53 protein-coding genes, 2 pseudogenes and 2 riboswitches (1 of these 57 running past the window's edge) are annotated in these 54,274 nt (G+C 68.8%); of the genes and pseudogenes, 27 read left to right on the top strand and 28 right to left on the bottom strand.

From position 1 onward, the window contains the following. Nucleotides 1–75 precede the first annotated feature (75 nt). Nucleotides 76–840, bottom strand: a complete 765-nt coding sequence (locus LRM18_RS08205; protein WP_064239373.1) for a DUF3426 domain-containing protein — start codon at nt 838–840, stop codon at nt 76–78. A 42-nt stretch (nt 841–882) separates the two neighbouring features. Continuing rightward, nucleotides 883–1,803: a 50S ribosomal protein L11 methyltransferase gene (gene prmA / locus LRM18_RS08210; RefSeq protein WP_049470890.1), complete on the bottom strand. Its 921-nt coding sequence runs from the start codon at nt 1,801–1,803 to the stop codon at nt 883–885. A 163-nt stretch (nt 1,804–1,966) separates the two neighbouring features. Here prmA and LRM18_RS08215 point away from each other — a divergent pair, with 163 nt between their 5' ends. Both LRM18_RS08215 and LRM18_RS08220 read left to right on the top strand, forming a co-directional pair. After that, nucleotides 1,967–2,932, top strand: a complete 966-nt coding sequence (locus LRM18_RS08215) for a hypothetical protein (protein WP_270953413.1) — start codon at nt 1,967–1,969, stop codon at nt 2,930–2,932. Then, complete coding sequence (locus LRM18_RS08220; RefSeq protein WP_032959077.1) at nt 2,929–3,303, top strand: hypothetical protein; 375 nt, start codon at nt 2,929–2,931, stop codon at nt 3,301–3,303. The genes LRM18_RS08215 and LRM18_RS08220 overlap by 4 nt, the downstream gene beginning before the upstream one ends. A 115-nt stretch (nt 3,304–3,418) precedes the next feature. Here LRM18_RS08220 and accC read toward each other — a convergent pair whose 3' ends face one another. The 5 genes from accC to LRM18_RS08245 all read right to left on the bottom strand — a co-directional run bounded on the left by accC (nt 3,419) and on the right by LRM18_RS08245 (nt 6,895). Further along, on the bottom strand, nt 3,419–4,786 hold the full coding sequence (gene accC / locus LRM18_RS08225) for an acetyl-CoA carboxylase biotin carboxylase subunit (protein WP_014648613.1): 1,368 nt from the start codon (nt 4,784–4,786) through the stop codon (nt 3,419–3,421). Between the two features lie 10 nt (nt 4,787–4,796). Then, entirely contained in the window at nt 4,797–5,276 is a 480-nt protein-coding gene (gene accB / locus LRM18_RS08230; RefSeq protein ID WP_005419696.1) for an acetyl-CoA carboxylase biotin carboxyl carrier protein, read from the bottom strand. 59 nt (nt 5,277–5,335) lie between these two features. Beyond that, nucleotides 5,336–5,779 carry a type II 3-dehydroquinate dehydratase gene (aroQ, locus tag LRM18_RS08235; RefSeq protein ID WP_270953419.1) on the bottom strand — a complete coding sequence of 148 codons (444 nt, stop codon included), beginning with the start codon at nt 5,777–5,779 and terminating at the stop codon, nt 5,336–5,338. 78 nt (nt 5,780–5,857) lie between these two features. Further along, nucleotides 5,858–6,097: a hypothetical protein gene (locus LRM18_RS08240; RefSeq protein WP_270953421.1), complete on the bottom strand. Its 240-nt coding sequence runs from the start codon at nt 6,095–6,097 to the stop codon at nt 5,858–5,860. Between the two features lie 69 nt (nt 6,098–6,166). Further along, a complete protein-coding gene (locus LRM18_RS08245; RefSeq protein ID WP_270953423.1) occupies nt 6,167–6,895 on the bottom strand; it encodes a DOPA 4,5-dioxygenase family protein in 729 nt (242 codons plus the stop codon). Between the two features lie 163 nt (nt 6,896–7,058). On the opposite strand from LRM18_RS08245, the gene LRM18_RS08250 reads away from it, so the two are divergent. After that, nucleotides 7,059–7,886 (top strand): isocitrate lyase/phosphoenolpyruvate mutase family protein, encoded by an 828-nt coding sequence (locus LRM18_RS08250; protein WP_049470899.1) that lies wholly within the window; start codon nt 7,059–7,061, stop codon nt 7,884–7,886. Between the two features lie 57 nt (nt 7,887–7,943). Here LRM18_RS08250 and LRM18_RS08255 read toward each other — a convergent pair whose 3' ends face one another. Continuing rightward, nucleotides 7,944–8,477, bottom strand: coding sequence for a hypothetical protein (locus LRM18_RS08255; RefSeq protein WP_270953427.1), 534 nt, complete (start codon nt 8,475–8,477; stop codon nt 7,944–7,946). 124 nt (nt 8,478–8,601) lie between these two features. Here LRM18_RS08255 and LRM18_RS08260 point away from each other — a divergent pair, with 124 nt between their 5' ends. Both LRM18_RS08260 and LRM18_RS08265 read left to right on the top strand, forming a co-directional pair. Next, nucleotides 8,602–9,198, top strand: coding sequence for an NAD(P)H-dependent oxidoreductase (locus LRM18_RS08260; protein ID WP_057494889.1), 597 nt, complete (start codon nt 8,602–8,604; stop codon nt 9,196–9,198). 16 nt (nt 9,199–9,214) lie between these two features. Then, a complete protein-coding gene (locus LRM18_RS08265) occupies nt 9,215–9,808 on the top strand; it encodes a TetR/AcrR family transcriptional regulator (RefSeq protein WP_197639760.1) in 594 nt (197 codons plus the stop codon). Nucleotides 9,809–9,821: 13 nt separating this feature from the next. On the opposite strand, the pseudogene LRM18_RS08270 reads toward LRM18_RS08265, so the two are convergent. Then, a pseudogene (locus LRM18_RS08270) lies at nt 9,822–10,055 on the bottom strand (D-alanyl-D-alanine carboxypeptidase); the annotation flags it as partial. A 4-nt stretch (nt 10,056–10,059) separates the two neighbouring features. Here LRM18_RS08270 and LRM18_RS08275 point away from each other — a divergent pair. Next, nucleotides 10,060–10,284 (top strand): annotated as a pseudogene (locus LRM18_RS08275) (biotin transporter BioY); the annotation flags it as partial. A gap of 25 nt (nt 10,285–10,309) precedes the next feature. Here LRM18_RS08275 and LRM18_RS08280 read toward each other — a convergent pair. Beyond that, nucleotides 10,310–11,026, bottom strand: a complete 717-nt coding sequence (locus tag LRM18_RS08280) for a transporter substrate-binding domain-containing protein (protein ID WP_074726192.1) — start codon at nt 11,024–11,026, stop codon at nt 10,310–10,312. A gap of 82 nt (nt 11,027–11,108) precedes the next feature. Here LRM18_RS08280 and LRM18_RS08285 point away from each other — a divergent pair, with 82 nt between their 5' ends. After that, nucleotides 11,109–11,480 carry a VOC family protein gene (locus LRM18_RS08285; protein ID WP_049470916.1) on the top strand — a complete coding sequence of 124 codons (372 nt, stop codon included), beginning with the start codon at nt 11,109–11,111 and terminating at the stop codon, nt 11,478–11,480. A gap of 72 nt (nt 11,481–11,552) precedes the next feature. On the opposite strand, the gene LRM18_RS08290 is transcribed toward LRM18_RS08285, so the two are convergent. Then, nucleotides 11,553–12,392 carry an arylamine N-acetyltransferase gene (locus tag LRM18_RS08290; protein WP_270953435.1) on the bottom strand — a complete coding sequence of 280 codons (840 nt, stop codon included), beginning with the start codon at nt 12,390–12,392 and terminating at the stop codon, nt 11,553–11,555. A 202-nt stretch (nt 12,393–12,594) separates the two neighbouring features. On the opposite strand from LRM18_RS08290, the gene LRM18_RS08295 reads away from it, so the two are divergent. Continuing rightward, nucleotides 12,595–15,132, top strand: a complete 2,538-nt coding sequence (locus LRM18_RS08295; RefSeq protein ID WP_270953437.1) for a methyl-accepting chemotaxis protein — start codon at nt 12,595–12,597, stop codon at nt 15,130–15,132. A 43-nt stretch (nt 15,133–15,175) separates the two neighbouring features. Here the strand turns inward: LRM18_RS08295 and LRM18_RS08300 are convergent, their stop codons facing one another. From LRM18_RS08300 to LRM18_RS08320, 5 genes are all read right to left on the bottom strand, one after another. Then, complete coding sequence (locus LRM18_RS08300; RefSeq protein ID WP_270953439.1) at nt 15,176–17,698, bottom strand: sulfite reductase flavoprotein subunit alpha; 2,523 nt, start codon at nt 17,696–17,698, stop codon at nt 15,176–15,178. 422 nt (nt 17,699–18,120) lie between these two features. Next, nucleotides 18,121–18,684 carry a TlpA disulfide reductase family protein gene (locus LRM18_RS08305; RefSeq protein WP_270953441.1) on the bottom strand — a complete coding sequence of 188 codons (564 nt, stop codon included), beginning with the start codon at nt 18,682–18,684 and terminating at the stop codon, nt 18,121–18,123. Next, nucleotides 18,681–21,062, bottom strand: a complete 2,382-nt coding sequence (locus LRM18_RS08310) for a protein-disulfide reductase DsbD domain-containing protein (RefSeq protein ID WP_270953444.1) — start codon at nt 21,060–21,062, stop codon at nt 18,681–18,683. The genes LRM18_RS08305 and LRM18_RS08310 overlap by 4 nt, the downstream gene beginning before the upstream one ends. Next, nucleotides 21,059–21,397 carry a divalent-cation tolerance protein CutA gene (gene cutA / locus LRM18_RS08315; protein WP_270953446.1) on the bottom strand — a complete coding sequence of 113 codons (339 nt, stop codon included), beginning with the start codon at nt 21,395–21,397 and terminating at the stop codon, nt 21,059–21,061. The genes LRM18_RS08310 and cutA overlap by 4 nt, the downstream gene beginning before the upstream one ends. A gap of 68 nt (nt 21,398–21,465) precedes the next feature. After that, nucleotides 21,466–23,256: an endonuclease gene (locus LRM18_RS08320; RefSeq protein WP_270953448.1), complete on the bottom strand. Its 1,791-nt coding sequence runs from the start codon at nt 23,254–23,256 to the stop codon at nt 21,466–21,468. Between the two features lie 312 nt (nt 23,257–23,568). Here LRM18_RS08320 and LRM18_RS08325 point away from each other — a divergent pair, with 312 nt between their 5' ends. The 3 genes from LRM18_RS08325 (at nt 23,569) to LRM18_RS08335 (ending at nt 26,333) form a co-directional block, all read left to right on the top strand. Further along, nucleotides 23,569–23,856 (top strand): co-chaperone GroES, encoded by a 288-nt coding sequence (locus LRM18_RS08325; protein ID WP_005411227.1) that lies wholly within the window; start codon nt 23,569–23,571, stop codon nt 23,854–23,856. A gap of 81 nt (nt 23,857–23,937) precedes the next feature. Then, the gene (gene groL, locus LRM18_RS08330) at nt 23,938–25,587 is read left to right on the top strand and encodes a chaperonin GroEL (protein ID WP_270953462.1); all 1,650 of its coding nucleotides are present in this window, start codon (nt 23,938–23,940) and stop codon (nt 25,585–25,587) included. Nucleotides 25,588–25,721: 134 nt separating this feature from the next. Continuing rightward, the gene (locus tag LRM18_RS08335; protein WP_053461530.1) at nt 25,722–26,333 is read left to right on the top strand and encodes a DUF6445 family protein; all 612 of its coding nucleotides are present in this window, start codon (nt 25,722–25,724) and stop codon (nt 26,331–26,333) included. A gap of 118 nt (nt 26,334–26,451) precedes the next feature. Here LRM18_RS08335 and LRM18_RS08340 read toward each other — a convergent pair whose 3' ends face one another. Together LRM18_RS08340 and LRM18_RS08345 are read right to left on the bottom strand one after the other, a co-directional pair. Beyond that, nucleotides 26,452–27,615, bottom strand: coding sequence for a serine hydrolase domain-containing protein (locus tag LRM18_RS08340; protein ID WP_049470933.1), 1,164 nt, complete (start codon nt 27,613–27,615; stop codon nt 26,452–26,454). Nucleotides 27,616–27,682: 67 nt separating this feature from the next. Next, the gene (locus LRM18_RS08345) at nt 27,683–28,606 is read right to left on the bottom strand and encodes a pepsin/retropepsin-like aspartic protease family protein (RefSeq protein WP_064239363.1); all 924 of its coding nucleotides are present in this window, start codon (nt 28,604–28,606) and stop codon (nt 27,683–27,685) included. Between the two features lie 107 nt (nt 28,607–28,713). On the opposite strand from LRM18_RS08345, the gene LRM18_RS08350 reads away from it, so the two are divergent. From LRM18_RS08350 to LRM18_RS08375, 6 genes are all read left to right on the top strand, one after another. Next, nucleotides 28,714–29,421: a response regulator transcription factor gene (locus LRM18_RS08350; protein ID WP_049470937.1), complete on the top strand. Its 708-nt coding sequence runs from the start codon at nt 28,714–28,716 to the stop codon at nt 29,419–29,421. Between the two features lie 32 nt (nt 29,422–29,453). Continuing rightward, nucleotides 29,454–30,752: an ATP-binding protein gene (locus LRM18_RS08355; RefSeq protein ID WP_270953739.1), complete on the top strand. Its 1,299-nt coding sequence runs from the start codon at nt 29,454–29,456 to the stop codon at nt 30,750–30,752. Nucleotides 30,753–30,824: 72 nt separating this feature from the next. Further along, complete coding sequence (locus LRM18_RS08360; protein WP_164083399.1) at nt 30,825–31,325, top strand: MarR family transcriptional regulator; 501 nt, start codon at nt 30,825–30,827, stop codon at nt 31,323–31,325. Next, the gene (locus LRM18_RS08365) at nt 31,322–32,062 is read left to right on the top strand and encodes a DNA alkylation repair protein (protein ID WP_270953471.1); all 741 of its coding nucleotides are present in this window, start codon (nt 31,322–31,324) and stop codon (nt 32,060–32,062) included. Before LRM18_RS08360 ends, LRM18_RS08365 begins: the two co-directional genes overlap by 4 nt. 177 nt (nt 32,063–32,239) lie before the next feature. Continuing rightward, nucleotides 32,240–32,497: a hypothetical protein gene (locus LRM18_RS08370; protein ID WP_049470943.1), complete on the top strand. Its 258-nt coding sequence runs from the start codon at nt 32,240–32,242 to the stop codon at nt 32,495–32,497. A 295-nt stretch (nt 32,498–32,792) separates the two neighbouring features. After that, the gene (locus LRM18_RS08375) at nt 32,793–33,866 is read left to right on the top strand and encodes a 3-deoxy-7-phosphoheptulonate synthase (protein ID WP_049470944.1); all 1,074 of its coding nucleotides are present in this window, start codon (nt 32,793–32,795) and stop codon (nt 33,864–33,866) included. Nucleotides 33,867–34,050: 184 nt separating this feature from the next. Here the strand turns inward: LRM18_RS08375 and LRM18_RS08380 are convergent, their stop codons facing one another. After that, complete coding sequence (locus LRM18_RS08380; RefSeq protein WP_005411215.1) at nt 34,051–34,668, bottom strand: trimeric intracellular cation channel family protein; 618 nt, start codon at nt 34,666–34,668, stop codon at nt 34,051–34,053. Nucleotides 34,669–34,752: 84 nt separating this feature from the next. Then, nucleotides 34,753–34,856, bottom strand: a riboswitch (glycine riboswitch). Nucleotides 34,857–34,869: 13 nt separating this feature from the next. Beyond that, nucleotides 34,870–34,959, bottom strand: a riboswitch (glycine riboswitch). Between the two features lie 40 nt (nt 34,960–34,999). Here LRM18_RS08380 and LRM18_RS08385 point away from each other — a divergent pair. From LRM18_RS08385 to LRM18_RS08395, 3 genes are all read left to right on the top strand, one after another. Next, nucleotides 35,000–35,275 carry a GIY-YIG nuclease family protein gene (locus tag LRM18_RS08385; RefSeq protein WP_197639736.1) on the top strand — a complete coding sequence of 92 codons (276 nt, stop codon included), beginning with the start codon at nt 35,000–35,002 and terminating at the stop codon, nt 35,273–35,275. A gap of 71 nt (nt 35,276–35,346) precedes the next feature. After that, complete coding sequence (locus tag LRM18_RS08390) at nt 35,347–35,778, top strand: nuclear transport factor 2 family protein (RefSeq protein ID WP_270953484.1); 432 nt, start codon at nt 35,347–35,349, stop codon at nt 35,776–35,778. A 3-nt stretch (nt 35,779–35,781) separates the two neighbouring features. Next, nucleotides 35,782–36,237 carry a hypothetical protein gene (locus tag LRM18_RS08395; protein ID WP_270953486.1) on the top strand — a complete coding sequence of 152 codons (456 nt, stop codon included), beginning with the start codon at nt 35,782–35,784 and terminating at the stop codon, nt 36,235–36,237. 98 nt (nt 36,238–36,335) lie between these two features. Here LRM18_RS08395 and LRM18_RS08400 read toward each other — a convergent pair whose 3' ends face one another. Continuing rightward, nucleotides 36,336–37,616, bottom strand: a complete 1,281-nt coding sequence (locus LRM18_RS08400) for an NAD(P)/FAD-dependent oxidoreductase (protein ID WP_270953488.1) — start codon at nt 37,614–37,616, stop codon at nt 36,336–36,338. A gap of 123 nt (nt 37,617–37,739) precedes the next feature. On the opposite strand from LRM18_RS08400, the gene LRM18_RS08405 reads away from it, so the two are divergent. Continuing rightward, nucleotides 37,740–38,519 carry an NYN domain-containing protein gene (locus tag LRM18_RS08405; RefSeq protein ID WP_049470953.1) on the top strand — a complete coding sequence of 260 codons (780 nt, stop codon included), beginning with the start codon at nt 37,740–37,742 and terminating at the stop codon, nt 38,517–38,519. Between the two features lie 111 nt (nt 38,520–38,630). Then, a complete protein-coding gene (locus LRM18_RS08410) occupies nt 38,631–39,251 on the top strand; it encodes a glutathione S-transferase (RefSeq protein ID WP_049470955.1) in 621 nt (206 codons plus the stop codon). A gap of 88 nt (nt 39,252–39,339) precedes the next feature. Here LRM18_RS08410 and LRM18_RS08415 read toward each other — a convergent pair whose 3' ends face one another. After that, nucleotides 39,340–41,517 (bottom strand): primosomal protein N', encoded by a 2,178-nt coding sequence (locus tag LRM18_RS08415; RefSeq protein WP_270953491.1) that lies wholly within the window; start codon nt 41,515–41,517, stop codon nt 39,340–39,342. A gap of 412 nt (nt 41,518–41,929) precedes the next feature. On the opposite strand from LRM18_RS08415, the gene LRM18_RS08420 reads away from it, so the two are divergent. The 4 genes from LRM18_RS08420 to sppA all read left to right on the top strand — a co-directional run bounded on the left by LRM18_RS08420 (nt 41,930) and on the right by sppA (nt 47,126). After that, entirely contained in the window at nt 41,930–42,940 is a 1,011-nt protein-coding gene (locus LRM18_RS08420) for a hypothetical protein (protein WP_270953493.1), read from the top strand. Beyond that, entirely contained in the window at nt 42,933–43,517 is a 585-nt protein-coding gene (locus tag LRM18_RS08425) for a DUF3106 domain-containing protein (protein ID WP_049470960.1), read from the top strand. Before LRM18_RS08420 ends, LRM18_RS08425 begins: the two co-directional genes overlap by 8 nt. A 207-nt stretch (nt 43,518–43,724) precedes the next feature. Further along, nucleotides 43,725–45,089 (top strand): MATE family efflux transporter, encoded by a 1,365-nt coding sequence (locus LRM18_RS08430; RefSeq protein ID WP_049470962.1) that lies wholly within the window; start codon nt 43,725–43,727, stop codon nt 45,087–45,089. Between the two features lie 114 nt (nt 45,090–45,203). Beyond that, nucleotides 45,204–47,126, top strand: coding sequence for a signal peptide peptidase SppA (gene sppA / locus LRM18_RS08435; RefSeq protein ID WP_049470964.1), 1,923 nt, complete (start codon nt 45,204–45,206; stop codon nt 47,124–47,126). Nucleotides 47,127–47,225: 99 nt separating this feature from the next. Here sppA and LRM18_RS08440 read toward each other — a convergent pair whose 3' ends face one another. Beyond that, entirely contained in the window at nt 47,226–47,438 is a 213-nt protein-coding gene (locus tag LRM18_RS08440; RefSeq protein ID WP_049470965.1) for a hypothetical protein, read from the bottom strand. A gap of 111 nt (nt 47,439–47,549) precedes the next feature. Here LRM18_RS08440 and LRM18_RS08445 point away from each other — a divergent pair, with 111 nt between their 5' ends. Further along, the gene (locus tag LRM18_RS08445; protein ID WP_049470967.1) at nt 47,550–48,326 is read left to right on the top strand and encodes an SDR family oxidoreductase; all 777 of its coding nucleotides are present in this window, start codon (nt 47,550–47,552) and stop codon (nt 48,324–48,326) included. A 49-nt stretch (nt 48,327–48,375) separates the two neighbouring features. Here LRM18_RS08445 and LRM18_RS08450 read toward each other — a convergent pair whose 3' ends face one another. The 6 genes from LRM18_RS08450 to LRM18_RS08475 all read right to left on the bottom strand — a co-directional run. After that, complete coding sequence (locus LRM18_RS08450) at nt 48,376–49,089, bottom strand: hypothetical protein (protein ID WP_270953498.1); 714 nt, start codon at nt 49,087–49,089, stop codon at nt 48,376–48,378. Nucleotides 49,090–49,123: 34 nt separating this feature from the next. Then, nucleotides 49,124–49,813, bottom strand: coding sequence for a DUF4124 domain-containing protein (locus tag LRM18_RS08455; protein WP_164083391.1), 690 nt, complete (start codon nt 49,811–49,813; stop codon nt 49,124–49,126). A 43-nt stretch (nt 49,814–49,856) separates the two neighbouring features. Beyond that, nucleotides 49,857–50,447 (bottom strand): Sua5/YciO/YrdC/YwlC family protein, encoded by a 591-nt coding sequence (locus LRM18_RS08460; RefSeq protein ID WP_080355598.1) that lies wholly within the window; start codon nt 50,445–50,447, stop codon nt 49,857–49,859. Between the two features lie 152 nt (nt 50,448–50,599). Further along, nucleotides 50,600–53,074: a DNA topoisomerase I gene (locus tag LRM18_RS08465; RefSeq protein ID WP_270953501.1), complete on the bottom strand. Its 2,475-nt coding sequence runs from the start codon at nt 53,072–53,074 to the stop codon at nt 50,600–50,602. A 193-nt stretch (nt 53,075–53,267) separates the two neighbouring features. After that, on the bottom strand, nt 53,268–54,197 hold the full coding sequence (locus LRM18_RS08470; RefSeq protein WP_049470972.1) for an RDD family protein: 930 nt from the start codon (nt 54,195–54,197) through the stop codon (nt 53,268–53,270). A gap of 49 nt (nt 54,198–54,246) precedes the next feature. Then, nucleotides 54,247–54,274, bottom strand: partial view of a pilin gene (locus tag LRM18_RS08475; protein ID WP_049470973.1) — the 3' end only. The gene runs 725 nt beyond the window's last position; 28 of the gene's 753 nt are visible here — the last part of the coding sequence; its start codon lies beyond the right edge, outside the window; the stop codon is at nt 54,247–54,249.

Below are 54,274 nucleotides of genomic sequence, written 5' to 3' on the forward strand. Positions count from 1 at the left end.
CGGCCGGACGAGGTGGTGGCGGCCAGTCTAGCGCGAGCGTGCCCGACCTGCCACGGCTGGTCGCCTCTACCCTGGTCAGAGGAAGTCGAAGGTGAATGCGACGGTGGACGCGGCGGGCTCCTGCACGCGGAACGCGATGCGCGCGCTCTGGCCCGGTTCCAGCACGGTCGTGCCCGGGCTTTCGCCGAGGTACTGCGCGGGCGTGAACACGCCGCTGCCGATCACCCGGCCATCGGCATCGGACAGTGACAGGCGCAGGTCCGGCCAGGCCTGTGCCCAGCGCGCATCGTTGCGGATGCTGGCCTGCACCTGCAGCACACCGGCCTGCCCGGGCAGGGGGCGGATCTCGCGGCTGGTCATGGTGAACGCGGTCGGCTCGTGCCACACCGGCAGGCTGCAGCGCAGCACGCCGCACAGTGCGCCCAGCCAGGCGCGGTTGCCGGCGTCGGCGGCCAGCCGGTCACGATCGGCCAGCACGCTCTGCAGGATCAGCAGCAGTGCCAGCGCGGCGACCAGCCCCCAGTGCCAGCGCGGCACCGGGAGTACGCGGGGGCGTGACGTGCCCAGGAAGCTTGGCGCATCGCTGGCCACCGCCTGCGGCACCGGGGCCGCCACGACGGGTTCGACCACGACCGCCTCGTCGGCGATGACGGCGTCGTCGAACGGTTGTGTCTCTGCCCTGGGCGGCACGGGCGCATCGACCGGGTCGCGGGGCGGCGCCGCAACGTCATGCATTGCCGGTTCGGGCGTGCGCGCGTCGGTCTCAGGTGCGGCCTCGCCTTCCGGCGCGGGGCGCAGGAAGGTGGCCAGGGGACGGCGCGGCGGGGTCGGCTCGGACATGCTCAGGGTGCGGGCTCGGATCCAGCGGTCATTCAATCATGATCAGGCCCGGCGCACGCCGGTGATACGCATCCAGTCGCCATCCTGGGTGGCCTGCAGGTCGTCGAACCATGCGGCATAGCGCTGCAGCAGTTCGCCTTCCTGGCCCTGCAGGATGCCCGACAGGGCGATGCGGCCCCCGACGGCAACGCGCGCGGCCAGCAGCTCGGCCAGCGCGTCCAGTGCCGAGGCGAGGATGTTGGCAACCACGATGGGATAGGTGGCGACCGGTTCGTCCTGCGGCAGGTACACGTGCATGCGGGCCTGCTCGCCGTTGCGCTCGGCATTGTCGGCGGTGGCGACCAGCGCCTGCGGGTCGTTGTCCACGCCGATCGCTTCGGCGGCACCCAGCTTCAACGCGGCCAGCGCGAGGATGCCCGAGCCACAGCCGAAGTCGAGCACGCGCTGTCCCTGCAGCAGGCCATCGACGGCCAGCTGGTCCAGCCAGCGCAGGCACAGGGCGGTGGTCGGATGGGTGCCCGAGCCGAAGGCCAGGCCCGGGTCCAGCCGCACCACGGCAGCATCGGCGGCCTGCGCGGCGTCCGGCAGTTCATGGTTCCACGGCACGATCCAGGTCCGGCTGCCGAAATCCATCGGCTGGAACTGGTCAAGCCAGGCGCGTTCCCAGTCCTCATCCTCGACGGCGCGGAAGCTGCCGTTGCTCCAGTCCAGTTCCGGATCGAACGATTCCAGGGCGGCCAGCAGCAACAGCGCATTGCTGTCGGCGGGGAACAGTGCGCTCAGCACCAGGGTGTCCCACAGCGGCGTTTCACCCACGCCGGGTTCGAGGATGGCCTGTTCGTTGCTGGTGTCGGCTTCGGCATCGAGCAGGGTCACGGCCAGGGCGCCGACGTCCTCCAGCGCATTCTCATAGCGGGGCTGGGTGGCTTCGGTGCAGCGCAGGGTCAGTTCCAGGAACGGCATGGCGGTGGGGACAGTCGCGGGAAAGGGGGCCATGCTAGACCATCGGGGCGTCTCCGTATTGCCTGAGATGCCGCCTCGATATGAACGGGGGCAGTTCAGACAGCCCTGCCGGGCCTTGCTAAACTCGGCGCTTTCCTGCGTGCCGTGAACGCTCACCTCGCCGATGGCCCTGGCTCCGACCCTGAAAACCTGGTTGCTCGTGCTGCCGGCGGTGGCCGTGCTGGGCGTGGCCGGGTACCGGGCCAGCGGCCATGCGGCGGCGGTGGCATCGCCATCGCCGGAGCTGCCGACCGCAGTGGCCAGCGCTGACAGCGCCACATCGCTGCCGGTGGTCCCCGAGGCGCTGGCGCGGCGGCTGGCGGCCTTCGAGCGCGGCAACATGCTGCCGTCGGGCCTGCCGCTGGACCTTCGCGCCGACATCGAAGACGCCAGCGACCTGTATGCCTACGCGCAGCGCCTGCGCGTGCAGGCCGACACCGGCAACCACGAAGCGCGCTGGATGCTCAGCCGCGTCTATGACTATTGCGCCCAGTACGCGCTCGACCCGGGCGGTTACCGCCTGGACAACAACGTGCTGAGCGGGCTGGGGCTGACGGCGGCGCCGGCGATGATCGAGGCGCGCGAGCGCGTGGCGCAGCGGTGCGGCGGTTTCGTCCCGGGCGACAAGCTGGGCGCGGCACTGGTGCTGGCCGAGCGCCGCAAGGCGGCCGCGCAGGGCAACCTGGCCGCGGAAGCATCGCTGTTCGCCGAGGGCGAGCCGTTGCATGACAGCGCCGAGTACCGTCGTGACCTGGTCGAGCGCGTGCGCACCTCGCGCGATCCGGAGGCCTACATGGCCATCGCGCCGGCCATGGGCGTACGTGCGGCGGGTGACCGCGCGCTGGATGGCCTGGTGGCGGGCGAGCAGCTCAGCGAGCTTGCATGGCGGCTTGCGGCCTGCGAACTCGGTCTGCCGTGTGGGGCCGACAGCGTGCTGGTCAACAGTTTTTGCGCGAACGGAGGGATCTGTTCGCAGGATGGGGCGCAGGATTTCCGGGATTTCGTGTATGACGCTGCGGTATCGCGGCAAGGTGCTGGGAAAATGAAGGAATGGATCAAGCGACTGGTTGGAAAGAGGGACGGGCGATGAATTACCGTCGATTCCTGCATGGGGCCAAGTTCTGGTTCTGGGTGGCGCTGTTCGTGGCCTACTCGGCCGGTGCGGTCGGCCTGCTGATGATCGATACCTACGAGGATCGCTACCGGCACCTGTCGAAGGTGGAGCTGACCACGGTGAAGGCGCAGGAAGACGTGCGCCGCGCCGGCGCCAGCCAGGTGGCTGCGGTCTATCGCGCGCAGAGCGGCATGCCGTTCGCTTCATTGCCGGCCGGCAGCACCTTCCAGGTGGTGTGGCCGGATGGTTCCACCGAAACCATGGTGATCGTCGATCCGACCTCGCCCAATGGCGTGCGGCCGCTGGCCCATTCGCAGATTCCGGCCGACGTGGCCGACAAGCGCTGACGCGGTCGCTGCAGGGCCCAGCCCCTGCCCGGCCGTGCTTTGCGGCATCGGCTCCGCAGCAACAGAAAAGGGCGGGGAGATCCCCGCCCTTTCCGTGTCCAGTCCCTGCTGCCGATCAGGTCAGTGCGATCGGCTTGTTCTTGCGCTCGGCCAGGCGCTTTTCCAGGTAGTGGATGTTCTGGCCACCGGCCTGGAAGCCCTTGTCGCGCATGATCCGCTGCTGCAGCGCGATGTTGGTCTTGATGCCGTCGACCACCATCTCGCTCAGTGCCACCCGCATGCGGGCGATGGCGGTTTCGCGGTCCGGGCCGTGCACGATCAGCTTGCCGATCATCGAGTCGTAGTTCGACGGCACGCGGTAGCCACTGTAGATGTGGGTGTCCACGCGCACGCCGGGGCCGCCCGGCGGATGGAAGCCGGTGATGGTGCCTGGGCTCGGCACGAAGGTTTCAGCATCTTCGGCGTTGATGCGGCACTCGATGGCATGGCCGGTCAGCACCACGTCGCTCTGCTTGATCGACAGCTTCTGGCCGGCGGCGATCTTCAGCTGCTCGGCCACCAGGTCGATGCCGGTGACCATTTCGGTGACCGGATGTTCCACCTGGATGCGGGTGTTCATCTCGATGAAGTAGAAGCGACCGTCCTCGTACAGGAACTCGAACGTGCCCGCGCCGCGGTAGCCGATGCGGATGCAGGCTTCCACGCAGACCTTGCCGATCTGCTCGCGCTGCTCGGCGGTGATGCCCGGCGCCGGTGCCTCTTCCACCACCTTCTGGTGGCGGCGCTGCATCGAGCAGTCGCGCTCACCGAGGTGGATGGCATTGCCCTGTCCGTCGGCCAGCACCTGGATTTCCACGTGGCGCGGATTCTCCAGGAACTTCTCCATGTAGACCTCGCCATTGCCGAACGCGGCCTTGGCCTCGCTCTTGGTGGTTTCGATCGAGGTCTTCAGCGAGGCTTCGGCGTGCACCACGCGCATGCCGCGACCACCACCACCGCCGGCCGCCTTGATGATGACCGGGTAACCGATCTCGCGGGCGATCTTGGTGTTGGCGACGATGTCCTCGCCGAGCGGGCCGCCCGAGCCGGGCACGCACGGTACGCCCGCGGCCTTCATCGCGCGGATGGCTTCGACCTTGTCACCCATCATGCGGATAGTGTCGGCCTTGGGGCCGATGAAGATGAAGCCGGATTCTTCCACGCGTTCGGCGAAGTCGGCGTTCTCCGACAGGAAGCCGTAGCCCGGGTGGATGGCCTGGGCATCGGTGACTTCCGCTGCCGCGATCAGGGCCGGGATGTTGAGGTAGCTCTGCGGCGACGGCGCCGGGCCGATGCAGACCGACTCGTCGGCCATGGCCACGTGCTTGAGGTTGCGGTCGACCGTGGAGTGCACGGCCACCGTGCGGATGCCGAGGGTATGGCACGCGCGCAGGATGCGCAGCGCGATCTCCCCTCGGTTGGCGATGACGACTTTGTCGAGCATGGCGCGCCCCTCAGCCGATCACGAACAGCGGCTGGTCAAATTCCACCGGCTGGCCGTTCTCGCCGAGGATGGCAACGATGGTGCCGGACGTGTCGGCTTCGATCGGGTTGAACATCTTCATCGCTTCGATGATGGCCAGGGTTTCGCCTTCCTTGACCTGCTGGCCCACGGTGACGAAGGCCGGCTTGTCCGGGGCGGACGAGGCGTAGAAGGTGCCGACCATCGGCGAGCGCAGCACGTGGCCTTCCGGCAGTGCCGGGCCCGGCTTGGCGCTGCCGCCGGTGGAGGCTTCGGTCGGCGACTGCATCGGCATCGCCTGCGGCGCCGGGGCGGCCGGAGCGGCATACACCGGCGCGGCGACCGGGGCGGCATAGCCGGCCACCGGGGCGCGCGACAGGCGCACCGACTCTTCGCCTTCCTTGATTTCGATTTCAGCCAGGTTCGACTCTTCCAGCAGGTCGATCAGCTTCTTGATTTTGCGCAGATCCATGAGGGCCTCTTTGGTTTCTATCTAGGTGAGGAGAGCGCCGTGGGCGCCCGGGTCGACAATCAGGTGGCGGATACGCGCAGCAGCGCCGCGTCCATCGCGTAGCGGTAGCTGTCGGCACCGAAGCCGCACACCATGCCCACCGCCTTGTCACTGAAGTAGCTGTGCTGGCGGAACGGTTCGCGGGCATGCGGGTTGGACAGGTGGATCTCGATGAACGGCACCGCCACCGCCGCCAGCGCATCGCGCAGGGCCACCGAGGTGTGGGTGAAGGCGGCGGGGTTGATCAGGATGAACGCGGTTCCGTCGTTGCGCGCGGCCTGCACGCGGTCCACCAGGACATGCTCGGCGTTGGACTGCAGGCTTTCCACCGCGTGCCCGGCGGAGGCAGCCTGGGTCGCCAGGGCCTGGTCGATGTCGGCCAGCGTGGTGTGGCCGTAGACCTCCGGCTCGCGGGTACCGAGCAGGTTGAGGTTGGGGCCGTGCAGGACCAGCAGCTTCGCCATGGGATCCGGTAGACGGGAAAGGGCGGCAGTCTGGCGGAACCGGCGGATGCTGTCCAGTTCGGCGAAGTTTGCAGCGTTTCAATCGACCGTTTGAAATTCGCCGAAGGGCTTGCGGCCGTATGCCGTGCGCCGGATCAAGGCGCGCTGAACGCCGGGCAGGTGGCGGATGCATGCACGTAGGCCGACGATGGCGGCAGGCGGGGAGAAGACTGATGTCGCCATGGGCCGCGATGCGGTAGATCCACGCCATGCGTGGATGAGACCACCGATCAGTAGATCCACGCCATGCGTGGATGAAGGAAGTTCGGTGCGCAGCACGCTACGCACCCACCGAGGGGCAGCCCAAGGTGCGCTGCACACCACCCACCGCCCCCGTCACGCACCCGCTCACGTCTCCAGCGGCACGGTCGGCACCACGTTCGGGAAGACTTCCTCCAGCGGCTCGCGTTCGCCGGGTTTGGGCACCGGCCAGTTGTAGGCATTCACCGGCTGCGCGCGGTTCACCCACAACGCGTAGTACAGATGATCGGCGCGGCCATCGCCGGTGTTGGGGTGGATCAGGATGGTCAGGCCCAGGCTGTTGAGCTGCAGCCACGGCACCAGCACCGGCAGCAGGTCGTTGGTGAAGCCGAAATAGAACGACGGGGTGACGTGCGGGCCGCGCGGCTCCAGGTTCCAGTTGCCCAGTTCCACCGGGAAGCGTTCGGCGGCCCAGCGCCGCAGCAGTGCGGCCTTCTCGAAGCTGTCTTCGTCGAAGTAGATATGCGCGTGGTAGCTCTTGATGTCGGTGTAGGCGCGCGGGGCCGTGGGCAGCGTTGCCTCGCCGGGGCGCACGCTGGCCGGGCGCGGGGTCGGTTCGCTGGCCGTGGCCAGCCCCCAGGGACTGCGGCCCTTCGCCGGCGGCGGGACGATGGCGCGGAATCCGGGGCGTCCCGGTTCGGTGGTGTTCGCGGCGCTGTCACTGCGCGGGACCGCGCTGGCGGCCGACGCGCTGGCCAGGCCGCCAGCGGCCAGCCCGGCCGACGCGATCAGGCGACGGCGCGCGGGCGAAAGCAGGTCGGCCCAGCGGGCGTCATCGTCGCTGGCGTCGATCAGGGGCTGCGGGTCCGGGTGCATCGGGGCTCCGTGGGGCACTGTGGGGCAGGCAAGCACGCTCGGGCAGTGCACCCGGCGGCGTCCCATAAGCAGGCGGCATCACCTCATGCAGCTCGGCCCACGCCGTGATTGAGTGCCGCCGCGGGGCGGGCTAGGGTGCAGGACTGCCGCCCAGGAGCCCGCCATGACCCCGCTCGATGCCGACACCCAGCGCAAGCGCGCGAGTTTCCGCCAGCTGCATGCGCGCGGTTGTTTCGTGCTGCCCAATCCGTGGGACGTGGGCAGCGCCCGCTACCTGCAGCGGCAAGGCTTCCAGGCGCTGGCGACCACCAGCGCCGGCTGTGCCTGGAGCGAAGGGCGGCCGGATGGCGCGGTTTCGCTGCAGGCCACGCTGGCCCATCTGCGCCTGATGGCGGCGGCGACGTCGCTGCCGTTGAATGCCGACTTCGGCGATGGTTTCGGCGCAACGCCGCAGGCAGTGGAAGAGGCGGTGGCGGCGGCCATCGACACCGGTATCGCGGCGCTGTCGATCGAGGATGCCAGCGGCGTGGCCGATGCACCGCTGCGTCCGATCGACCAGGCAGTGGAGCGACTGCGCGCCGCCCGTGCGGCCATCGACCGTGCGGGGGCCGACGTGCTGCTGGTCGGGCGCGCCGAGAATTTCTTCGTTGGCGTGCCCGACCTGGAGGACACCCTGCGGCGCCTGCGTGCCTATGCCGAGGCCGGCGCCGATGTGCTGTACGCCCCGGGTATCAGCACGCGCGAGCAGATCCGTGCCGTGGTCGCCGCTGCGGGCTCGACGCCGGTGAACCTGCTGGTGGGGGGACCGACACCGCTGCGCCTGCAGGAGATGGCCGACCTCGGCGTGCGCCGGATCAGCCTGGGCGGTGCGCTGGCGCGCGCGGCATGGGGTGGGCTGATGCAGGCCGTCGAGCCGATCATGCAGGACGGCCGCTTCGATGGCCTGCAGCAGGCGGCTTCGGGCGCGGCGTTGAACGCGCTGTTCCGCTGACGCACGCCCAGGCCTGCAATGGAGCCACCCCGTGCGTGGAGGGACGCGCGCCTGCGGCTACAGCGCTTCCATCCCACCGCTGGGCAGCGGCACGCTCGGCTCCAGCGCCGGCAGCAGCTGCCGCAGCAGTGCCGGGTTGTCCAGCATCGCCGCGCCGTCCAGGTAGCGCCATTGCGTCGTACCGGTGCGGCGCACGGCGACCAGGAACGAGGTGCTGCGCATCGGTGCTTCGCGCACGCGCAGCAGTGACTGGCGCGGCACGAAGCAGACTTCTTCGTCGCCGGCCGCGTAGGTGCGGCCCGGTACGCCGGCTTCATCGCTGATGACGCTGACCCCGGCCCTGCGCAGCGCCTTGACCGTGTCGCGGGCCATCTGTGCATAGGCCTCGTTGCCTCCGGCCAGCTGCTTCAGGCTGGGATGGGTGCGCGCGATGATGAGGTCGGTGTCGCCGCGCGCGAATGCCGCCATCATCGCCTGCGCATCCTGGCGCAGGGCGGCCGATTCGGCCGGGCCCAGTTCACCGGCCAGGGCCGGCCATGCGGGCACGGCCCACAGCAGGGCCAGCAACAGCGCAGACAGGCGTGCGTGCATCCTCGAACCTCCTCCGGGCAACCGACGCACTATACGGCGGACACGAAAACAGCATCCCACGCATGACGCTGGTATCCCGCGATCCGCTACCTACTATTGGTAGGTATTGATCGCGGAGCACCTCATGCACAGCCTGATTGTCATTGCCCACCCGGAACCCGGTTCACTCACCCACGCGATCGCGCATCGCATCGGCGACGCCATCTGCGGCGCCGACAGCCGTAACACCGTGGCCTACGCCGACCTGATCGCCGAAGGCTTCGATCCGCGCTTCAACCGCCACGACCAGGCATTGTTCCGCGGCACCGGCGCGGTGCCTGCCGATGTCGCGGCCGAGCACGCTCGGCTGGATGCCAGTGATGCGCTGGTGCTGGTCTATCCGCTGTACTGGTGGTCGTTGCCGGCAGTGCTGAAGGGATGGATCGACCGCGTCTTCACCCAGGGCTGGGCCTACCAGGATGGCGCCGACGGCAAAGTGCAGAAGAAGCTGCAGCGGCTGCGCGTGCACCTGGTGGCCCTCGGCGGCGCCGGCGCGGAGATGGTCGAACGCCGTGGCTACGCTGCGGCGATGAAGACCCAGATCGACAGGGGCATCTTCGATTACTGCGGTGCGCCGGTGCTGTCGTCCGATCTGCTGCTGGACGCCGATACCGGTGCGGCTGACGCGCATCTGCAGACCGCGTTGGCGATCGGCCGTAAAATCGGCGCTCCGACGCACTGATCGCCGTGTTCCGCCGATGCCCGCCCACGCCGCCCCCACGCGCCGCCGATTGACCCGCGAGCAACGCGCCCGCCAGTTGCTGGACGTGGCCTGGGCGCTGATCGGCGAAGAAGGCACCGATGCATTGACGCTGGGGCGGCTGGCCGAGGCGGCCGGTGTGACCAAGCCGGTGGCCTACGATCACTTCGTGACCCGCAACGGACTGCTGGCGGCGCTCTACGATGACTATGACGGGCGGCAGACAGTGGTCTTCCACGAGCGTATCGGCCGTGCCAGGGCACAACTGGCCGATCGTGCGGCGGCCATCGCCTCCGGCTACATCGACTGCGTCCTCAGCCAGGGCAGTGAAGTGCAGGGCATCCTCGCTGCGCTGGTGGGCGCGCCGGAACTCCATGAGGTACGTCGGCGCTACCAGCAGGACTTCATCGACAACTGCCAGGTCTGGCTGGGGCCGTTCGCCGCCCACGGCACCGTGCCGCTGGCGGGGCGCTGGGCCATCCTCGGTGCCGCCGAGACCCTGTCGGAGGGCGTGATGGCAGGCGCGCTGGACAAGGCCAACGCCGAAGCCGAGCTGCAGCGGCTGATCGTGGCCACGGTCAAGCGGCGCTGAGGCGCACCTCCGCTCAGGCGGTGGCCAGTGCAGCGAATCCTGCGGCCAGCCGGTCGCGCACCAGCGCGTCGCGCGCGTCGCGGCTTCCGGAGCCCAGCACCACGGTGACCAGGCGCACTGGCTGCTCCCGCCCGGGTACTGGCCGGCAGGCGGTCGCCGCCAGGCAGAAGCCTGCGGCCCGGGTATAGCCGGTCTTCAGTCCATCCACGCCGTCCTCGCCAAGCAGGGCGTTCTGGTTGCTGCGGTTGACGCTGGACGGGGTGGGCGTGGCGCTGGGGCGGGTGACGCGCGCGCGCCTGCTGCTGGACTCCGGCCAGCTGGTGGCACTGTCCAGCCAGCGCCTGAAAACGGCTTGGCCCCATTGGCTGGTCTATCCGCAGCGGTCTGCCCGTCATCGCGGCTTCCTTGCCTTCCGCGACTGGCTGCACGCACAGGCCGACGAGCACGTGCGGCACATGGAAAACGCGCGCTTGTAACGTCGAGCATGGCTCGACGCTACCGTCATCGGACCAGCGTCACCGCTTGCCCGGCACGGGCGAACGCGGCTTCCAGCAACGGGCCGGCCTTGATCGCCTCCACCTCGTCGAACAGGGCCTGCAACGCTTCGGCCGGGCGCGAAGCCGGTGCCGCCACGGCCTGCTGGATCGCGGTGAAGCGGTCGGCCAGGACGCGATGGCCCGGGTGTGCCTGCGCCCAGGCGGCAAGCGGCTGGCGCACGCCGGCGGCGGCATCCAGGCGCTGCTGCGCGAACAGGCGGATCGCCGCTGCCGACGTCTCGGCCCGCTCGATCGTGGCGTGGCGCAGTTCGCGGCTGAGGAACAGGTCATAGGCCGCCCCGCGCCCGACCGCGATGCGCAGGCCCTCGCGGTCAAGGTCGTCAACCTGCCGTGCAGGGCTGTCCTCGCGCACCAGGTAGGTACCTTCGATCTCGACGTAGGGCGCACTGAAGGCGATGCGGTCGGCGCGCGCCGGATCGATGGCCAGGAAAGCCAGGTCCCAGCCATCCTCGCTGGCCGCAGCGACCACCGAGGCTGCGGCGTCGTGACAGCGGAAGCGTGCCTGCACGCCGATGCGTTGCGCCAGTGCGGTGGCCAGTTCCAGTGACGGCCCGCGGGGTGAACGCGCATCGCCCTGCGCCAGGACTGGATTGCCCAGGTTGATGGCCACGCGCAGAAAGCCCAGCGGTGCCAGCGCACTTCGGTGTTCGGCCAGGGACATGCAGGACTCCGCGGGGAAGGGGCCGTCCAGCATGCCAGTGCTGCCCTGCAAGGGGGTGTCAGTATCCGGCTAAGCTGCGCGCATGAACCCGATTCTGCACGTCGAGATACCGGTCCGTGACCTGGCCCGGGCCATCACGTTCTACCAGCACTGGCTGCAGGTGGTGGTGGACGCCCCGATCCTGCTGCATGACTGCAGGATGGCCTACCTGCCGTTTGCCGACGAGGCCGCCGGCGCCAGCATGGCGCTGGTGCAGGGAGCCGATTACCAGTCGTCCGAGCACGGGGCGCGCATCTACATCGGGGTTGCTGACCTGGACGCCAGCCTCGGCCGCGCGCTGACGGCGGGCGCGGGGCTGCGCTTCGGCCCGGCCGATGCCGGCCACTGGCGCGTGGCCGAGATAGTGGACAGCGAAGGCAACCGGATTGCGCTGCAGGCGCGCAGGATGCCGTAGCGCCGAGCCCATGCCCGGCGGCTGTTGATGACGCCGCCCGCCAGGCATGGCACGACGCTGCGCGTGCATCCGCTACATCGTCGCGGCGCGCGAACGCTGCAGCCAGTCGTTGATCGCCGGGTCCAGCCGTGGATCGTCCGGCAACCGCAGGCCGAAGCGCTGCTGCAATACCTCGCGCACGTCGCCAACATCATGCAGCGGGCGCTTGTCCGGTGCCTGCCCGGGGCGGTATTCGGTGTAGTTGCCGCTGCCGATGGTGCGTCGCCAGTCCGGCCCGGTCAGTGACGCGCGCAGCTGGCCGGGGAAACTGGAATCGGGATGCGTGCACACGTACCAGTTGCCCACCACGTTGTCGATCGGTGCCGGTGCCTGCAGGTCGAAGCGGTACATCGCCCGCCAGCCATCGCTGGATTCGGCCGACAGCACGAAATCACCGTTACCGGGCAGTCGCCGCAGCCGATAGCGCTCGTGCGGCGTGGCCTGCGGCTGTGGATCATGCAGGCGCAGCGGCACGGTCGGTGTGAGGCTGCCGAAACCGGCATCCACCAGCCAGTCATCGCCGTCCACCTCAACGCGCAGCAGCAGATGGGTGCGTGCGGTCAGTTCGCCGTCCTGGGCAGCCAGCAGTACGCGCGCGCTCAACGGCTGCGCATCGAATCCCAACGCCTGCAGCAGCGCCAGCAGGCCGCCATTGAGTTCGAAGCAGTAACCGCCACGGCGGTCGTCCAGCAGCTTGCGCTGCACGCTGTCCAGATCGATCGGTACCGCATCGCGCAACAGGCAGCTGAGGGTCTCGAACGGCAGCAGCGCATTGTGGCGCTGCTGCAGCAGGGTGAGGCCCGCCAGCGTCAGCGGTGGCGGCGCATCCAGCTCCAGGCGTTGCAGGTAGCGGGGGACATCGAGCGTCGTCATGCAGTCACCGGCGGGGGAGGGGAGGTCCACTGTGCTCCCGCAACCGGGGTTGAGGTCAAGCGCGGCGGCAGTGTCATGCCGCCGTCGCCTGTGCCCGGTACAAAGAGCGCGTCCCACGCCGCCGGTGGCCCCGTGAGGAAAATGCCCTAAAGTCGCTCAGGTTCCGGCCGATACAGGTGCGTCTTTCCGCCTGGAGTCTGTCATGTCGGCCGTTGTCCCCCACCTCCGGTCCGTGCGCACGCGCCTTGCCGCGTTGCGCTCGGCATCCCCCGGCCTGCTGCTGTGGCTGCAACCGCACCGGCTCAGCGTGGCCAACAAGCTCAAGGCCACGCTGTGGGTGTGCGGCCTGGGTTTGGTTGCGATCGCCGCCGTCTACGCCTGGACCGGCCATGCCAGCGCACAGGCGGCGCGCAGCCAGGCCAGCTACCAGCGCGGCAGTGATCTGGCCGCGCGCCTGGCCACGCGGGTGGCCGAGGCGCGACGTCTGCAGACCCAGTATGCGCGCAGTTTCGACGATGCCGACCGCGCGCAGCTGCTGGCTACGCAGAAAGCGCTGCAGCTCGATCTGCAGGCGCTGCGCGCGATGCCGATGGATGCCGGGCGGCGCAAGGCGCTGCAGGCGTTGACCGAGGCCGCCGGCGCGTTTTCGCAGGGTGTGGCTGCCCTGTTCGAACGGGTCGATGAGATGGGGCGTGGTGATGCGGGCCTCGCCGCGCAACTGCAGCAGGCGGCCGACACCCTGCAGGCACAGGTGGATGCGCTGCAACGGCCGTCGCTGGCGTTGTCCCTGCAGAAGATGCGTCGCCAGGAAGCGCTGCTGCTGCTCGACGGGGATTCCACTCACGCCGACCGCGCCAGCGAGGAAAAGCTGCCGTTCGACCTCGCGCTGGCGGGCCTGCCCACCGATGCGCAGGACACCCTGCGCAGCGGGATGGAGGCGTATCAGGCCGCCGTGCTGGCATACACCGCTGCCCGCGTTGGCCTGGACGTGGAGGCGCAGTCGCTGTTGGATACCGCTGCCACCGTGGCCCCGGCGCTGGCCGCGTTCCAGCAGGCGCAGGTCGCCGCGCTGGCCCATGCACAGGCGCGCCAGCAGGCCGGGGCCCGCGCCATGAGCGTACTGTTCGCGCTGACCCTGCTGCTGGTTGCCGGTGTGCTGATCACCAGCCTGGTGCTGGTGCGGCGGGCGGTGCGCCAGCCGATCCAGGACACCCTGCGCTTCGCCAGCGACATCGCCGACGACCGCCTGGACACCACGCTGCGTGTGTACAACGCCAACGATGAGATCGGCCAGCTGGCCCAGCGCCTGGTGGAGATGCAGCGGCGCCTGCGCGCACGCATCGAGACCGAGCGTGCCGTGGCGCGCGGCAACACCCGCGTGCGCCAGGCACTGGACAGTGCGCAGGCCGGCCTGATGGTGATCGATGCCGAAGGCCGGGTGGCCTATGCCAATCCAGCGCTGCTGCAGCAGCTGGAACGCCCGGCCGAAGCGCTGCTTGGCGGCGAAGCCGTGCGCCTGCATCCGGCGCTGGCCAGCCTGGCCGGCATGCGCCAGCGCGAGGAGCGCGAGATCAGCCATGCCGGCGTCCGCTACCAGTTGATCGCCAATGCCATCATCGACGAAGGACAATTCCTCGGCGTGGCAGTGGAGTGGCGCAGCCGTGCGCTGGAAACCCTGCTGGAAACCGAAGTGGCAGCGCTGGTCGATGCCGCCGCACAGGGCGACCTGCACGGCCGCATTGGGCTGGAAGGCAAGCAGGGCTTCGTGCGCACGCTGTCCACCAGCATCAATCGCCTGCTGGCCACCTTCGAAAGCAATCTCGGCGATCTGCAGGTGCTGCTGGCCGCACTGGCCCGTGGCGATCTGAGCGTGCGCATGGAAGGAGAACTGCAGGGGGTGTTCGCGCGCATGCGCGACGATGCCAACGCCACCGTCGCGCAGCTGGGCCACATCGTCACCCGCATCCAGCAGGCAGCCTCCAGCCTCGATGCCGGCGTCGGCGAGATCGTTGCCGGTCACCATGACCTGTCGCAGCGCACTGAACAGCAGGCCGCCAACCTGGAAGAGACCGCGGCGTCGATGCATGAGCTGACCGACACCGTCGGCCGCACTGCCGATGCAGCAGGTCGCGCCGATGCCCTGGTCCAGGGTGCGGCAGCGGTGGCCCAGCGCGGTGGCGAGGCCGTCGGCCAGGTGGTCGCGACCATGCACGGCATCAGCGAGGCCTCGCGACGGATCGGCGACATCACCCAGTTGATCGATGGCATTGCCTTCCAGACCAACATCCTTGCCCTGAACGCGGCGGTGGAAGCGGCGCGCGCCGGCGAGCAGGGCCGAAGCTTCGCCGTGGTGGCTGCAGAAGTGCGCCTGCTGGCGCAGCGCAGTGCCGAGGCGGCCAAGCAGATCAAGGGGCTGATCGAAGATTCAGTGGCGCGTGCCGGCCAAGGCAACCTTCAGGCCGGGCAGGCCGGCGCGACCATGGGGGAGATCGTCGGCAGCGTGCAGCAGCTGGCCGATCTGCTTGCCGGCATCCGTCGTGCGTCGCAGGACCAGCATGCAGGTATTGCGCAGGTGAAGCAGACCATCGTGCAGATGGAAGCCAGCACCCAGCGCAATGCCAGCCTGGTGGAAGAGGCCGGTGCCTCGACGGCGCAGATGCAGGCGCAGGTGCATGCCCTGGCCGAAGCGGTGGGCGCATTCCGCCTGCAGTCGATGCCACAGGCGCGCGCGGCGGCCTGACTCTGCCGGTGGTGCCGGCCGCTGGCCGGCACCACCGAATGGTTCAGTACACGTCGCGGCGGTAGCGTCCGCTTTCCAGCAGCGTTTCCACTGCGTCCTCGCCCAGCGCGCCACGCAGTACCTGGTCCACGCCTTCGGCCATGCCCTGCAGCGAGCCGCAGACATGGATCACCGCGCCGCGCTGCAGCCAGTCGCGCAGCGTATCGCTGGCCGCCTGCAGGCGGTCCTGCACATAACCACCGTCGCCATCGCGCGAGAACGCCAGGTCCACCCGCGCCAGATGGCCCTGCGCCTGCCAGGCCTCGATCTCGTCGGCGAACAGGAAGTCGTGTGCCCGCTGGCGCTCGCCGAACAACAGCCAGTGCCCGTGCTCACCGGCATGGGCGGCTTCGCGCAACAGGCTGCGCAGGCCGGCAATGCCGGTGCCGTTGCCGACCAGCACCATCGGCGCATCGCCCCGGCGATGGAAGCCGGGATTGCGATGCACCCGGGCGACGATGCTGGCGCCGATCGGCGCATGCAGCGTCAGCCATCCGGAGCCGAGCCCGGCACGACCGGACGTGTCATGCACCAGCCGCACCACCAGCTCCACCACGCCATCGTCGGCCGCGGATGCGATCGAATACTCGCGCCCCGGCAGCAGCGGCAATCCGGACAGCCACAGGCCGGGGTCCTGCACCGCCAGTGCGGCGTCGGCGTCGGGCAGTTCGCGTTCACTGGCCAGTGCCAGCAGCGTGCGCGGCTGGCCGTCCACCAGCAGGGGCAGCAGCGGATCCAGCCCATGTGCCTCCAGCACGGCACTGGCATGCTGCGCGTTGTGGCGAGGCGCGATATGCAGGATATCGCCGGCCTGCCACTGCACCGTGCCTGGCGCCGCAAGGCGCACACGCCAGATGGCCCCGCCGAGGCTGCCCGGGTTGAGGCGTTCGCGCCCGAGCAGTCGCCACTCATGCATCTGCGTGGCAGCAGGCAGCACGCTGTCATCGGTGACGATGCCGGTCAGCGCGCCCAGTTGTTGCTGCCATCGGCGCAGGGCCGGAACGGCCGCAGCATCGACATCGATGCGTTCGAACAGGGGGCGCGCGCCGTTGCCGAGCAACCAGCCATCGACCTGGCGGCCGAAGCCGCAGTAACGCGGATACTGGCGGTCCCCCAGCGCGAGCAGGCCGAACCGCAGGCCCGACAGGTCCGGTGTCTGCGCCATCAGCTGGCGTGCCGCGCGCCGCGCTGCATCCGGTGGCTCGCCATCGCCAAACGTGCTCAGCACAAGCAGCGCCTGCGATGCCTGCTGCAGCTGGGCGGCGTCGATCCGGGCCAGCGGCAGCACCTGTACCGGATGGCCAGCGGCCTGCAGCTGCGCGGCCGCACGCCACGCCAGCTGTTCGCCCAGTCCACTCTGGCTGGCATGCAGCACCAGCCACGGGGTGCCCTCACCGTCGGCGACCGGCGGTGTCAGCGACTGGCGCAACCCTCGCGCGAGGCGCTGGCTGCGACGGCGATCCAGGTACAGCAGCCAGCCAGTGATGAAGAACACGCTCATGGCTGCGCTGCTGAGCATCACCACGACACGCCCGGGCAGCCCGAAGTAACTGCCCGAGTGCAGCGCGAACACGCTCGTGGCCAGCTGGCCGCCCGTGCCCTGGCGTGCATACGGGCGCGCCTCAAGCACCGCACCCGTGGCCGGGTCCAGCTGCAGCAGGTCGTGTGCGCGGTCATGCTGTCCGCCGCGCTGCGATGGATCACCGGCCATCACCCGCACGTTCAGTGCCTGCCCCGGCTTCTCCGGCAGGCGCAGGTCGATGTAGCCGGTGCGCACGCCGGGCAGGGCGTACAGCGTGGTTTCAATGCGCTCCAGGTCCAGGGTGGCATCGGGATCGACCTTGTGCCTGGCGGCCGGCGCGACGCCCAGCAGGGAATTGGCAGCGCTGCGGTACCCGTCGAACGACCACCACAGGCCGGTCAGCGCACTCATCAGGTAGATCAGCAGCACCCAGGTGCCAAGCACCGAGTGCAGGCTCCACAGGAAGCCGCGGCCGCTGCGTTTCCACTCGATCGCCAGCCAGCTGCGCCAGTGCCACCAGCGCCGTGGCCAGCGCAGGTAAAGCCCGGACAAGGTGAAGAACAGCAGGGCGATGGCGCAGCCGCCGGTCACCCATTTGCCGCGGTCGCCAGCGGCAAGGTGGCGATGCAGGTCCTCGACGAAGTCGAAGAACGCCTGTCCGCGCAGCGTGCTGAAGCGCTCACCGCTGTACGGATCGAAGTACACCCAGTGTTCCTTGCCGCCGGCAAAGCGTGCGACCGACGGCCGCTGGCCGGTGGCGTCCACGCGCAGGCGTTGCAGCGGGCGTTCACTGCCGACCTGCAGCAGCGGCACCAGCTCGCTGAGGGCAAGCGGTTGCTGGCCGTCGGCATGGTGCGCGGCGATCTCGGCAAAGCCGGGATTGGCGGCGCGCAGCAGCTCGTCCTCGAAGGACAGCGTCGCGCCGCTCAGGCCCATCACGGCCAGTACGGCACCGGCGGTGATGCCCAGCAGCCAGTGCAGTTGGAACAGGACGTTCTTGAACATCGAAGGAGGAGGGCCCGGGAGGCTGCCGCCCGCATCCTGCGCAACAGCAAATGAGAATTAGTCGCGGAATTCTCCGTGGCGCCTTGCCTGCGGTCAAGCAGGGGCCAGCGGCCGGGCGCGGCCCGGCACCCGTGGTAGTGCCGGCCGCTGGCCGGCAATCTCGGAAGCAACAGCCAACGCAACAGCAACGGCGGGCATTCCGTGGGATGACGGGTGGGTCCGGTTACGGCGTGTCCTGACCACCCGCAGTGCCCCGCCATCCCACGGAATGCCCGCTTTTTGCTTTTGCTGTTGAAATTGCCGGCCAGCGACCGGCACTACCCGCAGTTGAAATTGCCGGCCAGCGGCGGGCACTACCGCAGTGGAGTTGCCGGCCAGCGGCCGGCACTACCGCAGGTGCAGGGCGCGGTGCTGTCGATCCCTCATTTCACCCAGCGGTCGATCTCGCCCTGGGCGAACGGCCCCAGCTTCGCCTTGACCAGCCGCCCCTGCGCATCGAACAGCACGCTGTAAGGCAGCAGGCCCTGCGCATTGCCCAGCTGCACGCTGGCATCGCGTGGCCCCGGGGTCTCGATCACGATCGGGTACTCCACCGGCACCCGCCGCAGGAAACCGTGCACGTCGTCCGCGGTATCCAGCGCCAGGCCCAGCACCTGCACGCCGTGGTCGCCCTGCGCATCGGCGAAGCGCGCCAGCTCGGGCATCTCTTCCACGCAGGGCGCACACCAGCTGGCCCAGACATTGATCAGCAGCGGGCGGCCGGCAAAGCGCTGGCGCAGGTCGAGGGGCTGTCCCGCCAGGTCCGGCAAGGTCAGCGCCGGCAGTTGATCGCCCACCTGCAGCGTGGGCGTCGCGGCGGTGGCTGTGGAAGCCGTCGCTGGCGTGGCGGGTGCAGGCGGGGCGGGTGACAGTCGATGCCCGGCCCACAGGCCGAGGCCGGCGGCCAGCACCGCTGTCCACAGCAGCGCGGGCCGTTGCCACTTCATCGTGCGGTGCGCAGCAGCGCTTCCTCGACCACCGCCTGGGTCAGCAGGGTCGGCAGCACGGTCGGCGGCGCGCCGGGGCCGTACACCACGTACAGCGGCACGCCCACCGCCTTGTGCTCCTCCAGGAACGTGGTGATCTGCGGGTCGACGTTGGTGTAGTCACCACGCATGTACACCGCGTTGGTGCGCTTGAGCAGTTCCTTGAACTCCGGCCGTGACAGCACCGCACGTTCGTTGGCCTTGCAGCTCACGCACCAGTCGGCGGTCATGTTGACGAACACCACGCGGTTGTCGGCGCGCAGGCGGTCCAGCAACTGCGGCGAATACTCGACCACGTTGTCGCTGGCGGCCTGTGCGGCCCGCGCCGGCGGTGCCAGCTGGGTCACGCCCCAGGCCGGAACCAGCGCACCGATCGCCAGCAGCACGCCGAGCAGGGTCACCGCACGCGAGCCGGTCCAGCGGTTGCGTTCAAACAGCCACAGGCCGAAGGCGAACAGCAGCAGGCCACCCAGCACCAGTGCCATGCCGTCCACGCCACGCTGCTTGCCCAGCACCCACAGCAGCCACAGCGCGGTGGCGTACATCGGGAAGGCCAGCACGTGCTTGAGGGTTTCCATCCACGGCCCGGGCTTGGGCAGGCGCCGCGCCAGCGCCGGCACGAAGCCGATCAGCAGGAATGGCAGGGCCAGCCCCAGGCCGAGGAACAGGAACACGGTCATCGCCTTCAGCGGCGGGGCAATGAACGCGTAGGCGATCGCGCCGCCCATGAACGGACCGACACAGGCACTGCCGACCACGCAGGCCAGCGCACCGGTGAAGAAATCACCGGCCGGGCCACTGCGGCTGGCCAGCGACTGGCCCAGGTTGCCGATGCCACCGCCGAGGGTGAATACGCCGGACAGGCTCAGGCCCACCGCGAACATGATGTAGGCCAGTGCGGCCACCACGCCCGGGTGCTGCAGCTGGAAGCCGATGCCGACGGCGTTGCCGAGCGCACGCAGGCCCACCATCAGCGCACCGATCACCGCGAACGCGACCAGCACGCCCAGCGTGTACCAGAGCGCATGGCTGCGCGCACGCTGCGGGCTTTCGCCGCTCTGCGCCAGGCTCAGCACCTTCAGCGACAGGATCGGCAGCACGCAGGGCATCAGGTTCAGGACCAGGCCACCGGCCAGCGCCAGCAGCAGGACCCAGACGAACGAACGATCCGGATTCGGCGTCGTCACCGGCGGCCGCGTGCGCAGTGCGTTGTCACCGCGCGCATCGTTGGCGAATGCAGTGCCCGCGGTCGCGCTGCCGGCAGCGGCAGCGGCGGCGCCACTCTCGTTGGGCACGGTCGGCAGCAGCCGCAGCGGCGCGCCATCGGCGGATTCGCGCGGCGCACCGGCGGCCGGCAGCGGGCTGACCATCGCAGTGCGTGCTGGCGCCGGATCGCTGCCCGTGCTGAGCTTGCCGGCCGGAATCGACAGCTTGACCCGGCGGGTCATCGGCGGGTAGCAGATGCCATCGGTCTGGCAGCCCTGGAAGGTCACCACCAGGGTGCTGTCGACCGCGTCGGTGACGGTGCGGCGCAGCGGCAGCGGCACTTCCACCTGGTTGAAGTAGACCGAGACATCGCCGAAGTGCTCGTCGCGATGCGACTGCGCGGCCGGCCAGCGTGGGGTGTCGGCGAGCACGCCGGCGCTGCCTTCCAGCTTCAGCGAGGTGCGGTCGCGGTACAGGTAATAGCCCGGCGCCGGGCTGAAGCGCAGCAGCAGGGTGTTGCCATCGCTGGCGATGGCATCGAAGCCGAATGCCTGTTCCGACGGCAGCGGTAGCGCCTGGCTGTTGCTGGCCGCACCCGGCAGGCGCAGGCCGCCGCTGTTGCCGGCACCGGCCAGCGGGTTGTTGAACGGGTTCGCCGCACCGGTACGCGCGGCAGGGGGCACGGACGCGGCGCCGGCGCCGGGCAGGGTGACCTGCACCACGCGCTTCTGCGGCGGGTAGCAGACACCGGCATCGGCACAGCCCTGGTATCGCACTTCCAGGCTGATGGTGCCGGCGGCCTCGGTCGGCGTGCCGGGCAGGGTGGCCTGCAGGCGCTCGCGATAGGTTTCGACCTCGCCGAAGAAATCGTCGTGGTGGCGGTCGCCCTTGGGCATCTGCAGCGCGCCGGCATTGAAGGCGGGGTCGGCCTTGACGCTGGTGCGGTGGCGATAGAGGTAATAGCCCGGCGCGATCTTGAACTGCAGTTGCACCTGGCCACGTTCGGGGGCGGTCGCGGTCAGCGCGAACGCCTGGTCCACCGGCAGCAGGTCCTTCTCATCCAGGGCGAAGGCGGGCAGCGAGAGCCACAACAGGGCGCACAGGGCGGCGCCACGCGCAAACAGAGTCTTCAATCAGTGTCCTCCCGGGTCTGTGCCCGGATCCAATCCAGATACGCCGGCAGGCCGGCCCGGGCTTCGACCGCGATGCACTCCGGGAGTTCATACGGATGCAGTTCGACGATCCGGGCAATCGCGTCATCGACGCGGCTCGCGGTGGTTTTCACCAGCAGCTGCAGCTCGGCGTCGGTGGTCACCTCGCCCTGCCAGCGGTAGGTCGACTGCGCGCCATCGAGGCGGGTCACGCACGCGGCCAGGTGCTCGCGGACCAGCGCGTGCGTGATGCGCTCGGCACTGGCCCGGTCCGGGCAGGTGGTCAACAGCAGCAGGACGGGATCGACGGTCGACATGACCGTCGAGTATAGGGCCGCCACCGGGCCAGGGCCCGGCGGCGGCCGTGGACCGCTGCGTTGCGCGGTCAGTTGGCCAGCTGGCAGGTGGCCGGCTTGGCCGAGGTGAACAGGGCCGGGGTGGCCCACTCGGGGTGGTCGATGAACGGGTTGCGGTTGCCCTGGAAGCTGTAGACCACGTCATTGCGCGCACGCTCGGCATCATCCGGCGGGTCGGACAGGTGCCAGTCGATCAGGGTCGACAGCAGGCCCATGTAGGCCGGTGAGCTGCTGGTCTTGACGATCTTGCTGCGGTCGTCGGTCAGCTCCAGGTCCGGCTCGGACTGGCCGGTCGCCGCATCCTTGCCGCCCTCGTAGCGGATCGCCATGTACATCACCGCACGCGCCATGTCGCCCTTGCGCTTGCCCCACACCTCGAAGGTGCCGGTGTTGCCGTCCGGCGTGCGCACCCAGTTGGAGTTGCCCGGATAGCCACCGCTGCCGCCACCCTGGCCGTTGTTGGCCTCGGTGGCGCGCTCGCCGCAGCTGGCGTCGCACTTGCCGAACGGCTTGTTGCCACGATCGGCGTTCCACTGCGCGTCGGTCAGGTACAGCATGTGGGTGTCGGTATACGGCGCGTACGGCAGGCCCTTGTCACCGGTGGTGGTGGCAAAGCCCAGCGAGTTCGGCCAGGTGTGCTCGCGGTTGTACTTCAGGCCACTGCCGCTGCCGGCGCGATCGGTCACCTTGGCGTAGCTGTGGTTGCGATACGCATCCAGGATCCTGCCGGAATTGTTCGGATCCTCGTCGGCAATTTCCAGGATGGTCCAGGTGCTGGTGCCCGAGCCGCTGTACGGATAGGCGGTGTGGCCCTTGATGGTGGCGTGCAGCGAACAGCGCAGCTGGCTGGGGCTGCTGGTGTTGACCTTGGAGTAATAGCCGGCCGGCACGCCAGGGTTGCCCGGGTCCGGATTGCCGCCGGTGCTGGCCACGGTGAAGGCAATGCGGCTGTCGGCGGCCGGGTGAGCGCCCTGCAGGTCGGTGATGCGCGCGGCGCGGATGTCGAAGCGGCAGGCTTCACCGGCCACCAGCGCGGTGTTGGTGGACAGCTTCACGCTGCGGCCGCTGGCCGGGAAGGTCAGCGGCACGCTGCCGGAGGTACCGCAGCTCAGGGCGAAGGCGCCGCTGGCCAGGTTCACCGTTTCGCTGAACACCACTTCCAGGTCGGCGGCGGCCGGGAAGGTGCTGCTGCCCTGCGCCGGGGTGGTGGTGGACACCGACGGCGGCGTGTTGGGGCCCGGGGTGCCGCCGCCGCTGAAGGTCTGTCCGTTGTTGCAGCTGCCGAACGTCTGGCCGGCCGATTCGGCCCAGGTGAAGTGGGCGTACTGGCTGCCGCTGCCGGTCAGCTGCAGCGACGTGCGCGGCGCCGTGCTGTTGGTCTCGGCCACCGGGATGTTCTGGCTGGTCATCCCCGCGGCGGGGCCGCCGGACGCGGTGATGGTGCCCTCGTAGCTGAGGAACTGGACCACCTTGCCGCTGGCATCGACCAGCGCGATGCCATCGTTCGGGCCGTTCTGGATGCCGTTGGTCGGGTAGTTGACCACGGCGATGGTCGCGCTGCCGCAGCCGGCGGCGGTGCCGGCCGGGACCGGCGTGTTGGCGTAGACCACGGCCGCCGATGCGTTGGACCCGTTGTACAGGTACAGGCGGTAGCCGGACAGGTCCTCGCCGGCGGTGGCCACGACCTCGATCGCTTCGCCGACGTCACCGGCGGCGGTGCTGTCGTCGTAGTGCAGTTCATTGATGAAGACCTCGGCCTGGGCCGGCGCAGCGGCCAGGGCCAGCAGGCAGGCCGCGGCAAGCGGTGACAGCAATCGCATCGACTCCTCCTTGTGATTGGGAATGCCCGGTCGAGCCTAAGGCCGATCCAGTGACACTTTGTCGTAAATGAACGTCAGATATCTGACAGTGCGACGCTTGTCACCGAAATTGGCGGGATCCCGACCAGCGCCAGGCGACACGGGCGGGAAAAATTTTTTTGATGCCACCCTTGAAAGGAGGGCGCGGGGCTCCATCTCTGCCCTGCTCCCGACGTTGTCGGGTTTCTTCACGTGCGGTTCTGGCACTCGCCTGGGGTGAGTGCTAACATCGCCGGACTTTTTTAGACCAATCAATCACTTAAGAGGTCTCCTATGAGCATCAAGCCGCTGCACGACCGCGTTGTGGTCAAGCCGATCGAAGCCGACGAAATCTCCGCCGGTGGCATCGTCATCCCCGACTCGGCCAAGGAAAAGTCCACCAAGGGTGAGGTCGTGGCCGTCGGCCCGGGCAAGCCGCTGGACAACGGCAACGTGCGCGCGCCGTCGCTGAAGGTCGGCGACAAGGTCATCTACGGCCAGTACGCCGGCAGCTCGTACAAGAGCGAAGGCGTCGAGTACAAGGTCCTGCGCGAAGACGACGTGCTCGCCGTCATCGGCTGAGCCTCCGCGCGACCTGTTTCAACCTGATCCCAAACTCCCAGCCGCCGGGCATCGTCCGGCGCTACCAATGAGGTAAATGCAATGGCTGCCAAGGATATTCGTTTCGGTGAAGACGCCCGTTCGCGCATGGTGCGCGGCGTCAACCTTCTCGCCAATGCCGTCAAGGCCACCCTGGGCCCGAAGGGCCGCAACGTCGTGCTGGAAAAGAGCTTCGGCGCCCCGACCATCACCAAGGACGGCGTCTCCGTCGCCAAGGAAATCGAACTGGCTGACAAGTTCGAGAACATGGGCGCGCAGATGGTGAAGGAAGTTGCTTCGCGCACCAACGACGATGCCGGCGACGGCACCACCACCGCCACCGTGCTGGCCCAGGCCCTGATCCGCGAAGGCGCCAAGGCCGTTGCCGCCGGCATGAACCCGATGGACCTCAAGCGCGGTATCGACAAGGCCGTTTCGGCCGCCGTCGCCGAGCTGAAGAACATCTCCAAGCCGACCGCCGACGACAAGGCGATCGCCCAGGTCGGTACCATCTCGGCCAACTCGGACGAGTCGATCGGCCAGATCATCGCTGACGCGATGAAGGAAGTCGGCAAGGAAGGCGTGATCACCGTTGAAGAAGGCTCGGGCCTGGACAACGAGCTGGACGTGGTCAAGGGCATGCAGTTCGACCGCGGCTACCTGTCGCCGTACTTCATCAACAACCAGCAGTCGCAGACCGCTGACCTGGATGACCCGTTCATCCTGCTGCACGACAAGAAGATCTCCAACGTCCGTGACCTGCTGCCGGTGCTGGAAGGCGTCGCCAAAGCCGGCAAGCCGCTGCTGATCGTGGCCGAGGAAGTCGAAGGCGAAGCGCTGGCGACCCTGGTGGTCAACACCATCCGCGGCATCGTCAAGGTCGTGGCCGTCAAGGCGCCGGGCTTCGGCGACCGTCGCAAGGCGATGCTGGAAGACATGGCCGTGCTGACCGGCGGCACCGTGATCTCCGAAGAAGTCGGCCTGTCGCTGGAAAAGGCCACCATCAAGGACCTGGGCCGCGCCAAGAAGGTGCAGGTCTCCAAGGAGAACACCACCATCATCGACGGCGTCGGCGACAAGGCCAACGTTGATGCACGCGTGGCGCAGATCAAGACCCAGATCCAGGACACCTCGTCGGATTACGACCGCGAGAAGCTGCAGGAACGCGTGGCCAAGCTGGCCGGCGGCGTTGCCGTGATCAAGGTCGGCGCCTCGACCGAAATCGAAATGAAGGAAAAGAAGGATCGCGTCGACGACGCCCTGCACGCCACCCGTGCAGCCGTTGAAGAAGGCGTGGTCCCGGGCGGCGGCGTGGCGCTGGTGCGCGCGATCACCGCGCTGGCCGGCCTGAAGGGTGCCAACGAAGACCAGAACCACGGCATCCAGATCGCCCTGCGCGCGATGGAAGCCCCGCTGCGCGAGATCGTGGCCAACGCCGGCGACGAGCCGTCGGTCATCATCAACAAGGTCAAGGAAGGCACCGGCAGCTTCGGCTACAACGCGGCCACCGGCGAGTTCGGCGACATGCTGCAGTTCGGCATCCTGGACCCGACCAAGGTGACCCGTTCGGCCCTGCAGAACGCAGCCTCGATCGCCGGCCTGATGATCACCACCGAAGCCATGGTTGCCGAAGCTCCGAAGAAGGACGAGCCGGCCATGGGTGGCGCCGGTGGCATGGGCGGCATGGGTGGCATGGGCGGCATGGACTTCTAAGTCCACGCCCCTGGCATCGGGTGCCGGCCCTGGGCCGGCATCCCTTCCCGCTGCAAAAGAAGAACCCCGCCGCAAGGCGGGGTTTTTCGTTGCGCAGTTGCCGCCGCCGCAGTGCATCGCTACGCTCGGTGGCCATGCCTACCTCGTTCATCGTCGTTGACGACTTCCTTGCACCGGCCGACGCGCACGCCCTGCGCCAGGCGGCGCTGGGCCTGACCTATCCGGCACAGGACGGCGCATTTCCCGGTCGCAACTCTCTGCAGCGGCTGGAACTGGACGGCCTGGCCGAGGCGGCGTCACGGCTGGTCAACGAACCGCTGCGGCCGGTCAATCCGCTGCAGTCGCACGGCAAGTTCCGGCTGACCCTGGCCAGCGATGTCGGCCGCGCGAAAGTGCACGCCGATCACTCGCACTGGTCGGGCATCCTCTACCTGAGTGCGGCCGAGCACTGCGAGGGTGGCACCGAGTTCTTCCGCCACCGGCGTACAGGCACCGAGCGCATGGCCCTGGACGCCGCGGAACTGGCAGCGCTGGGGTATGCCAACGGCGGCGACATGCATCGCGACATCATCGAGCGCGACAGCAACGACGACAGCCAGTGGGAAATGACCATGCGCATCCCGATGCGCTTCAACCGGCTGGTGCTGCTGCGGCCCTGGTTCTGGCACACCGCCGGCCCGGCATTCGGCGACCGCCCGGAGAATGGCCGGCTGGTGTACCTGATGTTCTTCGAGCAGGCGCGCTGAGCGCAGCAGGCATCCACGCATGGCGTGGATCTACAGGTGCACGGTTTCGCTGGTAGATCCACGCCATGCGTGGATGCGCCCGTCCAGCCGCACGCGATACGCAGGCGTCATCGCACCCTCATTCGACGAAGGCCTTCGACGCGCCGTACTCCCACTGCCACGGCACGCCCGTATCGCCCAGCACGAACGCCACCAGTGCCGGGAAGGTGGCCTCGGCCCGCACATCGTTGCCCAGGATGACCACGCAGCGCTGGTGCCGCTCCACGCACACCAGCGTGTTGCCCACCGCATCGTCGTGGCCGCCCTTGTAGAAGCCCGCGCCCTGCGGGCCGCGGAACGTCACCACGCCCAGGCCGGCGGCCAGACCCTTGTGCTGCCGGGCCGCAGGCAGCTCCGGCTGCAGCGTGGGAAACTGGCTGGCGGTGGTGATCGGCAGCTGCGGCCGCACCAGCTCCCTGCGCATTGAAGCCGACAGCCCGTCGCCGCGCACGTAGCCGGCGGCGAAGCGGGCCATGTCGGCGATCGTGGTGTCCATCGAACCGGCCGCACGCACGCGGCTGCGTTCATCGTGCGGCACCGTATCGCCTTCGGCGGTCCAGCCGTCGGCCAGGTTGCCGGCGAAGTCCGCGCGCCACGTCATGCTGGTGCGCGTCATGCCGAAGCGGTCGAAGATGCGCTCCTGCATCAGCGTCCCCACGTCCTGGCCCAGCCGCCCGCGTTCGATCACGAACTGCAGCAGGATCAGTCCGTCGCCGGAATACCCGTAGCGGGCGCCCGGGTTGAAGTGGAACTTCAGCCGGCCATCCGGTTCGAGAAAGCCGAAGTTGGCGAAACCGCTGGCGTGATTGAGCAGCAGGCGCGGCGTGAGCTGGCGCCAGCGCGCATCGCCGGCCAGCACGCTGTAGTCGGCGTACTTCTTCGGTTCGGGCGGATACGCCGGAAGCGGCTTGTCCAGTGCGGTGGCAATGCTGGCGTCCAGCTGGATCGGCGTGTCCTGCGCCAGCTGCGCGACCAGGTGACCAAAGGCCATCTTGGTCAATGACGCGGCGTACATCACGGTGTCGGTGCGCAACGGCTCGCCCGTGGCGTTGCGTTCACCATAGGCGGCCACATGCACGACCTTGCCGCCATCGACCACGGCCAGTGCCATGCCGCGCGCATGGGCGGCCCGCATCAGGCGCTGTGCTTCGGCATCGATGCGGGCGGGCGAGGGCAGTGGAGGCGGCGCGGCCAGCACGGCCAGCGGGAGCAGCGTCAGCAACATCAGGACGGCACGGCGCATGCGTGGAACTCCTGGCGGGACCGGGCGGATGCTACGCCAGCCAGGTCCCACCGTCATGGGCCGGAGGTCAGCCGGGCCGGCGCAGGCAGATCCGCGCCGCCCCCGCACCGATGTCCACCTGGCCGCCGCGCATCGCATCGGCACCGAGGATCAGCGCCGGTCGTGCCTCCAGGCCGATCGCCTTGAACACCGGCAGTTCGCTGATCCGGACCTCCATCGAAGGGTGCTGCCAGCCGCCGCCGTTCATGCCGGGCAGGGTGTACAGCCAGGTCGCCTGCGCACCGCCACCCAGGCCTTCGGTGCCCTTTGCACGCAGGCGCACCCGTGCATCGCTGCCGTCGGTGCGCAGCCCCAGTGCGCGGGCGGCTTCGGCATTGAGCACGGTCTGCGCCGCGCCCGTATCGACCACGGCGACCGCCTCAACGCCCGGCGTGCCCAGCGTCAGCATGACGAAGCCGAACTGTCGCAGGCCAGCGCTGCGCCCGGGCAGTGCATTGGCCTGGCAGCCCGGTCCCTCCAGGTTCAACCGCCCGGGCGTCCACAGCGCCAGCTGCTCGCGGCCGAAATCCCAGCGGGTATCCCAGCGCCCGGTCAGATCATTGCCGATCAAGCCGTCGATCGCCGGGTCATCGTCTTTCGCCAGGGAGGACAGATCGACCTGCATGCCACTTGCATTCAATTGCCAGCTTCCCAGTTGCCACGCCGTGCTGCGCATGCGCTGCAGCCGGGCCGCGTTCGCGCTGGCACCCTGGGCCTGCGACACTGCCGCTTGCGCATCGTCCAGGCCATAGCGGCGGACCACGCGTGCATCGACCAGGGTTGCCCCGGCGGCACTGTCGACCACGAAGCGCAGCGGTTCGGCGCGTCCGTCCAGCGAGACGGCCACCGCCGGGTGGCCGCCCTGCATCCACATCGGCAGGACGTGCTCGGGGGCGTCGGATGCCCACGCGGGCAGCGCGGCAGCAAGCAGGGAGAGAAGGATGAGGCGCAAGGGAAGGCTCCGCAGTGATCATGGGGCGACCATTGGCGCGCTGCGGCGTATCGCAGGAATATCAGTGTTGATACCGTCCTGATACAGACCTGCCCGATACTGCCTGCATGAGTACTTCTGCCCGTGTCATCGTCGTCGATGACGACGCCAGCATCCGCGACGCCATCGCCGATTGCCTGCTTCTGCACGGCTACCAGGTACGCGTGGCGGCGGACGCCACTGCGCTGGACGTGCTGCTGCAGGTCGAACGCCCGGACGTGATCATCCTGGACTGGATGATGCCCGGCGAAGATGGGCTTTCGGTCTGCCGGCGGTTGCAGGCGCGGGCCATTCCGATCCTGATGCTGTCTGCGATGGGCAGCGCGCCCGATCGGGTCATCGGCCTGGAGATGGGCGCCGATGACTACCTGGCCAAGCCGTTCGATCCCCGTGAGCTGCTGGCGCGGGTGCGCGCGTTGCTGCGTCGCCAGCACAAGCTGCGCGCCCAGGTGCCCAGCGAGCTGCGGTTTGCCGGTTGGCGGCTGCTGCCCGAACAGCGGCGCCTGCTGGCGCCGGATGGAAGCGAACTGGTGCTCAGCCGCGGTGAATTCAGCCTGCTGCTGGCGCTGGCCGAGCGGCCCGGGCGGGTGCTCGGCCGCGAGCAGCTGCTGCAGCTCAGCCGCGGCGAATCCAGTGACACGGTCGATCGCGCAGTCGACCTGGCGGTCAGCCGGCTGCGCCGCAAGCTCGGGCAGGCCGCGCCGGGTGCCGAAGCCCTGGTGCAGACCTCGCGCGGTGAAGGCTACCGCTTCGATGCCGCGGTACAGGTGCTGTGAGCGGCCGATGGTCCACCGCACGCTGGATCGCGATGCTGGCCCTGGCCAGCTTGCTGCTGGCGACCCTGGTCAGCGTGGCGGTGGTCGGCTGGATGCCCCGTCCCGCGCCACCGCCGATGCGGCTGGACCAGGCCATGCAGGTGCTGCGCGGCGAACGGGAGGCCGCGCCGCTGGGCCTGCATCTGGCCCGCCAGGACGGGCCCCCGCAGGGCAGCGCCAGCGGCTGGCTCACGCAGTTGGCGGCGTTGCAGATGGGACTGCCGGCAAAGGACGTGCGCTGGGTCTGGAGCGGGCAGGGCAAGGCGCCCGACGTGCAGGTCATCGAGGGCGGCGCGGTGCTCGATGCGACCGCTCGGGCCGGTGTGCTGAAGGCGCAGTCGGCGGTATTGACCGCCATGCAGTGGCCGCCGTTCGAACTGGGCGTGCGCCAGGCCGATGGACGTTGGCAGGTGGTCGGCAGCGATCACAGCGATCTGGCCGCCTGGCGCCGGCAGGTGATGCTCGCGCTGTTGGGCGGCGCGGTATTGCTGGCGCCGCTGGCGGCATGGGCGTCGATCCGGCTGGGGCGGCCGCTGCGCCGCCTGGCCGAAGCCAGTGCGCGTGCCGACCTGCAGGCCGAAGTGCCGTTGCCCGATGATGGCCCACGCGAAGTACAGGTGCTGGCCGCCGCGATCAGCACCGGTCGCCAACGCCTGCGCGCGCAGGCGCAGGAGATGACCCACATGCTGGCGGCAGTGGCGCACGACCTGCGCACACCCCTGACCGGTCTGCGCCTGCGCGCCGAGTTCGCGCCCGCGCCCCAGGCGGCGCGGATGGTGGCGGACATCGAGCGCATGGACGCGATGATCGAGCAGGTGCTCGACTACGCACGTGGCGAACTGCAGCCGCCGCAGATGCGCGCGCTGGATCTGGCGGCCCTGCTTGAGGACTGCGTGCAGGCGGCGCTGCTGCGCGGGGTGGACATCGTGCTGCAGGGCCCGGACACATTGCCGTGGTACGGCGATGCACTGCTGCTGCGGCGCGCGGTCGACAATCTCATCGACAACGCCGCGCGCTACGCGGGGGCCGTGGAGCTGCAGGTGGCCCTGGCCGGCCACGACGTGCAGCTGGATGTGATGGACCGTGGCCCCGGCATCGCCGAGGCCGACCGCGCACGCCTGCTGCAACCCTTCCAGCGCAGCGAAAGCTCGCGCAGCCGCGCCACCGGCGGGGCCGGGCTGGGGCTGGCCGTGGCCGCCAACGTGGCCAGGCGACATGCCGGCCAACTGCAGCTGCTGCACCGTGAGGGCGGTGGGCTGATCGCACGCCTGCTGCTGGGAAGCACTGGCTGAAATTCACATCTGATTTGCCTGGCTCAGCCATCCTGCAATATAGTTAGGCACCTAACCACATGCGGACGTCAGATGATCGAAGCCAAGCACCGCGCTCTTCTGGCAGAAGCGCAGCGACGCGGCCACGCCAACATCGCGCCGCTGCACCTGTGCTTCCAGCTGCTCTCGTTGTCCTCGTCGATCGATCGCGACTGCGCCGCGCGCCTGGCACCGCATGGGCTCAGCGAGGGCCGCTTCATCGTGCTGTTCCTGTTGCACGGGGCCGGTGGCGCACTGCCGCCGCACCTGCTGGCCGAGCATGCCGGCGTGACCCGCGCCACCATCAGCGGCCTGCTCGATGGCCTGCAGCGTGAAGGCCTGCTGCAGCGTCGCAGCGATGACGGGGATGGCCGCCGTCTGCAGATCGTGTTGACTGCACCGGGAAAGCGCTTGGCCGAATCGCTGTTCGAGCAGCACACGCACTGGATCAGCGGCCTGTTCAACGGCCTGGACGCGGGTGAACAGCAGCAGCTGTCGCAGCTGCTGCACAAGGTCTGGCAGCACACGGACACTGGGCGGGAATCCGCAGCATGAGCACGCCCGTTCCTGCGCAAAGGCTGCGTGCACTCAACAGTGGCAGCGCCGCTGCCACCCATCTGGCCGAATGCCTGGCCGTGGATTTCACCGCGCTGCTGCAGGTGGTGGCGCCAGCCCTTGAGCCGGAAGCGCTGCAATGCATGCGCGATGCCTCAGGCAAGGGCATCACCCAGCGCATGGCGCTGGCGGCGCGGTTGCTGCACGAAGCCGGGCAGGGGGATCCTGCGCGTTGGCAGGCGCATGTCTCAGACACGGTGCGCGGCTGGGCCTGCTACCTGATCGGCAGCGATGCCGGCGCGACGCTGCCGGCCAAGCTGCAGGCGATGCGTCCGCTGGCTGACGACCCGCACTTCGGCGTGCGCGAATGGGCGTGGCTGGCGCTGCGTGCCGACATTGTTACCGCCCCCCTGCAGGCGCTGGAGTACCTGCAGCCATGGACGCAGGAAGCATCGCCGTACCTGCGCCGCTTCGCCTGCGAAGCGCTGCGCCCGCGTGGCGTGTGGGCCACGCATATCGCGCTGCTCAAGCGGCACCCGGAACATGCATTGCCGCTGCTGGAAGCACTGGCCAACGACCCGGAGCGCTACGTGCAGGACTCCGTGGGCAACTGGCTCAACGACGCCGGCAAGACGCAGCCGCAGTGGCTGCGTGCGGTGTGCGCGCGCTGGCAGTACGAACACCACAGCGACGCCAATGCCTACATCCGCAAGCGTGCACTGCGCTCGCTCCGGTAGTGCCGGCCGCTGGCCGGCACCCCCCGGACCTTCAAGGAACAAGCAGCATGTCGCACACCTTCATCGAGCGCTATACCGCCACCCCCGCCTGCACCCCGGACGCGCATGGCACATGCGCCGGTCACCCGGACGCGGTAAACAGGGCATTGCCCATGTCCATCCGCAGGGAAGTTGATCATGCAGAGCACGCTCCAGGTCACGCTGTTCGGCCCGCTTGGCGACAGCCCGGCATTGCAGTTGCCGGGGCTGGAAGGGCCGTCGGTGGCCATCCCGGAAGCGACCCTGCGGCGGTTGGTCTCCGATCTCTATACAACGCGCTCCCTGCTCAACCCCGAGCAGCTGGACGAGGCCCGGCAGGAGCTGGACCGCGTGCTGGAGCGCTGGGCGGACATCCACGAAGGCCTGCTGCTGGACGTGGAAGTGCATGGCAAATGACCGACATTGCGTGGCTGCCGCCACGTAGGCAGCGCTGGAGCGCACCTCGCTGAACCACGTCCCCAGTTGCGGATGAAACATTTTGCACTGCGCAAAAGCTGTGCTATCAATAGATCCCATGAACGCAGCCGCTACCCGCTTTTACTGGTATTACTTTCCGAAGCCACTGGCGGAGGAAGGACTGCGCTCACCCTGAAGAAAGCTTCAGACGCATTCCCGAAAGCCGCCAGCGAACCTGGCGGCTTTTTTCATGTCGCCACGCTGGGGACCCCCAACGTTCCGGAGATCTCCCCCAATGCCCCCGCACACCGACGACCTGCGTATCCGCACCATCGAACCGCTGACACCGCCCGCCCAGCTGCTGGCGATGCTGCCGTGTGACGATGAAGCTTCCGACACCGTCAGCGCCTCGCGCGCGGCCCTGCACCAGATCCTGCACGGCCGTGACGACCGCCTGGCCGTGGTGGTGGGCCCGTGCTCGATCCATGATCCCAACGCCGCCATCGAGTACGCCCAGCGCCTCAAGCCGCTGCGCGACGCGCTGGCCGGCGAACTGGAAATCGTCATGCGCGTCTACTTCGAGAAGCCGCGCACCACGGTGGGCTGGAAGGGCCTGATCAACGATCCGGACCTGGACGGCAGCTTCAGGATCGACAAGGGCCTGCGCATCGCCCGCGGCCTGCTGCGCGACATCAACAAGCTCGGCCTGCCGGCCGGTGTCGAGTTCCTCGACGTGATCTCGCCGCAGTACATCGCCGACCTGGTGGCGTGGGGCGCGATCGGCGCGCGTACCACCGAAAGCCAGGTGCATCGTGAGCTGGCCTCGGGGCTGTCGTGCCCGGTCGGCTTCAAGAACGGCACCGATGGCAACGTCAAGATCGCCGCTGACGCGGTGGGGGCGGCGTCCAATCCGCATCACTTCCTGTCGGTCACCAAGCAGGGCGGCACCGCCATCGTGTCGACCACCGGCAACCCGGATTGCCACGTGATCCTGCGCGGCGGCAAGCAGCCGAACTATGACGCAGGCAGCGTCGGCGAGGCCTGCCAGGTGCTGGCCAAGGCCAAGCTGCCGACCCGGCTGATGATCGATGCCAGCCATGCCAACAGCCTGAAGAACCCGGAAAACCAGCCGAAGGTGATCGACGACATCGCCGCTCAGCTGGAAGAGGGCGAACAACGCATCGTCGGCGTGATGATCGAGAGCCATCTGGTCGGTGGCCGCCAGGAACTGGTGGAAGGCCAGCCGCTGGTCTACGGGCAGAGCATCACCGATGGCTGCATCGACTGGGATACCACGGTGACGGTGCTGGAGCGACTGGCTGCTGCCGTGCGCGCCCGTCGTGACGTAAAGGTGTCCGAAGCGGCCTGATGGAAGCCGCCTGAGCGCGGCACGTGTGTGGATGGCGGCCAGCGCCTGCGGGGGTGCGGCCGCGATCAGGGCCGGTCGGAGTTGGAGACCGGCCCGTCTGCACCGGCGATGCGCCTGGCGCTGCGCATGAGCGACAGCGCCAGGTCCATCGCCGGGGTGGTGCGGGTCCCGGCGAAGACGCTCCTCAATGCACTTCGTCGTGGTACACGAACTTCGGCATTTCCCAGCGGTAGTGGATGGCCAGCAGGCGCAGCGCGAAGCCGCCGCCCAGGCAGCACAGGATCGCGGTGGCGTCGGCCACGCCCCAGTGCAGCAGCAGCAGGTAAGCGGCGCCGGTCAGCAGCGCGATGATCGCGTACAGCTCCTTCTGGAAGATCAGCGGCACCTCGTTGCAGAGGATGTCGCGCAGCACGCCGCCGAACGCGCCGGTCAGCATGCCGGCGATCAGCACGATCGGCATCGCATGGCCGGCTTCGCGCGCGATCGAGCAGCCGATCAGGGTGAAGGCGATCAGGCCCAGTCCGTCGAGCACCAGGAACGTGCGGCGGAAGTGGTGCATCCAGCGTGCGACCCAGGTGGCGATCAGCGCCGCGCATACGGTGAAGCCCAGGTACTCGGGATGCTTCACCCAGCCCAGCGGGTAGTGGCCGAGCAGGATGTCGCGCAGGGATCCACCACCGAGGGCGGTGACGCAGGCGATCATGACCACACCGAACAGGTCCATGCGGCGGCGGCCGGCGGACAGTGCGCCGGTCATGGCTTCGGCGGAAATCGCAATCAGGTAGATGATGGACAGCAGCATGGGACAGGCTCCGGGCGCGGTGGGGCCGGCCATGCGCGACGACCGCCACTGCCTGCGCAATGACGGGATGACGATGACCGGTGCCGCTCCCGCTGTCCTTTTGCCTGAGAGTTCAGCGGCGTAGGCCGCGTGCCCCTTCGGCGGATCGTCCCGGGCGTGCCCGGTGACCTCTCTCCAGCTCGGCGAGTCGAATGCATGGTTGGTGGGATTCCAGCCCACCGGCCTGAGCGATCATGGGAGCCTGCGCCTTCGGCGGGCGCCAGCGCGGCGCCTCTCTCCTGCATTCGGGCGCCAGTATATCCGCTGCAGTGCAGCACGGCATAATCCGGGCATGGCCCCGTCCCTCCGCCCGTGGTTTCTGTACCTGCTCGAATGCCGCGATGGCAGTTATTACGCCGGCATCAGCACCGATGTGGAGGCGCGATTCGCCGCCCACCAGGCCGGCAAGGGCGCACGCTATACCCGGGCCCGGCCACCGCTGCGCGTGCTGGCCGTGCGCGAGTACCCGGACCGGGCCGCCGCCTCGCGGGCTGAGTGGCAACTCAAGCAGCAGCCCCGCGAGCGCAAGCTGGCCTGGCTGCAGGAACCGGTCGAGACGCTTCTGTAGATCCACGCCCTGCGTGGATGGGCTACCCGGCCCATGCGATGATCACCCCGCGCCCAGAGCTGGAGACCCGGATGTCGACGATCGTCCTGCTGTTCGCTCTTTCCGCAGCAACGAGCCCTGCCGCCGACCCGGCCACCCTCGCGGCCATCGAAGCCACCTGCCACGACTACGTCGATGGCCAGCTGGAGGCCGACCCGCAGCGGGTCGCCCACTCCCTGCATCCGGACCTGGCCAAGCGCGCGGTCCTCGGCGATACACCCGACGAACGCCTCGGCCTGCGCCGGATGTCGAAGGAAGAACTGGTCTCGCTGACGAAGCAGGGCGCGTTGAAGACGCCGCAGGATCAATGGGACCGCCGCTGCACGGTGCTGGACGTGACCGGCAACGCCGCCTCGGTGCGATTGGAAACGCCGTGGTTCGTCGACTACTTCCACATGGGCCGCTTCGGCCAGCGCTGGGTCATCGTCAACGCGCTGTGGTACCCGAAACCGAAGGCGCAGTGAGCGATGCGTGCCGCCGGCAACGCATGGATCTCCGTCGTCGTGCTGGTCGCCGGTATCGCGCTGCTGCCTGGCCTGCTGTATTTGCTAGGGCTGGCATTCGTGGACGGTCGGCCGAAGCCGGCGGACCGCGTGCCCAGTGGTGTGGCCGCATGCAGCGGTGAACCACGGGCGGGATACCAGCCGATGAATCCCTGGCACTTCACTGCCCAGTTCTTCGACAAGGACGGAATGAAGAAGAAGGTGCCTGAAGTGGAGCGGGAGGCCTTCTGGATTGCCCGGCGCCACCTGTGGCGGCAACCACAGCGCGGCATGCTGCGCTGGCATCTCAGCAGTACCGCATTGACGATCTGGATCACCCGGCATTGGAGTACCGCGCAGATTGCCGATACTGCGAGAAAGGAGGATTTCTGCCGGACCTGGTCGAAACGGCGGGTCCCCGGTGGCCCGATGAGCAAGTAGAGCCTAGAGCCACGCCATGCGTGGAGGGTGTTGACGGGGTCAGTGCCCTTTCCTGCGGAAAGGGAACCGACCGCGCAGCAGCCGGCCAGCGGCCGGCACTACCGTCGGGGCCGACGGTCTTCTTGGTCATCACCGAAGATGATGCGCGCACTGCGCTGGTAGCTCCAGTACGCCACGGCCCAGTTCAGCAGCACCACGATGCGGTTGCGGAAGCCGATCAGGAAGAACACGTGCGCGGCCAGCCAGAACCACCAGGCCAGCACGCCGGACAGTTGCAGCCGTCCCAGGTGCACGATCGCGGCCATGCGGCCGATGGTGGCCAGGTTGCCGTAGTCGGCGTACTTGAACGGGCCGGGTGCGGGCGTGCCGTGCAGGCGTGCGCGGACCACCTCGGCCACGTACTTGCCCATCTGCTTGGCCGCGGGCGCCACGCCGGGAACCGGCTTGCCGTCGGCCTGGCTCAGTGCGGCCAGATCGCCGGCCACGAACAGCTCCGGGTGATCGGGCAGGGTCAGGTCCGGTTGCACCTGCACGCGCCCGGCGCGGTCCAGTGGCACGTCCAGCGTGCGCGCCAGCGGTGAAGCGGCCACGCCGGCGGCCCAGACCACGGTGCGTGCCGGCACGAACTGGTCACCGAGCGTGAAACCCTGGCTGTCGATGTTGCTCACCGGGGTCCCGGTCAGCACTTCCACGCCCAGCTTTTCCAGCTGCCGGCGCGCCTTCAGCGACAGCACTTCCGGGAACGAGGACAGCACGCGTGGGCCGGCCTCCACCAGACGCACCTTGGCACTGGCCGGATCGATATGACGGAACTCGTTGCGCAGCGTGTGGCGTGCAATCTCGGCCAGGGTGCCGGCCAGTTCCACACCGGTCGGGCCGCCGCCGACGATGGCGAAACTCAGCCACGCCGCCTTCTTGGCCGGGTCCGGCTCGGCCTCGGCACGCTCGAACGCCAGCAGCAGCTTGCGGCGCAGTGCGATGGCATCGTCCAGCGTCTTCAGCCCGGGCGCATCGTCGGCCCACTGATCGTTGCCGAAGTAGGCGTGGGTGGCGCCGGTGGCCAGCAGCAGGCTGTCGTAGTCCAGCGTGCTGCCATCGGCCATGCGGATCTGCCGGGCCTGTTTGTCGATGGCCACCACTTCGCCGAGGCGGACTTCCACATTGCGCTGGTGGCCGAGGATGTGGCGCAGGGGTGCAGCGATATCCGGTGCGGACAGGCCGGCGGTGGCCACCTGGTACAGCAGCGGCTGGAACAGGTGATGGTTGCGACGGTCGACCAGGGTGATGCGTATGCGTTCGCGGGCCAGGGCACGGGTGGCCCAGAGACCGGCAAAACCGCCGCCGACAACGACCAGGTGGGGAACGCGCTCGCGACTCATCGACTCACTCCAGTGGGGGCATTGGGGGAAGCGCCTGGCATCTTCGCACGGCGGCCACCTGTCACGTCAGCGCCCGCGTGGATCGGCGATACTCGGATTCAGGCAACCGCCCGCGAGGAATCCATGAGCGAACCGGAAAAGCGCATCGCCCTGTTGATTGACGCCGACAATGCGCCGGCCTCGAAGATCGACGAGGTCCTGGCCGAAGTCGCCCGCTATGGCGTGGCCAACGTGCGCCGTGCCTACGGCAACTGGAAGAGCCCGCGGCTGAAGGGCTGGGAAGCGGTGCTGCATGAGTATGCGATCCGCCCGATCCAGCAGTTCGCCTACAGCAAGGGCAAGAATGCGTCGGACATGGCGATGGTGATCGATGCCATGGACCTGTTGTATGCGCGCAACCTTGATGGCTTCGCCATCGTCTCCAGCGATGCCGATTTCACCCCGATGGTGATGCGCCTGCTGACCGATGGGGTGAAGGTGTATGGCTTCGGCGAAAAGAAAACTCCCGAACCCTTCGTCAACGCATGCTCGAAGTTCACCTACCTGGAAGCGCTGGGCCAGACCCACGCCAGTGTGCCGGATGCCGAGCAGGCATCGAGCGAACAGGCATCCAATGAGCCCGTCGCCAATGACGATGCACGCCCGCGCAAAAGCGGCGCGGAGATGCGCAGCGACACGCGGCTGGTGAAGATGCTGCGCCGCGCGGTGTCTGCGGCCGAGGGCGAGGATGGCTGGTCGCACCTGGGGCCGGTCGGCAGCCAGATCGGCAACCAGGCCTCGTTCGATCCGCGCAATTATGGCTACGGCAAGCTCAGCGATCTGCTGGCGGCCATCGGCCTGTTCGAGCTGAAGAAGGATGGCAAGTCGTCCTACGTACGCGCGCTGCCGAAAAAGAACCGGTAGTGCCGGCCGCTGGCCGGCATGCTGCAGATGCCAGATCCCGCACCCGGCACGCACATCACCCACCGATCAGGCGTATCGTTGCCGCTCGCATTGCCAGCAAGGAAAACCCGCATGTTGAAGATCTGGGGCCGTCGCAATTCCAGCAACGTCCGCAAGGTGCTGTGGTGTGCCGAGGAGATCGGCCTGCCGTACGAATCCATCGAAGTCGGCGGCAGCCACGGCGGCACGCAGACGCCGGAGTACCAGGCGATGAATCCCAACGGCCTGGTGCCGGTGATCGAGGACCACGGCCTGCCGCTGTGGGAATCGAACACCATCGTGCGTTACCTGAGCGCGCGCTATGCGCTGGGCACGCTGTACGCCGAGGACCCGATGGAGCGCGCGCAGGCCGAAAAGTGGATGGACTGGAGCACCTCGCGGATGGCGCCGCTGTACAGCGACCTGGTCTGGGGCATCATGCGCACCGCGCCGGCCGACCGTGACGAAGCGCGCATCAACGCGGCCATCGTCCGTGCCGGTGACTACCTGGCGATGGCCGACGCCACCCTGGCCACGCAGCCATGGCTGTCGGGCGGGACGTTCGCGATGGGCGACATTCCGCTCGGCTCGCTGGTGTACGCCTGGTATGAACTGCCGATCCAGCGCCCGGACCTGCCGCACCTGGCCGAGTGGTATGCGCGCCTGCGCGAGCGACCGGCTTACCAGCGCGGCGTGATGTCGCCGCTGACGTAAGCGAAGGCGTTGGGGTCAGAGCCCTTTTCCGCGATCCGACCCCAGGGCATCGGGGTCGGATCCCACCCGACGGGTGGGCTCTGACCCCTCAATACAGATCCATCGGATCCACATCCAGCGACCAGCGCACCTTGCGGGCTTCCGGCAGCGCGTACAGCTGCGGTACCAGTTGCGAAAGCACGCCATGCAGGGGCGGTCGCTGCAGGGCCGACAGCAGCAGCTGCGTGCGCTGGTAGCCGGCGCGGCGTGGCATCGGTGCGGGCATCGGCCCGTAGGCCTCGACCACGTCCTGTTCGCCCAGCAGCTGCCGCGCGGCCAGCAGGAATGCGTTGGCATGCTCGACCTGCTGCGCTTCAGCACGCATCAGCGCCAGATGCGCGAATGGCGGGAACCCGGCCGCTTGGCGCTGGTTCAACTCGGCCTGCGCAAACGGGTGGTAGCCACCGCTGACCAGGGTTTCCAGCAGTGGATGCCCGGGGTGATGGGTCTGCAGCCAGACCTCGCCGGGGTCACGTGCACGCCCGGCGCGACCGGCCACCTGGATCAGCTGCTGGGCGAGTTTCTCGCTGGCGCGGAAATCGGCCGAGAACAGTCCTTCGTCGATGCCCACCACCACCACCAGGGTCAGCTTGGGCAGGTCGTGGCCCTTGGCCAGGATCTGCGTGCCGACCAGGATGCCGGGTTGGTCGCCCAGTTTTGCCAGCTGCTGTTCCAGCGCGTCGCGTCGCGAGGTGGTGCCGCGGTCGATGCGCACCACCGGGAAGTCGGCGAAGGCGGCGGTGAGGTGCTCTTCCAGGCGTTCGGTGCCGATGCCCTGCGGCTGCAGCGCCAGGCTGCCGCAGGCCGGGCACGCCAGCGGTGCCGGCTGCCGCGCGCCGCAGTGGTGGCATTGCAGGCGCCGGCCCCCGCCATGCACGGTCATCGGCGCGTCGCAGCGCTGGCACGGCGCAGTCCAGCCGCAGTCATGGCACAGCAGCACCGGCGCGTAGCCGCGGCGGTTCTTGAACACCAGCACCTGCTGGCCACGCTGCAGGTGCTCGCCGATGCCGGCCAGCACATCGGCCGAGAGGCCGTCATGCAGCGGCCGCTTGCGTACGTCGAGGATACGCACGCGCGGTGGCCGCGCATCGCCGGCACGCTGCTTCAGGCGCAGATGGGTGTAGCGGCCTGCGTAGGCGTTGTGCAGGGTTTCCAGCGAGGGCGTGGCGCTGCCGAGCAGTACCGGAATGCCCAGCGCCTTGGCCCGGACCAGGGCGAAATCGCGCGCGTGGTAGCGGATGCCATCCTGCTGCTTGTAGCTGCCGTCGTGTTCCTCGTCGACGATCAGCAGGCCGGCCTGCGGCAACGGCGTGAACACCGCCGAGCGGGTGCCGACGATGACCCGCGCTTCGCCGCGAGAGGCCGCTGCCCAGACGCGCGCGCGCTCGTTGTCGTTCAAGCCCGAATGCAGCGCATGCACCGCAATGCCGAGGCGGCCGCGGAAGCGCGCCAGGGTCTGTGGGGTGAGGCCGATTTCCGGCACCAGCACCAGCGCCTGCCTGCCGTGCGCCAGGCAATGGATGATCGCCTGCAGGTAGACCTCGGTCTTGCCGCTGCCGGTCACGCCATCGAGCAGGAACGGCTGGAAGCCTTCGGCGGCGGTGATCGCGGCCACGGCGGCGGCCTGGTCCGGGTTGAGGGTAGGGCCCGGCAGCGGCTGCGCGTGTTGGGGCGCCACTGCCAGCGCGACGCGCTCGGCCAGGGCGCGCTTGGCCAGGCTGCGTGCGGCAGTGCGCCAATCCTCCATGCGTTCGCCCAGCACGTCTTCATCGACGATGGCGTCGGCCAGCAGTTCGGCCAATTGCCGCGGCCGGCTGCCGGCGCGCAGCGTCGCACGCTGGGCATGGCCCTCGGCTGTCAACTGCCAGCCCCAATGGTGGGTGTCGGGGAGGGCCTCACCATGCCGCAGCGGACCGGGCAGGGCGGTGCTGACGACCTCGCCCAGCGGCGCGTGGGTGTAGCGCGCCAGCCATTGCAGGCTTTGCCACAGCTCGCCCTGCAGCAACGGCTGCGGGTCGCACCACGCCAGGGCCTGGCGCAGCCCCTGCCCGTCGTCCGTCTGGCCGTGGCCGGTCACGACACCGACCAGCTCCCGGTTGCCGAACGGCACTTTCAGGCGGCAGCCGACCGCAATCGCAGGGCCATCGCCTTCCGGTGGCAGGTAGTCGAACAGGCGCGGCAGCGGGACGGGCAGGGCGACCTGCAGGGTCGGAATCGGTGAAAGCATCGGGCCAGTGTACCGGGCCATGCGCGCGCGGATGGCAGCGGACGGGGCGACCGGACGACGTCCGTTGAATCATAAATGTCACCTAAATATCGGTGTCCATTGGAGATTCAGTCTTATCCACATGTTCTGTGGATAACGTTGTGCGTTACCGGCCAGCGGACGCGCAGGAAGCCGATGGCGACGGCCTCACGCTCGGGTTGGTCAAAAAATCGCCACACAGCAAAAACAATCAAAATCAACAACTTATGTGTGAAACAAAGCTGAAACAGAGTGAATTCAGGCGGATGCCGCAGTTTTCCCCGAAACCTGCGTGGTGCTGTGCACAACCTGCAGCACGAAGTGCCGGTGGGCGCAAGTCCTACGGGCGTCGATTGCCTGCCGCTATCATGCCGGCAGACCTCTGGAGTGACCGATGACGGCTGTGCCCGCCCCTGTTTCCTCGACCGCGGCCGGCGCGCTGTCGGCGTTCCTGCGTGGCGTCGAGCGCCGCGCCCTGGTGGTGGCTGAACTGCAGTGCGGCGACGCCGCCCGTGCCGAGCAGACCCTGGTCGCGGCGATGCGCGCGTTCGCGGCCGTTGCCAGCGACCTACCGATGGCGCAGTGGCCGACGCGCTTCTGGACCCTGCTGGGGCAACGCCAGGCACTGCGCGAGCCGGTGGGCGGGCAGTGGGCCGCGCCGTTGGCCGCGCTGGGCGGAATGGCGCCGCTGCCGCGCCTGGCGCTGCTGCTGCGGGTGGGCGGCAGCCTCGACGAGGGCATTGCCATGCGCGTGCTCGACCAGGACGAGGCCGGCTACCAGCACCTGCTGGCTGACGCGTGCCCGCGTGATGCCCATGGCCAGCCAGACGCCGCGGCCTGGCGCCAGCTGGCCGAGCAGGTGCAGGCGCGTATCCGTGAACTGCCGGCCACGCGCCTGCAGCAGCTCCAGCAGCCGGCCGCACCCGCCGCGCACAACGAGGCGCCCACGTCCAGCTGGCGCGCTCCCCAGCGCGACGAGCGGGCCACCGCCCACGCCAACGCCAAGCGCCGTCGGGCGAGTGCCAAGCCGCGCTGGCGCGGTCCGCTGATCCTGCTGGCGACCGTGGCAGTGCTGCTGGCCGCGGCGCTGGGTTGGCGCTACCTGCAGGGGCATTCCATCGGCAGTGATGCGCCGCTGCCGGAGGGCGTCGTGGGCGAAGCCGGTCCGGTGACCGTGGAAGCGCTGCCGCCGAGCAAGGTCAATGCCACGCCGGACGCGACCCACGCCCAAGCCCATGACGACGCAGCGATGCTGGCCGATCGTGACTACCCGCTGGTCGCCGATGCCGACCTGTATGCGTGGACCGCCGCCGGCGGCCCGCTGCCGGTGGACGAATCGCAGTCCAGGCCAAGCCGGCCGGAGCCGGCCAGTGCCGCGCTGGAAACCGCTGCCGCCGATGAATAAGTCCATGTTCGCCAGCCTGCTGCTGGCCCTGCCGCTGTCCCTGTCCGCCGCACCGCAGTCGTTGAGCGTGCCGTTGCCGCCACCGGTCCCGGGCAGTTCGCCGGCCACGCCGGCGTCGGCCGCTGCTACTCCAGCCCCTGCGGAGTTCGCCCAGCTGGATGCGCAGCAGCAGCGCCAGCGCCGCGCCGACTACGCCGCCTGGCGCGCATTGCCGGAAGCCGAGCGCGAGCGCATCCGCCAGGCCGCCGCGCGCTTCAATGCGCTGCCGGCCGATCAACAGCAGCGCATGCGCCAGCAGTTCCAGGCACAGGACCAGGCGTTCCGCGACGGGTGGCGGCTGGGCCCGCAGCTGGGCCTGGAGTTCCCCAAGCTGCACGGACTGTTCGGATTCGTGCCGCCTGAGCAACGCGAGTCGGCGCTGGCCGTGCTGCGCCAACTCAGCCCGGCGCAGCTGGCCCAGCTGACCCTGGTCGCGCAGCGCACGCCGCCGCAGGAACGCGATGCGGTACGCAGCGCCTTCCTCGCGGTACCCGCCGCCGAACGCGACAGCTGGCTCAAGCGCCAGGCCGGCCAGTAGAAAAAGGGGACGGAGGGGATTAAGTCGTATCAGGCCAGTCAGTGCCGAATGCGACTTAATCCCCTCCGTCCCCTTTTTGCTTGGGGCAGCCGCAACCCGGCATTCACGCCATGTCATGGGAATGCACGCGCTGCCCGCGTAAGATGGGCGCCCGCAACCCGGTGCCTGTGCCCTTCGCGCGCAACCGCAGTTCGCGTCAAGCACCTTATGTCTACTGCAACCTCCACGCCGCGCTTCAGCAAGGAAGTCGGCGCCACCGGTCTGCTCGCCCTGCCGCTCGTGCTGGGCCATGTGTCCACCGGTCTGATCTCCTTCGTCGACAACGTGATTGCCGGCCACCACGCCACGGCCACCCTTGCCGCAGTCACCATCGGTACGGCGCTGCTGTGGCTGCCGATGCTGATTCCGATCGGCACCCTGATCTCGCTCACCGCCTCGGTGTCGCAGCTGCACGGCGCTGGCCGCGAGCGCGAGATCGGCCCGCTGTTCCGCCAGGCACTGTGGCTGGCGCTGGGGCTGGGGCTGATCATGTTCACCTTCCTCACCGTGGTGCCACCGCTGCTGCCGTCGTTCGGCATCGCGCCGGACATCGTGCCGGGGGCGACCGCGTTCCTGCACGCGGTGCGCTGGGGCGGGCCCGCGCTGACCCTGTACTTCTGCATGCGTTACCTGAGCGAAGGCATGCACTGGACGTTGCCGACCATGCTGCTCGGCTTCGGCGGCCTGCTGGTGCTGGCGCCGATGGGCTACGTGCTGGCCAACGGCAAGCTCGGTTTCCCGGAACTGGGTGCGGAAGGCCTGGGCATCGCTTCGGCGGTGATGATGTGGCTGCAGGCCACGGCGTTTGCCCTCTATCTGTGGCGCACCAAGCGCTTTGCCCACCTGCAGCTGTTCTCGCATTTCGAAGGGCCGCGCTGGAAGGCGATCTGGGAGCTGCTGCGCACCGGCCTGCCGATCGGCATCACCGTGCTGATGGAAGGTGGCTTGTTCATCGTCACCGCGTTGCTGATCGGTCGCCTGGGTGCCAATGAAGCGGCGGCGCACCAGATCGCGATCAACGTCGCGCAGCTGTGCTTCATGATTCCGATGGGCGTGGCCGAGGCCACCACCGTGCGCGTCGGCCATGCGGTCGGCCGTGGCGATGGCTTCGGCGTGCGACGCGCGGCCTGGGCCGGTTACGCGATCATCATGGGCACGCAGACGCTGTCGGCGGCGGTGCTGCTGTTCGGCCACGACGCCATCGTCGGCGTGTACACCAACGACCTGGCGGTGGCCGGGCTGGCCTCGACCCTGCTGCTGTACGCGGCCACCTTCCAGTTCCCGGACGGCATCCAGGTACTGTCGGCCGGTGCGCTGCGCGGCCTGAAGGACACCCGCGTGCCGATGTTCATCGCCATGTTCGCGTACTGGGGCCTGGGCATGCCGCTCGGCGCCGGGCTCGGCCTGGGGCTGGGCATGGGCCCGCAGGGCATGTGGATCGGCCTGATCGTCGGCCTGACTGCCGCTGCCATCCTGATGGGCTGGCGCCTGCGCCGCAGCAGCCTGCGCATCGGCCAGTCGATGCTGTCCTGATCGTCCCGCCCGCCTGCCCACCCATGGCGGGCGATCCCCTGACTTGTGTCCGATGCCGCATCACGCGGCAACGGCTATGCTGGTACCACGGCAAGAAGCCATCCGGAGCGTTCCATGAATCAACCCGTGCCCCCGCTGCCCCCGGCGCGTCGCAATCCCGTCGCCAGTTTCTTCATCGGGCTGTGGGACGTCATGAACTTCACCCGCCGGTTGATCCTCAACCTGGTGTTCTTCGGCCTGCTGTTCCTGCTGCTGGTGATGTTCGTCATCGCCGCCGGCATGGGCGCCGGTGCCAGCAAGTCGCTGCAGGACCGCACCACGCTGGTGATCGCGCCGGAGGGCCGCCTGGTCGAGCAGTTCAGCGCCGATCCGGTCAGCCGCGCGCTGGCCAAGGCGGTGGGTGACAACGGTGCCGAAGAGATCCAGCTGCGCGACCTGCTGCGGGTGATCGAGTCGGCCAAGGAAGACAAGAAGATCGAGCGCGTGGTGCTGGAACTGGACAAGCTGCAGCCGTCCGGCTTCGCCTCGCTGCGTGAGGTGGCCGCCGCGCTGCAGGACCTGCGCGCGTCCGGCAAGCAGCTGGTGGCCTACAGCGAGAGCATGGGCCAGTCGCAGTACCTGCTGGCCGCGCAGGCCGACGAGGTCTACCTGGACCCGATGGGCTCGGTCGTGCTCGAGGGCCTCGGCCGCTACCGCCAGTATTTCCGCACCGGCCTGCAGGACAAGCTGGGCGTGGACGTACACCTGTTCAAGGTGGGCGAGTACAAGTCCGCAGCCGAGCCGTACGTGCTCGACGCGGCGTCACCGGCCTCCAAGGAAGCCGACCTGTTCTGGATGAACGACGTCTGGCAGCGTTACCTGGGCGACATCGCCAAGGCCCGCCGCCTGGATCCGGCACAGCTGGCCGCCGGCATCGACACGCTGCCGGAAGGCATTGCCGCCGCCGGTGGCGACCTGGCCAAGTTCGCGCTGCAGCAGAAGCTGGTGACCGCGCTGAAGACCCGCGAGGAATTCGAGGATCTGATGATCGAGCGCGGCGTCGCCGACGACGATGCCGACGGCGGTTTCCGCAACGTCGACTTCGGCCGTTACCTGGCCCTGCTCGACGCCCGTCGCAACCCGGTGGACTCGCGTCCGCAGGTGGCGGTGGTGGTGGCGTCCGGCGAGATCAGCGGTGGTGACCTGCCGGCCGGCCGCATCGGTGGCGAGTCGACCTCGGCGCTGCTGCGTGCCGCGCGTGACGACGAGAACGTGAAGTCGGTGGTGCTGCGGGTGGATTCGCCCGGTGGTGAAGTGTTCGCCTCCGAGCAGATCCGTCGTGAAGTGGTGGCCCTGCAGGCCGCTGGCAAGCCGGTGGTGGTGTCGATGGGCGACCTGGCCGCCTCCGGTGGCTACTGGATCAGCATGAACGCCGATCGCATCTATGCCGATCCGTCGACCATCACCGGTTCGATCGGCATCTTCGGCATGGTGCCGAACTTCAGCCGCGCGCTGGACAAGATCGGCGTGCACACCGACGGTGTCGGCACCACCCGTTTCGCCGGCGCCTTCGACGTTACCCGTCCGATGGACCCCGCGGTGGGCCAGGTCATCCAGACGGTGATCAACAAGGGCTACGCCGACTTCACCGGCCGTGTCGCCGACGCCCGCAAGAAGCCGGTCGAGGCGGTGGACGAGGTCGCCCGCGGCCGCGTGTGGAGCGGTGCACAGGCCAAGGAACGCGGCCTGGTCGATGCCTTCGGTGGCCTGAAGGATGCGGTGGCCGACGCGGCCAGCCGCGCCAAGCTCGGCAAGGCCGATGCCTATCGCGTGCGCTACATCGAGAAGGCGGCCACGCCGTTCGCGCAGTTCGTCAGCGGGTTCGCCGGCAGCCGGGCCGGTGCGTGGATGCTGGCCGATTCGGGCGTGGCGCGGATGATGCTGGCCCGCACGATGCCGGACGTGGATACGCAGCTGCGCTTCGTCGAGAATGCCGCCCGCGAGAAGGGCAACGGTGCACCGGTGAAGGCGCTGGCGTACTGCTTCTGCGGGTTCTGATCGGCAGCAGTAGTGAATGAAAACGCCCGGCTCAGGCCGGGCGTTTTTCGTTGATGGGGCCGGACCCCTCTGCAGCGCATAGGGCTCTGACCCGACAGGTCACTGCGTCGCGTCAGCCTCGGCCTTGCGCTCGCTCGCAGCGGCGTCATCGACGGTCTTCTGCACGCCCTTGGCACGGTCCAGCGGCTGCTGGATCGCGCGTGCCATGGCCTGCGGTTCCGGCGGCTTCTCCGGGTTCGGCGTGGGCGGGCGCTGGCAGGCCGACAGCAGCACGGTGGCCAGCAGGGATGTGGACAGGATCAGGATGCGCATGGCGGCACTCCGTGATGGGCGTGCGCGCAGTGTCGCATCTACCGCAGGCGGCTGCCGTGAGCGCGTATCCTTGTGGCATCGGAACACAGTGGGCCCGGCCCCGGAGGACACATGACCCAGCAACGGTGGCGCCTGGACGGCCAGACCGCCCTGATCACCGGCGCCAGTGCCGGCATCGGCCTGGCCATCGCGCATGAACTGGCCGGGTTCGGTGCCGACCTGATGATCGTCGGCCGCGATATCGACATGCTGGAGACCGCGCGCGACGAGTTGCTGGACGTATATCCGCAGATGCAGGTCCACGCGCTGGCCGCCGATGTCTCCGATGACGAAGACCGCCGGCAGATCCTGGACTGGGTGGAAGACCACAGCGATGGCCTGCACATCCTGGTCAACAACGCCGGTGGCAACGTCACCAAGGCGGCCACGGAGTATTCCGAGGACGAATGGCGCCAGATCTTCGAGACCAACCTGTTCTCGGCCTTCGAGCTGTCGCGCTACGCGCACCCGCTGCTGGCCCGGCACGCGTCGTCGTCGATTGTCAATGTCGGCAGCGTTTCCGGCCTGACCCATGTGCGCAGTGGCGTGGTCTACGGCATGAGCAAGGCGGCGATGCACCAGATGACCCGCAACCTGGCCGTCGAATGGGCCGAGGACGGCATCCGGGTCAACGCGGTGGCGCCCTGGTACATCCGCACCCGGCGCACCTCCGGCCCGTTGTCGGACCCGGACTACTACGAGGAAGTGATCAACCGTACGCCGATGCGCCGTATCGGCGAGCCGGAGGAAGTGGCCGCCGCCGTCGGCTTCCTGTGCCTGCCGGCGGCCAGCTACGTCACCGGCGAGTGCATCGCAGTGGATGGCGGCTTCCTGCGCTACGGGTTCTGATCTTCCAAAAGGTAGTGCCGGCCGCTGGCCGGCAACCACAGGATGGCGGTCACCCCGGTACCCGGCAGTTGCTGGCCTCCAGCACACCCTGCAGTCGTTCGCGCTCGCCGCGTGCCGTGTCGCGGTTTTCCGGCGAGGCGAACCGCTCACGCCCCCGCGCATCGCGGAAGCGTTGCTGCCAACTGCTGCAGCGCTGCGCTTCCGGCAGCGCCTCGCAGCGGTCGCGCACCACCTCGCAGCCGGCGGCGTTGACCGGCGTGGCGCCGCCCAGGCCCTGTACGGTCATCAGTTCGCAGCGTCCGGGGGCGGCTTCGTACTCGTGCAGGTAGCCGCCGCCCTGGCTGTCGGTGCACTGGAAGATCGGTGGCAGCGGCGGCTTCGGCGGCGCATGGCTGTCTGGCGCGGCATCGGCCTGGCGCGGCAGCGCTGCACTGTCGAGTATCAGATCGCCGCCTTCGCGTTCGACCATGCCGGCTTCCATGATCGTGCGCCCTTCACCGGCGCGGCGAGGTGCGGGTGCGGGAACGGACGGCGCAGTGGCCGCGGTCGGTTCGGGCGCGGCCGGCACGGGTGCCGCTGAGGCCGGCGCCGGCGGAGCACTGGCCGGCACCCGCACCACCTGCTGCTTGCTGCCGGTCGGGCAGGGCGTGCGTTGCAGGGTGGGCACATCGCTGCTGCTGGAGGTACAGCGGTAGATCACCCCGTCGTCGGCCAACGCGTTGCCGGCGAACAGGCCCAGGGCCAGCCAGATCGGATTCTTCATGCGCACAGCGTACATGCCCCGGCAGGCATCGCGCTCAGCGTTCGCAGTCCCGCGACAGGCGCGCGTCGATGCCACGCTGTTCGTTGCTGATGTCCGTGCGCTCGCTCTGCAGCGCGCTGTTGTAGCGGCGATCCAGTTCCCAGCGGCGGTCACGCAGGCGCGCGCAGACTTCCTGCGGCGGCAGCGCATGGCAGCTGTCACGGACCAGCACGCTGCCGGCCGGCACCTGCACGCCGACGCCCACCGCAGGCGGCCGGTAGCCGGCGCCTTCACCGATCGGCGCACCGACCGGCGTGCCGAAGCCCGGGCGTGGACCGGGATGGACCGCGCCGTGATGCCCGTGCGGGAGCCACACGCTGGTCCACAATGGGACCCAGCGCGGATTGCCCTCGTTGCTGTCGCTGGTGTAGCGGCGACCGTCATCGCTCACGCACTCGTACAACGGCTGTGGCGGCTGGATGTAGACGTGGCGGACTTCGCGATCGCGCATCGCCGGAGCCTCGCTGGGCGCTGCGGGAGGGGCGTCACTGCGCACCACCCGCGGCGCGGGATCACGGGGCCGCTGCAGGTCGCGGACTTCCTGCCGGCCGCTGCTGCACGGCCTGTCCTGCAGGGCGACGGCGCCATTGCTGGCGACACAGCGGTACACGCGCACGTCCTCGGCGGCCAGTGCGGTCGATGACAGCAGCAGGCACAGGCCCAGGGCGGTGCGCGGCAGGTTCATGGCGGCAGGGTGCGCGATTGTGCGCGGCAGTGCAATCGCCCGCTCAGGAGCGCAGCACGTTGCCGCTGAGCGCGTCGCGGATGGGGGTCGGCTGGGCCAGGCCGCCGGTTTCGCCGTCGAGCAGGCCATCGAGCAGGCGCAGCAGGCGCGGATCAAGTTCGGCACGGCTGCGGGCCGGCGGCTCTCCGGCCAGGTTGGCGCTGGTGGAGACCAGAGGACCGCCCCAGGCGCGGCACAGTGCAGCCACCAGCGGGTGGGCACTGATGCGCACGGCGATGCCGCTGTGCTCACCGGTAACCCAGGGCTTGGCGCGCGGACCGGTCGGCAGGATCCAGGTGTTGGCCCCCGGCCAGCTGGCCAGGACCGCGCGCTGGCGGGCGTCGGGCAGTGCCTGCAGGCGCACCCAGCCTTCCAGCTGCGACAGGTCGGCGGCCACCAGGATCATGCCCTTCTCGATCGGGCGCTGCTTCAGCCGCAGCACCATGTGCACCGCCGCCTCATGCGAGGGGTCGCAGCCCAGGCCCCAGACCGCTTCGGTCGGATAGGCGATCACGCCACCGGCGCGGAGCGTGGCGACAGCGGAGTCCAGGGTGAGTTCTTTCATGGCGGCGACCGGCCCGACGTGGGCCTTCATTATCCTCCTGCGGCGTGCAGAAGGGGTGGACCCTGGCACCGGGTAGTGCCGGCCGCTGGCCGGCGTCTGATGCTTCTGGGGTTGCCGGCCAGCGGCCGGCACTACCCCTCATCCACGCATGGCGTGACACAGCATCCACGCATGGCGTGGGGTTACTTCGCGGCCTTCTTGACCGCCTTCTTGACGGCCTTCTTCGCCGGCGCCTTCTTTGCGGCCGCCTTCTTTACTGCCTTCTTGGCCGCGGCCTTCTTCGGCACCGCTTCCTTCTTCACCGCCGCCTTCTTGGCCGGGGCCTTCTTCGCAGCGGCCTTCTTGGCACCGAAGCCCTTGCGTACCGGCTTGCCGGTTTCTTCCATCAGCTGCTGCACTTCGGCCAGGGTCAGCGATGCCGGCTCGCGATCCTTGGGGATCTTGCCGTTCATCCTGCCGTCGCTGATGTACGGGCCGAAGCGGCCGTTCAGCACCTGGATGTCGCTGCCTTCGAACTCCTTGATGATCCGGTTGCGCGCGATCTCTTCCTTCTCTTCGATCAGGAATACAGCGCGGGCCAGGTCGATGGTGTACGGGTCATCTTCCTTCTTCAGCGAGGCGTAGGTGCTGCCGCGCTTGGCGAACGGACCGAAGCGGCCGATGCCGACGCTGACCGGCTCGCCATTGTCCTCGCCCAGCGCACGCGGCATCAGGAACAGTTCCAGCGCGTCTTCCAGCGAGATGGTGTGCATCGACTGGCCCGGGCGCAGCGAGGCGAACTTGGGCTTTTCCTCGGCGTCCTCCGCCGTGCTGCCGATGGCCGCGTAGGGCCCGAAGCGGCCCAGCCGCACGCTGACCGGCTTGCCGGTCTTCGGGTCGGTGCCGAGCTCGCGCGCGCCACTGGCCTCGGCGCGGTCCACCGATTCCTTCTTGTCTTCCACCAGCTCCTTGAACGGCTCCCAGAAGCGGGCCATCAGCGGGATCCACTCTTCTTCGCCACGCGAGACGGCGTCGAGTTCGTCTTCAAGCTTGGCGGTGAAGTCGTAGTCCACGTACTGGGTGAAGTGGCTGGACAGGAACTTGGACACCGCGCGGCCGACGTCGGACGGACGGAAGCTGCGGCCTTCCATTTCCACGTACTTGCGGAACAGCAGGGTCTGGATGATCGACGCGTAGGTCGACGGACGGCCGATGCCGTACTCTTCCAGCGCCTTCACCAGCGCCGCTTCGGTGTAGCGCGGCGGCGGCTGGGTGAAATGCTGCTCGGCCTGGATGCGTTCCAGCGGCACGCGGTCACCGGGCTTCATCGCCGGCAGCTTGCGGCCCTCGTCCTCGTCCTCGGCGCTCTTGCTGTCCTTGCCTTCCTCGTACACGGCCAGGAAACCGGGCACCACCACCGTGGTGCCGCTGGCACGGAACACGTGCTCGCTGCCAGCGGACAGGTCGACGCTGACGGTATTGAGCGTGGCCGGGATCATCTGGCAGGCGACGGCGCGCTTCCAGATCAGTTCGTACAGGCGGCGCTCGTCGTCGGTCAGGAAGCGCGCCACCTGGGCCGGGGTGCGCAGGGCCGATGTCGGGCGCACCGCTTCGTGCGCTTCCTGGGCGTTCTTCGACTTGGTCTGGTAGGTGTTGGGCTGGTCCGGCAGCGAGGCGATACCGTAATCACGGGCGATCACGTCGCGGATTTCAGCCAGCGCGTCCTGCGACAGGTTCACCGAGTCGGTACGCATGTACGAGATCAGGCCGACGGTGCCTTCGTCACCGATCGCCACGCCTTCGTACAGCTTCTGCGCCACCTGCATGGTCTTGCGGGTGGTGAAGCCGAGCTTGCGCGAAGCTTCCTGCTGCAGGGTGGAGGTGGTGAACGGCGGCGCCGGGCGGCGCTTGCGCTCCTTGCTGGCCACGTCGGTGACATGCAGCGAGCCCTGCGCGGCCTGCTGGATGCGCAGGCGGGCGGCTTCGGCGGTATCGCCGTCGGTGATGGTGAACTGCTCGAATTTCTGCCCGTCCAGCTTGACCAGCTTGGCGTTGAAGTGCTGCGACGGGTGGGCGCACTCGGCGGCGATCGACCAGTATTCGCGGGCGATGAACGCTTCGATCTCTTCCTCGCGCTCGACGATCATGCGCAGCGCCGGGCTCTGCACGCGGCCGGCGGACAGGCCGCGCTGGACCTTGCGCCACAGGACCGGCGACAGGTTGAAACCGACCAGGTAGTCCAGCGCGCGGCGCGCCTGCTGGGCATCGACCAGGTCGCTGGCGATCGCGCGCGGCTGGCTGATCGCTTCCTTGATCGCGCGCGGGGTGATCTCGGTGAACACCACGCGCTGCATCGGCTTGTCCTTGACCAGCCCGCGTTCCTTCAGGATCTCGGCGATATGCCAGCTGATCGCTTCACCCTCGCGATCCGGGTCGGTCGCCAGCAGGATGTCGTCGGCGCCCTTGGCGGCCTTGGCAATCGCATCGACATGCTTTTCATTCTTGTCGATCACGTCGTAGTGCATGGCGAACCCGTTGTCCGGGTCGACCGCGCCTTCCTTCGGAATCAGGTCACGCACATGCCCATACGAGGCCAGGACGGTGTAGTCCTTGCCGAGGTATTTGTTGATCGTCTTGGCCTTGGCCGGCGATTCAACGATGAGCAGGTGCTTGGGCATGGCAGCAGTGTCTGTGGGGCGAGCCGCAGGGGAGGGGCCGCTAGGGTGGAGCAAACGGCCGCATTAGTGAAGCGGCCACGGACAAATCAATACGCTGAACGCCCGGTAGTGTGCCGGGCGTTCAGGTTTCACCTTATTAGAGGAATCACGCCCGGCCAGCCGCTGTCAAGCAGCCAGGCGTGAGGATGGCCGTTCAGGAGGCCATCTTGGCGATGAAGCCGACCGCGGCGACCAGCAGCGCCAGGCCCGCAAGCATCAGCAGGCCGGTCAGCACCAGGATCACGATGGTGACCGTGCCCAGCTCGCGGCGCTGCAGGTGCGGCTGGTCGGTGTAGGCCCAGCGGTCGACCACCAGGGTGTCGCAGATCATGTCGTGCAGGCCCTGCTTGCGCTCGGTGAAGGCTGCCATCAGGAAGCCGATGCCGAGGGTGAAGCTGCTCAGCAGCATGGCCCAGTAGCGACCGAAGGCGCGGCCTCTGGTCAGGCGTTCGCCGTTGCTGCGCACGACCTTGATGCCGACCGCCATCTTGCCCAGCGTGGCGCCGCCCTGCGAGGAATGGAACCAGGTGTAGTAGGCCACGCCGATCACCAGGTTGATCAGGGCGCTGGCCAGCTGCGCGACGATCTCGATGGAGCTTTCGCCGCTGCCCACCGCGCCCATGCTGGCGCCGAGCACCACGCCGATGATGGCGCCGATGATGCCGCCCGGCACGGCCAGCACGAAGTAGTCGATCATGTAGGCCGCCACCCGCTTCCAGAAACCGGCGTAGACCACTTCCCCGCCCACCACCGGCTGCGGGCCACCGGCAGCGGCGGTGCCCGGGGCGCTGTAGGGCGAGCTGCTGAGCGCGCCGGTGCCCGGCAGCGGTGCAGTGCCGTTGTCGATGGCGGCGTAGTCGCCGCGCAGGTCGAAGCCGCCACTGGCGGTGGCCGTGCTGGCGTCGGCGAGCGTCTGCAGGCCGAGCTCATCGACCACCTGGCGCAAGGCCGCCCACTGGGCCATGCCTTCGCGCCAGACCAGGGTGTCCAGGTTCAGTTGGCCGCGCTGGAAGCGCTGGCGGATCTCCTGGACCGGCAGCGGGCCCTGGCGTTGCTGTCCTTCGGCGTAGTACCACTCAGTCATTGCATGTTCCCTGTTGGGTCGTCCTTGGAGGTGCAGCCGTGCGCGGGGTTCAGCCGCGGCACGACGGCGGCAGGTAC

Source organism: Stenotrophomonas sp. PI_27 (assembly GCF_027854495.1).
Lineage (GTDB): Bacteria > Pseudomonadota > Gammaproteobacteria > Xanthomonadales > Xanthomonadaceae > Stenotrophomonas > Stenotrophomonas pavanii.

What these genes read in the sequence shown, in the direction of transcription:
- cutA (WP_270953446.1), bottom strand. Translation starts at nt 21,397, where the DNA reads ATGTCGACCGTCGATCCCGTCCTGCTGCTGTTGACCACCTGCCCGGAC.
- LRM18_RS08305 (WP_270953441.1), bottom strand. Translation starts at nt 18,684, where the DNA reads ATGAAGTGGCAACGGCCCGCGCTGCTGTGGACAGCGGTGCTGGCCGCC.
- LRM18_RS08320 (WP_270953448.1), bottom strand. Translation starts at nt 23,256, where the DNA reads ATGCGATTGCTGTCACCGCTTGCCGCGGCCTGCCTGCTGGCCCTGGCC.
- accC (WP_014648613.1), bottom strand. Translation starts at nt 4,786, where the DNA reads ATGCTCGACAAAGTCGTCATCGCCAACCGAGGGGAGATCGCGCTGCGC.
- LRM18_RS08350 (WP_049470937.1), top strand. Translation starts at nt 28,714, where the DNA reads ATGAGTACTTCTGCCCGTGTCATCGTCGTCGATGACGACGCCAGCATC.
- LRM18_RS08360 (WP_164083399.1), top strand. Translation starts at nt 30,825, where the DNA reads ATGATCGAAGCCAAGCACCGCGCTCTTCTGGCAGAAGCGCAGCGACGC.
- LRM18_RS08250 (WP_049470899.1), top strand. Translation starts at nt 7,059, where the DNA reads ATGACCCCGCTCGATGCCGACACCCAGCGCAAGCGCGCGAGTTTCCGC.
- LRM18_RS08340 (WP_049470933.1), bottom strand. Translation starts at nt 27,615, where the DNA reads ATGCGCCGTGCCGTCCTGATGTTGCTGACGCTGCTCCCGCTGGCCGTG.
- LRM18_RS08470 (WP_049470972.1), bottom strand. Translation starts at nt 54,197, where the DNA reads ATGACTGAGTGGTACTACGCCGAAGGACAGCAACGCCAGGGCCCGCTG.
- LRM18_RS08335 (WP_053461530.1), top strand. Translation starts at nt 25,722, where the DNA reads ATGCCTACCTCGTTCATCGTCGTTGACGACTTCCTTGCACCGGCCGAC.
- groL (WP_270953462.1), top strand. Translation starts at nt 23,938, where the DNA reads ATGGCTGCCAAGGATATTCGTTTCGGTGAAGACGCCCGTTCGCGCATG.
- LRM18_RS08450 (WP_270953498.1), bottom strand. Translation starts at nt 49,089, where the DNA reads ATGAAGAATCCGATCTGGCTGGCCCTGGGCCTGTTCGCCGGCAACGCG.
- LRM18_RS08440 (WP_049470965.1), bottom strand. Translation starts at nt 47,438, where the DNA reads ATGCGCATCCTGATCCTGTCCACATCCCTGCTGGCCACCGTGCTGCTG.
- LRM18_RS08365 (WP_270953471.1), top strand. Translation starts at nt 31,322, where the DNA reads ATGAGCACGCCCGTTCCTGCGCAAAGGCTGCGTGCACTCAACAGTGGC.
- prmA (WP_049470890.1), bottom strand. Translation starts at nt 1,803, where the DNA reads ATGCCGTTCCTGGAACTGACCCTGCGCTGCACCGAAGCCACCCAGCCC.
- LRM18_RS08260 (WP_057494889.1), top strand. Translation starts at nt 8,602, where the DNA reads ATGCACAGCCTGATTGTCATTGCCCACCCGGAACCCGGTTCACTCACC.
- LRM18_RS08375 (WP_049470944.1), top strand. Translation starts at nt 32,793, where the DNA reads ATGCCCCCGCACACCGACGACCTGCGTATCCGCACCATCGAACCGCTG.
- LRM18_RS08455 (WP_164083391.1), bottom strand. Translation starts at nt 49,813, where the DNA reads ATGAACCTGCCGCGCACCGCCCTGGGCCTGTGCCTGCTGCTGTCATCG.
- LRM18_RS08395 (WP_270953486.1), top strand. Translation starts at nt 35,782, where the DNA reads ATGCGTGCCGCCGGCAACGCATGGATCTCCGTCGTCGTGCTGGTCGCC.
- LRM18_RS08385 (WP_197639736.1), top strand. Translation starts at nt 35,000, where the DNA reads ATGGCCCCGTCCCTCCGCCCGTGGTTTCTGTACCTGCTCGAATGCCGC.
- aroQ (WP_270953419.1), bottom strand. Translation starts at nt 5,779, where the DNA reads ATGGCGAAGCTGCTGGTCCTGCACGGCCCCAACCTCAACCTGCTCGGT.
- LRM18_RS08355 (WP_270953739.1), top strand. Translation starts at nt 29,454, where the DNA reads ATGCTGGCCCTGGCCAGCTTGCTGCTGGCGACCCTGGTCAGCGTGGCG.
- LRM18_RS08465 (WP_270953501.1), bottom strand. Translation starts at nt 53,074, where the DNA reads ATGCCCAAGCACCTGCTCATCGTTGAATCGCCGGCCAAGGCCAAGACG.
- LRM18_RS08430 (WP_049470962.1), top strand. Translation starts at nt 43,725, where the DNA reads ATGTCTACTGCAACCTCCACGCCGCGCTTCAGCAAGGAAGTCGGCGCC.
- LRM18_RS08205 (WP_064239373.1), bottom strand. Translation starts at nt 840, where the DNA reads ATGTCCGAGCCGACCCCGCCGCGCCGTCCCCTGGCCACCTTCCTGCGC.
- LRM18_RS08295 (WP_270953437.1), top strand. Translation starts at nt 12,595, where the DNA reads ATGTCGGCCGTTGTCCCCCACCTCCGGTCCGTGCGCACGCGCCTTGCC.
- LRM18_RS08380 (WP_005411215.1), bottom strand. Translation starts at nt 34,668, where the DNA reads ATGCTGCTGTCCATCATCTACCTGATTGCGATTTCCGCCGAAGCCATG.
- LRM18_RS08280 (WP_074726192.1), bottom strand. Translation starts at nt 11,026, where the DNA reads ATGTCCCTGGCCGAACACCGAAGTGCGCTGGCACCGCTGGGCTTTCTG.
- LRM18_RS08215 (WP_270953413.1), top strand. Translation starts at nt 1,967, where the DNA reads ATGGCCCTGGCTCCGACCCTGAAAACCTGGTTGCTCGTGCTGCCGGCG.
- LRM18_RS08460 (WP_080355598.1), bottom strand. Translation starts at nt 50,447, where the DNA reads ATGAAGGCCCACGTCGGGCCGGTCGCCGCCATGAAAGAACTCACCCTG.
- LRM18_RS08255 (WP_270953427.1), bottom strand. Translation starts at nt 8,477, where the DNA reads ATGCACGCACGCCTGTCTGCGCTGTTGCTGGCCCTGCTGTGGGCCGTG.
- LRM18_RS08405 (WP_049470953.1), top strand. Translation starts at nt 37,740, where the DNA reads ATGAGCGAACCGGAAAAGCGCATCGCCCTGTTGATTGACGCCGACAAT.
- LRM18_RS08425 (WP_049470960.1), top strand. Translation starts at nt 42,933, where the DNA reads ATGAATAAGTCCATGTTCGCCAGCCTGCTGCTGGCCCTGCCGCTGTCC.
- LRM18_RS08420 (WP_270953493.1), top strand. Translation starts at nt 41,930, where the DNA reads ATGACGGCTGTGCCCGCCCCTGTTTCCTCGACCGCGGCCGGCGCGCTG.
- LRM18_RS08445 (WP_049470967.1), top strand. Translation starts at nt 47,550, where the DNA reads ATGACCCAGCAACGGTGGCGCCTGGACGGCCAGACCGCCCTGATCACC.
- LRM18_RS08390 (WP_270953484.1), top strand. Translation starts at nt 35,347, where the DNA reads ATGTCGACGATCGTCCTGCTGTTCGCTCTTTCCGCAGCAACGAGCCCT.
- LRM18_RS08410 (WP_049470955.1), top strand. Translation starts at nt 38,631, where the DNA reads ATGTTGAAGATCTGGGGCCGTCGCAATTCCAGCAACGTCCGCAAGGTG.
- sppA (WP_049470964.1), top strand. Translation starts at nt 45,204, where the DNA reads ATGAATCAACCCGTGCCCCCGCTGCCCCCGGCGCGTCGCAATCCCGTC.
- LRM18_RS08290 (WP_270953435.1), bottom strand. Translation starts at nt 12,392, where the DNA reads ATGACGACGCTCGATGTCCCCCGCTACCTGCAACGCCTGGAGCTGGAT.
- LRM18_RS08400 (WP_270953488.1), bottom strand. Translation starts at nt 37,616, where the DNA reads ATGAGTCGCGAGCGCGTTCCCCACCTGGTCGTTGTCGGCGGCGGTTTT.
- LRM18_RS08370 (WP_049470943.1), top strand. Translation starts at nt 32,240, where the DNA reads ATGCAGAGCACGCTCCAGGTCACGCTGTTCGGCCCGCTTGGCGACAGC.
- LRM18_RS08300 (WP_270953439.1), bottom strand. Translation starts at nt 17,698, where the DNA reads ATGTTCAAGAACGTCCTGTTCCAACTGCACTGGCTGCTGGGCATCACC.
- LRM18_RS08265 (WP_197639760.1), top strand. Translation starts at nt 9,215, where the DNA reads ATGCCCGCCCACGCCGCCCCCACGCGCCGCCGATTGACCCGCGAGCAA.
- LRM18_RS08325 (WP_005411227.1), top strand. Translation starts at nt 23,569, where the DNA reads ATGAGCATCAAGCCGCTGCACGACCGCGTTGTGGTCAAGCCGATCGAA.
- LRM18_RS08285 (WP_049470916.1), top strand. Translation starts at nt 11,109, where the DNA reads ATGAACCCGATTCTGCACGTCGAGATACCGGTCCGTGACCTGGCCCGG.
- LRM18_RS08220 (WP_032959077.1), top strand. Translation starts at nt 2,929, where the DNA reads ATGAATTACCGTCGATTCCTGCATGGGGCCAAGTTCTGGTTCTGGGTG.
- LRM18_RS08245 (WP_270953423.1), bottom strand. Translation starts at nt 6,895, where the DNA reads ATGCACCCGGACCCGCAGCCCCTGATCGACGCCAGCGACGATGACGCC.
- LRM18_RS08415 (WP_270953491.1), bottom strand. Translation starts at nt 41,517, where the DNA reads ATGCTTTCACCGATTCCGACCCTGCAGGTCGCCCTGCCCGTCCCGCTG.
- accB (WP_005419696.1), bottom strand. Translation starts at nt 5,276, where the DNA reads ATGGATCTGCGCAAAATCAAGAAGCTGATCGACCTGCTGGAAGAGTCG.